This window comes from Longibaculum muris (assembly GCF_004343035.1).
Taxonomy (GTDB): Bacteria; Bacillota_I; Bacilli_A; order Erysipelotrichales; family Coprobacillaceae; genus Longibaculum; species Longibaculum muris.
This window is the reverse complement of sequence record NZ_SMCQ01000009.1, coordinates 57,672-100,711: the sequence shown is the minus strand read 5'-3', so window position 1 is coordinate 100,711 and position 43,040 is coordinate 57,672. Positions and strand designations below refer to the sequence as shown.

Genomic DNA, 43,040 nt, shown 5'->3' with positions numbered 1-43,040 from the left:
TTTATTTAATCATTGTTATTGTTGTTTTGGTTATGACTGTTTACCTCTAAAATCTAAATTTTAAGATACTTCTAGAACCACAGATTTCTGTATTCTCAAAAATATCTCTTTACATTTATATTAATAATCAACTTCTATTTCTATATATTCTCATCCTGCTTTTGCTTTATTATACCACAAAGTCAAAAAAGAGTACTCTGTAAATTCAAAATAAATATATTTGCATAAATACAAAAACGCACTCTTGTGCGTTTTTATGCTCTTACATATGCTTTTATAAATTTAATTGTTTCATTATCATTATATGGACGAATTGTATATTCTAAAACTGCACTAGGAATAATAAAAGTCTCTGCATAATGTACAATAAATGGTTCAAATGCATTGGTTGGACTTTCCACAACTGCCTGGCTTCCTTCAACAAGGTTCAACATATGGAAACCAAGATGACAATCATGATAAGTTTTTTGCTGTGTTGTAAATCTTCTCGTTTCAATGAATTCTAATTCATGAAGTCCTGTTTTTTCTTCTTTATAGTCATCATCATTATGAATCATTTGAATATTATTCACAAGATTTTCTTTTACCCATTTGGTTGTACGATCCCACTGAATATTCTTTGCACCATCTTCAATATGAATTGGACGAGGGAGGCCGTCTAATCCTAATCTATCCCAATCCCATAATTTAAAGGTAAATATATAAGGCGTAGCACTAATTTCTAAAACCATACAATTAGCTGATGAACAATGAATTGTTCCAGCAGGTATTAAGAAATGATCATGTTTTTTAGCTTCAAAGAAGTTTACATATTTATCAGCATGAAACTTATCTTTTCCTGCTTGAGCAGTTTTTAAATCTTGAATCATTTGATCAGGACTAATATTATCTTTAAGTCCTAAATAAACACCTCCACCGTTTTGGCAATCTAAAATATAATAACTTTCATCTTGAGTATAAGTCATACCAAAATGTGATTTAATATATTCCGTCAATGGATGAACTTGTAAGCTTAAATTTTGACCACCCATTGTATCTAAAAAGTCAAAACGAATAGGAAATTCTGCACCAAAGCGACAATAATTTTTCATTCCCAATAATTCTACTGGTTGATATAACACTAAATCCATAGCAGGAATTTCAATTCGCGTTTGTCCATATCTTAAATACAAGCTATTTTCCTCAGGAACACCATCAAAACTCCAAGCATAATTATCCTGCTTAGAATCTAACCCACAGACTTCCTTCATCCATTGTCCACCCCATACTCCAGGATCAAAATATGGAACCAAACGGAATGGTTGCTTAGCAATTTGTTTTAATCCTTCTCTTAAAGCTTCTCCAGTAATCATTTTTGGTTGATTTTTGATATTGCTGTCAAGAAGATAATCAATATCATCAAACATTTTCATTTTTTGTTTATCTGCAATACGCCATTCAATAAAGAAACCTCTTTTAATTTTTCTTAATGAATCTTCATCATTATTATCCTGCTTAAAATTTGGCATTCCTTTACGATAACGACATTGAATTTCCCAGCGTGCTAAATCACAATAAATATAAATATCACCTCTTGAAATAAGACTTGCACCTACTCCATAAATAAGAATCCTTCCATGTGACTTTGCAACTTCTTTCATCGCTTCTAATTTTTTATCATCAACAAAATCTTCCATTTTTCCATAGTACATAACCCCACGTACACGATCATCTGTTAAATGAGAAGCCATCATTTCATTTAATTTATCTTTATCATAAAAGATATCTTCACTTCTTATCACAAAACGTGGTTCATAAACGTCTTGAATCAAATCTAGAATTTCATCATCTACACCAGGATAACATTCAACTGTCAAACAAAAATCTTCATAACTTTTATAAGTCATTATTTTTTCTTTAATTTGTTGTTGATTTTCAAAAACATCATCATCAAATCCAATAATCTTAGTTTCAGGATATTTATCATAATTCATCTTTCTCATTCCTATCTTTTTATAAATTTCACTTCACCATTTCTTTTAAAAACTCTGTATCCAAATTCCTTTCTTTCAATTGCTTGGTAATCATGACCAGCTGCAGTAGGCCAACATGCTCCTACCTTTAAATCAGTTTCACCAATATTAACCAAGCGATGAGCAATTGTTCCAGCAATATGATGTAAAGATCCCTCATATACTTTTTCAGCCCAAGTCTCACCATCTTCATCCATCAATAACAATAGCCCTTCACCAGCAATCCCAAAATAAATTTCAGCACAATCTTTATTTTCATGAAAATGTCCTTTTGTCATATTACATTCATCAAAAGAATAAACTGGTTTCAAAACAGTTAATCCCCACTGTAAATTACCCAAAATATTTTCTCCTTTGCTATATGAATAGACCTCATAAACAATCGGATCATCTTCCCTTGGCTGTTCATAAAGATATGCAACCTCATGATATTTTTTACTATATTTTTCTACTTTTTCACCTTCAATAACACTATCTGCAATATGATGTATAACTTCTGGTTCTATCACTTTCATAATCTTCTCCTTTTATGGGATAAAATTTTCCCATATTTCCATAGCAATTTGTGGACGAGAGACAAATAAGAATTTATCTGGATTGTCGACAAATTGTTGATAAATAGGTATTCCCTTTTCAATCTGAAATTCTTCATAAATACGTGGTTTCTTAATAACAAGCTCACTTTTTTTGTAATTTTCATTAGCAATAAACTTGATTTGGTTCCCTTCAACAACTGGAAACCAAGCAACACCTTGATGTGCTCTAACTTCTGTATAATCAAAACCAAAATCTCTCACACACCATGCGCCAAAAGTTAAATTTTCTTGAAGATTAGCAACAATCGTTGCATGTGCCCAACCTGGTGGAACAATCACAACATCACCTGGTTTCGCATGCACTGCATAACATTTCCCAGGATTATCATGAGCTGTTTGTTGCATATAAATATAAGCTTCACCACTCCATATTTCATAGACTTCACAAGTTGACATTCCACACGACTGAGACACAGCATGAATGTGTCCCTGCGAACGAACTGGTTCTTTTCCTATTGTTCCTTTTGCATATGTGACTGCACCATATAAAAGATTTCTTTCAAGCATAGCTTGTTTATCTTGATTATTCCCTACATCCATCGCAATGGAATAGACAATCTCTGGACCTTGACTTTGTGGATCCATAAGATTCTGTCTAATTGCCTCCAATGTTCGATTTTCAACAATTGGTCCAAATACCCCTTGTCCATATTCAAATCCTAAAGGATTATATGTAGGAATAATATTAAATCCTGGATTATATTTCATAGTCTACTCCTCTACTTGAAGTTGTTCATCTTTTAATAATTGCTTATCATACATTTTTACAAAAGGAATATAAATCAAAGTACCTACAATAAAATTCACAAGTTGAACTACAACACCCATAATTGAACCTGTTGCTAAATATCCAGAAATAAATGGTGGTGTTGTCCAAGGAATAACAGCACCTGTTGGATAAGGACATAATCCACTAGCCATTGCACCCCAAGTAATTAAGACAAAGACAACCATAACCAATACCCAAGGAATTAAAAGCATAACATTTAAAACAACTGGTGCCCCAAATACAACTGGTTCTGAGATATTGAAAATAGCTGAACCAACTGAAAGTTTTGCGACTGATTTCAATTGAACACTTTTTGATACTAATAAACATGCAATAATTAATGATGTAAATTGGATTGGAATAAATACATCATGGAATTGTGTTGTAAAAATATACTCTGGTTTTAATCCGGCTTGTGTAGCTGCAAGATTGGCAAACGTTGCTGCTTCCCAAACTGGTAAAATAACAGCTTTTGTAATACTTTGACCATGCAATCCCATAAACCACATTGTTTGAATAAATATAACAATCACAATCATTGCTGGTAAACTTGCTCCTAACTTCATCAATGGTGTTTGTAAAACATCAAAGAATAAAGTATGAACATTGCCATATGGAGTAAATGTGAAAGCGTATCTAATAATAGCAAATACAAGGAATGTAATAAATGCTGGAACTAATATTCTAAATGGAGCTGCAACCATTGGTGGAACACTGCTAGGTAATTTAATTGTTAAATTCTTTTTTAATAATGTATTGAAAACATAACCTGATAAGAAACCAGTAATTAAGGCAACAAATAAACCTTTACCACCTAACCAACTCATAGGAATAACATTAGTAATTAAATCTTTAACACCTTCGACTTCTAATGTTAATGGGGTTAAAATTAAGAAAGAACTGATTCCAACAATCATCGCAAATAATGGTTCTGTCTTTTCCTCTTTAGCATAGTAATAACTGACAACTCCTGCTAAATAAAAGGCAACCAAACTTAACGAAACACTAGAAATAATTCCCAATAAACTTCTTACTTCTGTCATAATTGCTGCTGGAACAACATTATCAATAAATGGGAAACTATTAATAATCAAAACGACTGATCCTGCAATTGTTAAAGGCATAATTGCTAACATTGATTTTCTTAAAATTTGCAAGTACTTATTACTTGACAAATAACTTCCTATTGGTACTAAATACTTTTCAAGAACTTTATTTAATTTATCCATATTTCTCCTCCTCTACAAATGTTATAACATTACAATATTATTATAACACAACATGTTATGAATGCAACACTTTTATGTTAGAATGTTATAACATTTAAAAGAAAAATAATAACTGCCCTTTCAGGCAGTTATTTATTACTTTAAATCAATTACTAATTCATATCCATTTGCAACATATTGTGAATATGTATACTCAATAGGTAAATCATTAGAACTCCCCATTCTTGTACGATTCATAATAGCTTCATTTTTCTTTGCGATTTGAAATAGCTCTTTTTGTTTTGTACTCATCAGAGTGGCCGTTATTTTCTCTTTTACATGTGTAATTGGATATCCTGCTTGTTCTAATTTAGCATACATAGAACCACTAAAATCAGTCTTTTCATCTACTGGAACAATTGGGTTAATATAAGTTTCATAATGTGTAACAGGTTTTTCATCAACATAAGTCTGTCTTGTTAATTTTAAAACAGGCACATTAACTGAAATTCCAAAATAATAAGCAACATCTATTGGTGGAGTTGTATATTCAACTCCAATAACACGTCGATCATTATTATTATTTGTTTCTTTTACACCATTAAAAGAAGATTGAAAAGAAGTTGCAACTGTATTTTCACGTTTTAAAACAATAGTCCCTTTTCCACGCTTTCTAGAAATAAGTTTAGCATTAATCAATTTATCCATTGCTTGACGCACTGTGACTCTTGATACTCCAAATTCTTCCATTAAAGACATTTCACTAGGAAGAACTTCTCCTTCTTTATATTCTCCATTTAAAATACGTGATTCTAATATATCATAGAGTTGACTCCATAACGGCTTTTGACCACTTTGAAAACTAAGTTTCATATCTTCACCCCTTTTCACTTCTGTTAACTTTATTATACACTAATTATTCCAATTTTTGTGAAATTAATGCTATTCTGATTCAAATCCATTATTTAAAGTCACTTGTTTAAACCAATCAGCACTTTTTTTCTTCTTTGTTTCACCAGTTTCTAAATCATATTCATAAAAACCATAACAATTCTTAAATTGATTAGATGGTGACCATAAATCAATAAAAGACCACATATTATAACCTTTTAAGTTAGCTCCATCTTGAATAGCCTGATATGCCCAAATTAAATGCTTTTTAACATAATCAATACGATAATCATCTTGAATTTGACCCGCATGATTTCTAAAACGATATTCATCTTGAACCCCCATACCATTTTCAGTAATACGCATTTCAGGATTCCCATATTTTTCTTTCATTAACATTAATGTATCATAGACAACTTTTGGATAAATTTCCCAACCACGATCTTTATTCATTTGTCTACCATGCATTTGATATTCTTCTGTAAATGAATCAAAAGTGATAGGAGCCTTAGGATTTCTTAGATAATCTAAACATTTTACTCGTGTTGGATGATAAATATTTAATCCTAAGACATCAATTTTATTTTCTTTAATCAACTGCAAATCACCATCTTGTATTTCAATAATAACATGATGTTCTTTTAAAAAGGCTATCCATTCTTCATTAAGAACTCCAGCAAGTAATGGATCTTCAAAACATAATTGAGTCATCAGATCCAGTGTATGTGCGGCCTCTAAATCGCCAGTATTTTGACTTCTTGGATAGATATGCTGATGATTTAATACGGAACCAATCTTTCCATTGTATTGACCTTCTTTAAAACATTTAACAACCATTGCATGAGCAATAACCATATGATAAATAGCTTGATTAGTAAGATTAAAATCAATTTTATTAGGATAACACATATCTCTTAAATATTTAATTCCAACATCAACAATTGGTTCATTATAGATATACCAAATATCAACCAACCCATCAAATAATTCAAAACATTTTTCACAATAATAAACAAAAGAATCAATCACATCACGATTCGTAAATCCACCTTGTTTTTCAAATAACAAAGGCATATCAAACCAATATAAAACAATTGATAATTCCATTCCTCTATTCTTAAAAGCTTTAAACATATTCTTATAATAAGTCACAGCTTTTTCATTCACTGTTTTTCCATCTGGTAAAAGACGTGCCCATAGAATAGAAGTTCTAAAACTATTATGTTCAATATCTTGAGCAAGTTGTGCATATTTTTCGTAATTTTCATACCAGTTTAATGTATCACTAGGTCCAATTTCATTATAAAAGCGTTCTGGTGACAAGCGATAGTATTCATCCCAAACTGTAGGAGCTTTACCATCCTTATCAAAAGCCCCCTCAGTTCCTTGAGCCCAAACGGCTGAGCCCCATTTAAAATCTTGTGGAAATTCGTATTTCATTTTTATCTTCCTCTCATAATGTTAATTTTGTTGTAATGTTATAACATTATGATTACAATATACCATATATATTATTTTTGTCAATATAGAAAAAGATATTATGTTTATCATAATACCTTTACAGTAAATATTTTCTAATTTCTTCTCTAATATGAACATAATCACTTTGCATTGACTCATAGATTTCTCTTAATTCCTGAGAATGTTGTCTTGTATTCATTAATATTTCTTCTTGATGTTCGACAAAAGTATCAACAACTTCCTGAGAAATCAAACCATCTTTAGCCATCTCACAAATAATTGACATAGCCTTATCAACACTTAAAGGATCTTTATAACTTCTTCTTCCTAATAAAGCACTTAAAATGTCTGCCACAGCAACAATACATTCACTTAAAGACAAATCATCTTTCGCTAATCCATAAGGATAACCACTGCCATCTAGTTTCTCATGATGCCTAATTGCAATTTGTAATATATCATCAGGTACATAACCACGTAATACCTTCTCACTACCTAAAACGTGTCCCTGCATAATCTGCATTTCTTCATCCGTTAACTTGCCTGGTTTTTCTAATATTTTAATTGGAATTGAAGCCTTTCCCACATCATGCAATAATGCCCCATAATAAATCTTTTGAATCTCATGCTCACTTAAATCACAGAACTTAGCAATTTCTTGGGCTAATGATGTTGTCATAATCGTGTGTATAACTGTAAATTCACTATTAAAATCAATTGAATAAGCCAACATACATAAATACATATGTTTTTCTTCTTGACTAAAAATATAGCGACTAAATAATTCATCCATATCTTGATGATATTCACCATTGAATATTCGTTTTAATAAACGATTATCTTGATTTAATCTAAAAAAGGCATCTATATGATCTTGTTGAAACTTTCCATTTTTTAACTGACTTTTAAAATAATCATCAACATTTTTATGACTTTGTAAAAGTACATCCATACGATCACAAAAATGAATCAAACTTGCCAAGTCTTTATTCGAACACTCAATTCCTAATAATTTATTATAATCTAAATGATGAAACAAAATACAATCAGCATGTTGCGACAATGGTGACATTCTTGATAAAAACAAGTATCCATAAATAGCATGTTCCCAAACATCATGAGATTCAAAACTTAACAAATTATCTATTTCATCTGTCTTATAGGCACCAATATCATGAAATAATGCTAATTTTGCTCCTAAAAAGATATCATCTTGTGAATAACCAAGTTCTTCCATAAGCTTTGTCATTAAAAATGTTACCCTTTCGCCATGATTCACTAGCCGATTATCCATTAAATCCAACATATTACGGACGATTTGTATAACATCCTTATCCCTTAATAAATCCACACAATCCCTCTTTTCTCATATAAAATCATTATACCAAAGAACCTTCACAAAGCCTACAAAAAAGACTTAAGAAATCTTAAGTCTATTTTACAATAACCTCATTAATATCCTTAACAACAATCGAATATGTGCCATCATCTTGTTTTATTTTTTCAACTCGATTACCAGAAAGATATTCCTCAATTGGTAGTTTTACTTCAATTTCATCATCTAATACCAACTTACAAATATCCATTGCTGCTAATGATAAACTTTGAATTTGATCTTCCTCACCAATTCCCAAATCCTTCATCATAATTTCACTTTCTTCTTGAGCCTGATAATCTTTTTCCAATACTTTCTTAACAACCTCTAATGGCTTAACTGGCTGATTCAAATCAATTTTTTCTTGAATTTCTTGTTTCATTAAAGGTAAAGCTTTTCCATCATTAACATTATAAATATCATCCATTTTCTTAATAACTTTTTTCATTGTTGATATCTTTTGTTTATCAGTTAATTTTTCTTCACCTTTAATCCATTGTGGATTTAAATAAAAATCAGGTTTTCCATCAATCGTATATTTCTTTTCAATTAAGAACAATTGTTTTTGATCACAATTCATAATAATTGCTTCATCCACTGCTGAACCCATCATTGGTAAGACTTGTTGCTTAGTAATACGAACATTTCCTTCTTCCACAACACTCATAGGAATTGTACGATAGTTTAACTTTAAAACTGCCATGTATCTTTCACCATTTTTATAGCAATCAACGTATAATACGTTACTATTAGGCATTTCTTCAATAACAGCTCCTAAAGTAAATAACTTATCAGTTATTTCATGTGCTTGTTTAATAAATTCTTCATCACTTTCAACCATCTTTTCACAACGTAACATCATTTCATGTAGTGAACCTACTGTTAATTCTTTCATAGTTGGAGAATTTAAAGCTTTTTCTACTTTTTTACGATAATAATCAATTGAAGTCTCATTCATATCAACAAAATTTTGTGAATGATAGATTTTACGATGTTCAAAGTCCAGCATATGCATTAATATTTTATTTATAATTATAGTATTCATATTTTTCACCCGCAAAGATTATATCATATTTCTTTGCGTATTATAAGTTTTACTTTATAATATTGTCGAGGTGAAGTTTATGAAAATTGTTATTGCGCCAAGTAAAACTATGAAACCACAAAAAGTTGATTGGTCTTTGACCCCTATACTCTTTGAAAAAGAAACAAACTATTTACATCAACAACTGAGTCATTACAATGATGAACAGCTTTGTGAACTCATGAAAATATCCTATAAACAAGCTCTAAAAGTTTATGACTATTATCATCAAAAACAAGCTAGTTACCCTGCTTTAGCTTTCTTTTCTGGAACTGTATTTAAACAACTTGAACTTTCTTTATATTCACAGCACTTAGCATATCTTGAGAATTTAAGAATTTTATGTGCTTATTATGGTATCTTAAAATATAATACCGCTATTTCTTATTACCGTTTAGATATGACAATGAAACCAAATCATATCAATCTATATGAATACTGGTATACTCCTATCTACCAACACTTTGAAAATGAAGATTTTATTATCTCTCTTGCAAGTAAGGAATTTACCGATATGTTACATCATCCCCATGTCTACTTTATTGATTTTATTGAAATTGAAGATCAAAAACTTAAAAGAAATGCTATGATTATAAAAAAAGCTCGTGGTCAAATGTTAAATCAAATGATTTTAAAAGAAATAACAACTTTAGATGAATTAAAACAATTACAAATTGATGGTTTTATTTATAATGAAGCCTATAACCAAGAAAATACCCTTGCATTTACAAGGGTAATTGAAAAGAGATTCAAATGAATCTCTATTTTTTTAAATAAGGATATTGCATACTTTCAGCAATCTTTTCAGATGATTTCCCCATTTTTTCTAAAATTGTATAAGCAAATTGGAATGAAGCTGCAGGTCCACGTCCAGTAATAATATTTTGATCAACATAAGTCAATGTATCTTGATAAATACCTGAAGGAATTTCTTTATCAAATCCTGGGTAACATGTATACTTTTTACCATCTACAACTCCAGCTTTCTCTAAAGAAATAGGTCCAGCACAAATAGCTGCAATCCATTTTCCTTTTTCATTGAAATCCTTCAATAAATCAATAACTCTTTCATCATCATGTAAAGATCTTGCACCTGGAAGTCCTCCTGGTAAAACAACAACATCAGCATCATAAGCTGTTTCATCAAAAAGTCTATCCATACTCACTTCAATACCATGTGAACTTGTCACTCTCATAGCATCCATACCAACTAATTCACAATTCATTTCTCCACGTCTTAAAACATCAACAACACTTAAAGCTTCAACTTCTTCAAAGCCTTCTTTAATTAAAACTATAGCTTTCATTTTCTTCCTCCTAACATGTCTTTCATTTATCTTTTTTATTATATAACCAACCCATTAAAATTACAATTTATTTGATTCATTACTTCCTTCCATAAAATCTATAATCTCATCAATAGATACTGGATAAAACTCATTAGCATCAACACCTACATCATATCTTCTTATCCCTTTACTTCTCATCAATTCATTATAATCTCTATGATTATGTTGATGTCCATGAAGATGAATCCCACCTTGAAAATAATGCGGCCACTCTAATAATGGATAATGCATTAAAATAAACTTCTGTTTATGATATTTAATGATTTTAAAATCACACACTTCATCAAACAAAGAAACATCTATATTCTTATCATGATTTCCTTTTATTAAAATCTTATGACCATGAAGTTGTTTTATTATATTATGTGCCTCTAATACACTCATCTTAAAGGTAAAATCACCTAAAATATAAACCGTATCATTATTTTGAATTTTCTGATTCCAATGATGAATGAAAACTTCATTCATTTCCTCTACATTTACAAACGGTCTATTTGTCAGCTTGATAATATTTTTATGTCCTAAATGTAAATCACTTGTAAAATAGATCATTATTTATCACCTTTTCTTAAGAAAAGAACTATCAAAGATAGTTCTACCAAGTTAACATCTTGTCTCTTTTATCAACACTCTTTAAAGAATCAATAAATTCTTGTAAATTTACAATCTTTTCTTTTGTTTTTCTTTGATTAGCAATAGAAACATTAGAATTATCACTTAAGAGTGTCAATGGAATTTGATTATAAGTTATATATGCATTAACAATTTCATATGTTTTTTCTTTTGTTGAAAGATTTGTTTTTTCTAAAATATCACCTTTCAACAACATTGAATAAGCATAGTGAGATATTATATTTTTTGAGCCTTTTATTAATTTATCTTTACCATTAGGACCTAATGGTTGTATATATTTAGAAAATGTTTGATTCGCTGACAAAGTATAATCTTTAATCTTTGTTCTTTTTGTCACTTCAATGTCATATTTTTGATATTTTGAAGAAGATTTCTCTTGGGATATTGAATCAATATAAGTTGAAACAATAGGTGTATCTTCTAATACAAGTTTCATTGTATATTGTGCTTGTTTCTCTACTGGTTTTTCTTGTTCTTGTTTCCCTAGCAATAAATAGGATGCACATAAAAAAATACCAACCATTATTGCAAAGATAAGAACTTGCGCTTGTCTTGTTAATTTCATTGCATTCACCTTCTTTGTCATATTTTAACATGTTTTTTAACAATACACAATCAACTACACATTTTATTGATTTTATGTTATGATAAAGTGGTTAAAGAAGGTGAAATTATGATCGACAAAACACATATTGTCAAAAACAACAAAACAATGCTTTATATCACTTATACTATCTTATTAGCATTCGTTGTATTTAACTACAAAACAGTTTTATCGACTATTGGTTATATATTGTCGCTTGCGACACCGTTATATATTGCAATTGTGATTGCATTTATTTTAAATATTCCAATGCGTAAGATTGAACATCTCTATGGTAAGAAAATTAAAAGACATGGTTTAAAAAGAGGATTATCAATTGCGACGACACTGATTCTAGCAATAACTCTTATTGTTTTATTTTCTTCATTTATTATTCCTCGTTTAGGTGAAAGTATTAGTTTGATTATCTCTAATATCTTTAATTATTCTAATCGGTTGGTTACTTTAATCAATGATGCTTTGGCTCAGTTTCATGTTAATTATGCAATTAATTATGAATCTATTCAACAAGCATTATCTAGTTTAGATTTAAATAGCTTATTATCAAAGAGTGGTAATATTTTAGGAAATGCAGGTATTAACTTAATTTTTCAATCTATTGGTATTTTTGGTTTCTTTATTAATGCTGTGACTTCATTTATTATGTCACTTTATTTACTGGCTAATAAGGAAACTCATTTAAGACAATTAAAGAAAATTGTGACTTTCTTATTTGGTTATAAAGAATCATTAGTAATTTTTGATATTGGTGCTGAAGCAAATCATTATTTTAATGGATTTGTTTCTGGACAATTATTAGAATGTTGTATTCTCATGTCATTAATGTATGTTGGTTTTAAATTAACTGGCTTACCATTTCCTGAATTGTTAGCTTTTATTATTGGTGTTTCTAGCTTAGTTCCAATGTTTGGTGGATATGTTGGTTTTGGAGTAAGCTTTATCTTAGTATTAGCTGTTGAATCAACACAAGCCATTATCTTTACTATTTGTTTTGTGATTATTCAACAATTTGAAGCTAACGTTATTTATCCAAGAGTTGTTGGTGGTGCCGTTGGTATTTCTGGTTTATATGTTTTATTATCATTAGTCTTATTTGGTAATATCTTTGGTTTCTTTGGCTTATTAATTGCTGTGCCAAGTATGGCATTAATATATGCTGTAGGAAGTCGTGTTATTAATATTTCACTTTATCGTAATCATATCGAAGTCACCGATAAATCAATTAAAAAAATTAAAGATCCAAAATAAAAACAGCATGCGCTGTTTTTTATTTTATCCAATGTTGAATAATAGCCCTAGATGAACGATTCATTTCTTCTCTAAATAAAGCATAGAACTTTCTTTTTGCAAAAGCTATGATATATTTTTCTAGATCTTCACCGCTTTTTCCAGTTTGTTTTTCAAACATTTGAATTGTTTCTTCAGTTGTTTTTTCACGATAATAATCAACACTCACCATATCTTCTAATGCAAAACGAGTTGGTTTCTTTCTATTGATTTGAGAAGGTGTTGGCTTTCCAAAAACAACCATACATAAAGGAATTGCATATTGAGGTAAATGAAGCAATTCTTGATTAGCTTCAAAGTTTTCTAAGATATCTCCAATATAACAACTTCCTATTCCTAACGACTGTGCCGCTACAACTGCATTTTGAGCCGCAATCATACAATCTTCACAAGCTAATAATAAATCTGATTCTTCAATTTTTACTTCATCACTTGTATAGTGTTGAAAAATGTCAAACCATTTTTGATAATCAGCTAAGAAAATCAACACTAATGGTGCTTTTGCAATAAATGGCTGATGGTCACATCGAATAGCTAATTCATCTTTTAACTTTTGATCTTGAATATCAATAATTGAATAAAGTGCCATATTCCCAGCAGTGGGTGCTTGTAATGCAGCTTGTAATATCATTTCTTTTTCTTCATTTGTTATTGGTTGATTTGTGTATTCTCTTACTGATTTACGCTCCCATAATTGTTTTATTGTCTCATTCATATTTATAACTCCTTTTTATTTCTTTTATTATATCATTTTATCTCTTTTAAGCATAAGAATATCTTAATTTTTAAGTGATATGCATGGCATATATTGGATAATCCATGTATAATAGTGTGTAGACAAGAAAGTGAGGGATTTTATGAACATACAAGAAAGATTTTTGAAATATGTGAGCTTTGATACACAATCTGATCCTAAATCTTCTTTGACACCTTCAACATTGAAGCAATTAGAACTTGCACGTTATTTAGTTGATGAAATGAAGGGTTTAGGAATTGATAATGCTCGTTTAGATGAATTTGGTATTGTTTATGGTACAATTCCATCTAATAATGATCATCAAGGCCCAGTCATTGGATTTATTGCGCATATGGATACATCTCCTGATGCTGCTGGAAATCAGATTCATACACAATTGATTCAAGATTATCATGGAGACACAATTGTTTTAAATCAAGAAAAAGGATTAGCTTTAGATCCTCATGAATTTCCTGATTTATTAAATGTTATTCATCATGATTTGATAACGACTGATGGAACAACACTTTTAGGAGCTGATGATAAAGCTGGTGTTGCAATTATTATGCAGATGGCTGAATATCTTTTAAGTCATCCAGAATTTAAGCATAATGATATTCAAATCGCTTTTACACCTGATGAGGAAGTTGGACGCGGAACAGAGAACTTTGCACTTGAACAATTCCCAGCTGAATATGCTTATACTATTGATGGTGGTAATATTGAAGAAATTGAATATGAAAACTTTAATGCGTTTAGTGCAGTTGTAGAAATCACTGGAAAAAGTATTCATCCTGGTTCTGCTAAAAATGCAATGATTAATTCTATTCATATAGCACAAGAGTTTGATGCTATGTTACTGGTACATGCTAGACCAGAAGCAACTGAAGGTTATGAAGGATTTAATCATTTACATGATATTCATGGAAGCTGTGAAAGAACTGTTATGGAATATATTATCCGTAATCATGATTTAGATTTAGCTAAAAAGCAATGTCAGGATTTCAAAAATATTGCGGATTTCTTAAATCAAAAATATGGTTATGCTATGGTTGAAGTCAAAATTGATCAAAGTTATTTAAATATGAAAGAACATATTTTAGAACATATGTATATTGTTGATAATGCTATTGCTGCGATGAAGGCATGTGGTGTTGATGCTGTGAGTGTTCCTATTCGTGGTGGAACTGATGGTGCTAATTTAACATATATGGGATTACCTTGTCCTAATTTAGGAACTGGTGGTTTTAATTTTCATGGTCCTTTTGAATATGTTTCATTAACAATGATGAATAAACAAGTTGAAGTCTTATTAAAAATTATCGAAATGAGTTTGGGGGAATAAAAATGTACGCAAAAAATACTTGGAGTAAATATCAAGATCAAGATTATAAAAATGTTATGGATTTTAATGAAGGATATAAAGCTTATATTTCTGAAGGTAAAACAGAAAGAGCTTGTGTGAAAGCTTCTATTCGTTTAGCTAAGGAATATGGTTTTAAAGATATTAGTGAATTTGATTCTTTAAAAGCTGGTGATAAGGTTTATGTTGTTAATAAGAAAAAAAATATTGCTTTATTTGTAATGGGTGAAAAACCTTTAGTTGAAGGAATGAGAATTTTAGGTGCTCATATTGATTCACCACGTTTAGATTTAAAACAAAATCCTCTATATGAAAGTGATGGTTTTGCTTTATTAGATACTCACTACTATGGTGGCGTTAAAAAATATCAATGGGTAACTATTCCACTTTCTTTACATGGTGTTGTTGTTAAAAAAGATGGTAGTGTTATTGATGTTGTTATTGGGGAAGATGATAATGATCCTGTTGTTGGAATTACTGATTTATTAATCCATTTATCAGCAACTCAATTACAAAAAACAGCTGATAAAGTTATTGAAGGAGAAAACTTAGACGTTAATGTTGGAAGTATTCCTTTAGATAGTGAAGAAAAAGATGCTGTAAAAGCTAATGTATTAAAATTATTAAAAGAAAAATATGATATTGAAGAAGAAGATTTCTTAAGTGCTGAAATTGAAGTTGTTCCTAGTGGAAAAGCAAGAGATTTTGGTTTAGATAGAAGTATGATATTAGGATATGGACATGATGATCGTGTTTGTGCTTATACATCATTAATGGCTATCTTAGAAACAAATAATCCTACTTATACTTCTTGTTGTATTTTAGTTGATAAAGAAGAAATTGGTAGTGTTGGAGCAACTGGTGCTCAATCTCTATTCTTTGAAAATACAATTGCTGAACTTTTACATTTATGTGGTGATGATTCTTATTTATCATTAAAACGTACAATGACAAATTCACAAATGTTATCAAGTGATGTAAGTGCTGGATTTGACCCTTTATATAAAGAAGTTAATGATGCTAAAAATGCTGCTTATTTAGGTAATGGTATTGTCTTTAATAAATATACTGGTGCTCGTGGAAAGAGTGGCAGCAACGATGCTAATCCTGAATATATGGCAAAATTAAGACAAATTATGGATGAAGCTAAGATTCATTTCCAAACAGCAGAACTTGGAAAAGTAGACCAAGGTGGTGGAGGTACTATCGCCTATATTCTTGGTAACTATAATATGGATGTTATTGATGCTGGAATTGCAGTATTAAATATGCATGCCCCATATGAAATTGTATCTAAAGTTGATGTTTATGAAGGATATCTTGCTTATAAAGTTTTCTTAGAAAATTAATCAAACACAAAAAAACCTTGATTTAATCAAGGTTTTTTATTTATATAATAAGGTATTAATCTTTTTGAATTGGATAATGACATGCGACAAAATGTCCTGGTTTTACTTCTTTCAAAGCTGGTTTTTCTTCACGACATTTATCTGTAGCGTATCGACATCTACCTGCGAAAGGACATCCAGCAGGTAAATCAATTGGGCTTGGGACATCACCACTTAAAATAATACGCTTTTTCTCTTTTTCTAATTTTGGATCAGGAATAGGTACAGCAGATAACAATGCTTCAGAATATGGATGCATAGAATGTGAATAAATTTCATCACTTGTACCTAATTCAACTAAGTGACCTAAATACATAACGGCAATTCTATCAGAAATATAACGTACGATATCTAAGTCATGGGCAATGAACAAATAAGTTAACCCTAATTTCTTTTGTAAATCAATCAATAAGTTAATAACTTGTGATTGAATAGAAACGTCTAAGGCTGAAATTGGTTCATCACATACAAGGAATTCTGGCTCAATTGCCAAGGCTCTTGCAATACCAATACGTTGACGTTGACCACCTGAGAATTCATGTGGGAAACGGTTAGCATGTTCTTTATTTAAACCAACAAGTTCCAATAATTCATGAACTCTTTCTTTACGCTTTTCAGGAGTATATAATCCATGGATTTCCATTCCTTCAGCGATAATAGATTCAACTGTCATACGTGGATTTAAAGAAGCATAAGGATCTTGGAAAATCATTTGTGCATGTTTTGCATAAGCTAAACGATCTTTAGATTTCTTAATTTGAACTTCTTGACCATCATAAATAATATGACCTTCTGTAGGTTCATAAATTCCCATAACAACACGACCAAGAGTAGATTTACCACATCCTGATTCACCTACTAAACCAAGAGTTTCTCCTTCTTTAATTTCAAGACTGACACCATTTACGGCTTTTAAAATTCCACCACTGACTCTAAAGTGTTTTGAAAGGTTATCGATTTTTAATAAAACTTTATCTTCAGCCATTAAGACTTACCTCCTTCTTTAGGACAATCTTTGTGTAATAGCCAACAAGCAGCTTCATGTCCATCATTCAATTTAAAGACTGGTGGTTGTTTATGACGACAAATTTTCATACATTTTTCACAACGTGAAGCAAATGCACATCCTTTAGGTGGATCTAATAAATCAGGTGGTGTACCTGGAATAGATTGTAATTTGTCAGATTTATTCGTATCGTGTTTTGGTAAACTGTTCAATAATGCGACTGTATATGGATGAGACGCATTATAGAAAATATCATCAGCTGATCCAGTTTCAACAACTTTACCAGCATACATAACAGCAATCTTATCAGCCAAAGAAGCAACAACTCCTAAGTCATGGGTAATCAATACAATTGCTGTATTTAATTCATCTCTAATATTTGCTAATAAATCAATAATTTGTGCTTGAATTGTAACATCAAGAGCTGTTGTTGGTTCATCAGCAATTAATAATTTTGGATTACATGAGAGTGCCATTGCAATCATAGCACGTTGTCTCATCCCACCTGAGAATTCATGTGGATATTGATTTGCACGTTCTTCAGCATTTGGTATTTGTACCTTTTCCAACATTTCAATAGCCTTAGCATGTGCTTCTTCTTTTGATAAACGTTGATGATGAACGATAGCTTCAACGATTTGTTTACCAACCTTCATAGTTGGATTCAAACAAGTCATTGGATCTTGGAAAATCATACTCACTTCTTTTCCACGAATTTTTTGCATATCATCCTCAGGAGTGTTAATAATATCAATATCTCCAAGAGTTAAACTTCCACTTTTAATACGTGCAGGTGGCATTGGATTTAATTTCATGATAGTTTGTGCAGTTACAGATTTTCCACATCCTGATTCACCTACGACTGCTAAAACTTCTCCTTCATCAACTGAATAAGAAACACCTCTAACAGCTTGGACTTCACCAGCATATGTATCGAACGACACATATAAATCTTTTATATCTAGAACTTTTGCCATTCTTTTTTACCTCCTTAACTTAGGATCAAAAGCATCTCTTAGCTTATCACCTAATAAGTTAAAACTCAACATTGTAATACTGATAAAGAACGCAGGAAGAATTAATTCCAAAGGATATTGAACAAAGAATTGAATTCCTTCATTAGCAAGTGTCCCCCAAGAAGCTTGTGGTACTTGTACCCCAAGACCAATGAATGACAAGAATGCTTCAGTAAAGATAGCATTTGGAATTGCCAATGTTAAGTTAACAATAACGATTGATAAAATATTTGGAATTAAATGCTTTCCAATAATACGTGTAGGAGAAGCTCCCATACTTTGTGCAGAAATAACAAATTCCTGTTCTTTTAATCGAATAACTTCACCACGCACAAGACGAGCTGTACCAACCCATCCAACCATTGCAAGGGCAATGATAATTGTACTTACTCCAGGCTTCATAACAATCATTAAGATAATAACGATTAATAAGTAAGGAATACCATTAACAATTTCAGCAATACGCATCATGATATTATCAATGAATCCACCAAAATATCCTGAGATACCACCATAGATAACACCAATAATAACATTGATAATAACTGCCATAAAGGCAATAAATAATGAAATACGAGCACCATCCCAAATTCTAACAAACATATCTCTACCTAAATAATCAGTACCAAAGATATAGAAATTAGAACCTGTGTTATAAAACATTCCAACATGTTTATGTGCTAAATCCATTTTATCAATGTATGTGGTGAAATAATTGGCACAAGAATAGCCATCAAACACATAACTAATAAAATAATACTAAAAGTAATTGCAACCTTATCACGTTTAATACGTCCAAATGCATCCTTCCAGAAACTAATACTTGGTCTTGTAATAGATTGCATACGACTTGCATCTTGACCTACCCATTCAAATTCAGATGGATCAATATCACAATCAGGAGATAGAACTTCTTCTACAATAGGTTCTTGAACGTTTTTATTTTCTTTATTTTTCATCCTATTATCACTCCTTTTCACTTGCTAATTTAATACGTGGGTCAATAATACCATACAAGATATCAACAACTAAGACAGCAAGAATTAAAAATGCTCCATAGAATAATGTTGTACCTGCAATCAACGTATAATCATTTTCCTTAATAGCTAAAACGAAGAATTTTCCCATACCAGGAATACTAAATACATTTTCAACAACGAATCCACCAGTTAAAACAGCAGCCGCAATTGGACCTAAAACTGTAACAACTGGCATAATAGCATTACGAATTGCATGTTTCCATAAAATTGCCTTTTCAGACAATCCCTTAGCTTTGGCTGTTTTGATATAATCAGAACTCAAAACATCAAGCATACTTGTACGCATTAAACGAGAAACAGTTGCTAGCGAACTAAAGCTTAGCGCTAAAGCAGGTAATATCATTTGATTAAAATTACCCCAACCTGTAACGGCAAAGATCTGCGTGCCGGTCAGCTGATTCAATTTCAATGCACAGAAGTATTGAAGTAATGCTGCAACAATGAAACTTGGAATAGAAACTCCAATAACAGATAGAGTCATAGCAACTGTATCAGCAGCTCTCCCTCTACGAATAGCAGCAACTGCTCCTAAAGCGACACCAGCGATAACTGCAAAGATTAATGAAAGCATCCCTAATTGGAAAGATACAGGGAATGATTCCATGATAATTTGCATAACAGGTCTACTATATTTAATAGATTGACCTAAATCACCTACCATAGCATTTCTTACATAAATAATGAATTGCTCTAATAAAGGTTTATCCAAACCATAATAAGCTCTTAAAGCTTGTTTTGTACCTTCATCCATTGCCTTACCTGTACTAAACGGATCTCCAGGCAACATATGCATCATTACAAATGTCAATGCTAGTAATACTAAAATAGTGAGGAAAGCATAAAAAAGTCTTTTAATAATATACTTTGCCATAATTTCACACCTTTCTTGACATTTTTCTTCACATTAAAAATAAGAAGGACTATATGTACTATATCATATAGCCCATTCTTTTTATTTAATTTTTGTAAATATTCAATTGTAATTATTCTTCGATATAAGCATAGTTGAAGTTCATATCTTGGAATGCTGTTCTAACAACACCTTTTAATTTATCAGTAGTGATAAAATCTTTTTGTCTGTCAAATACAACACCAATTGGACATTCATCAGCTAAAATTTGTTCAGCTTTTTTCAATGTAGCATAGTATTGATCTTTATCAGCTAATGAAGATGCTTTGTTAATTAATGCATCATATTCAGCGTTAGACCATTTACCATGGTTATTACCATTTCCAGTCATCCACATATCTAAGTAAGTCATTGGATCGTTGTAGTCTGCTGACCATCCAGCGAATACGATATCAAATTGACCTTTATCCATTAAGTCTAATCTGCTCTTATAAGTAACTTGTTTAACTTCAAGTTTAACACCTAAGTTATCTTTAAATTGAGCTTGTAAGAATTCTGCTTGTTTCTTAGCTGAGCTAGTGTCATCACAAAGTAATGTTGGAGTGAATTTAGCAAGAGTTAATCCTTCTTCTTTTAATCCTTCTTCTAACATTGCTTTTGCTTTAGCATAGTCACCATCACGAGTTAATAAATCACCAACAGTCTTTTTGAATTCACCATTAGCAACAGCTGCAGGTGTCATTGTTGTAGCAACTGGTGAAGCATTTTGTAAAATACTTTCAGCCATAGCTTTTGCATTGATAGCTAAAGTGATACCTTTACGAACTTTCGCATTGTTTAAACCTAAGTTTTTAGCTTGAGAGTTGAATTCTAAATACCAAACTCCACCATCATCAAATGCTTGTACGTTTTTACCGTCTTTTTTAAGTGTCTTAGCATTTTCACCATCTAAATCAATCATATCAATTGTACCATTGTTAAATTCATTAACAGCAGTAGTCATGTTACCAATCATTTTCATAGTGATCTTGTCTAATTTAATAGCATCTTTATTCCAATAATCTTGGTTCTTTTCTAATACTAAGCTATCTTCATGAGTCCATGAAGTAATTTTGTAAGGCCCATTATAAGCCATTGTTTTTTCAGAAGTACCATATTTCTTAATATCTTTTGCAGCTCCAGCATCATTGAATGCTTTTTCATTTACTGGGAAGAATGATGGGAATGCCATCAATACAACTGCATATTGGAAAGGTCCAGTGAATGTTACTTCAAAAGTATAATCATCTTTTGCTTTCCATCCTGCATTAGCTAATGCTTTTTTCAATGCAGCATCATCTTTTGCGTTAAATACATCTTCTGCTCCTGCAATTTTTGTCATCCAAGTTGATGCATAAGCAGCACCACTCTTTTTAGTGAAGTGTTTATTCCATGCAAAGACGAAATCTTTTGCTGTTACTTCTTCACCATTACTCCATTTTTGTCCTTTTCTTAAATGGAAAGTGTAAGTTTTTTTGTCTGGCGAAACATCCCAACTTTCAGCCATACCAGGTTGTGCTTCATCTTTTGCATCTAAAACAACTAACCCCTCAACACAGTGTCTCAATACGTTCATAGAACCAGATGAAGTTGTTAAAATAGAATTCATTTCAGGTGGTTCAGCTGTTAGGTTTACACTAATTTCTTTGCTGCCTGATGAACCGTTTGATCCACAACCAGTTACCATAGCAAGGCACATCATAGAAGCTGCAACCTTTTTTACCCAATTTCCTTTCATACCAATTTTCTCCTCCTCATTAGATAAAACCATAGTTAACATTTGAGTCGTCGTTAACTTATGTGCATCTATCATATCACACTATTCAATACAATTCTAGAGTTTTTTTACATTTTTTATTTTTTTCAAACGATAAATTATGCTTTTTTCGATTTTCCCTAAAATTTCATAACTTTAAACGTAACTTGTATACAAATATTCAGTCAAATTAGAAATTCTTTTTGTTGTATATACATTAAAAATCTATTCAATTTCTTTATTTTTTATGAATTATTTGTGTGATGGACATGAATATCGAACTGTTGATATGGAATTTGAACGCCTTCTTTGTCGAATGCATATTTAATTTGTTCTAAAAGATCATCTTTTAAATCATAATAGTTTTCTGTCTTTGTCCAAACTCGTAATCCTATCGTAATCGCATGATCTTTATATTCACTTACACGAACATAAGGAATAGGTTCTTTTAACGCATAAGGATGTTCTTCAATCACTTTTAAAATAATCTTTTTAGCTAATTCAACATCACTATCATAATGCACATCCATACTCATATCTACGCGACGAATATCTTCGTGTGAATAATTCACAAAGGTTGATGAAGCTAATTCATTATTTGGAATAACAACCATCTTATTATCAAATGTCATTAAAATTGTATATAACAACTGAATCTCTTGAATCTTTCCCACATAGTTGCCTACTTCAATCGTATCACCTTTAACAAATGGTTTAGCAAATAAAATAATAATTCCAGAAACAACACCCTTCATTGAATCTTGTAAACCTAAAACAATGGCTGCTCCAGCCGTAGTTAAAACGGCGACTAATGAAGTCACTGATACACCCAATTGTCCAATCACAGTAATCACAACAATAATCTTTAAACCAACATTTACTATTGATTTTACAAAGTTAATAACAATTGGATCAACATTCGATTTTTTCATCATCTTCGTTATAATATGTAATAAAATCTTTGTTCCATACCATCCTATAATAAAAATAAAAAGTGCATCAATAATATTCATACCTACATTTGTATACTTATCAATCATCTTATTAATAGCGTCACTCATTTTATCCCTCTTTTCTATAAGATATAGTTTATTGTTTATTTTTAACAAGTCAACCTCAAATTCTTCTCAATAATTGAAATCTTTTAAGAAAAAACTCTATAATATAGAAAGAAATATAAATATTATTATCCCCAACTATAAAAAGGTTGCAATATTTTATAAATAAGATAAAATAGTAATGTCAATTTACATACAATAATTAAGGAGGAATCTCATGAAAGTCGCGATAATGACGGATAGTAATAGTGGTATTACCCAAAAAGAAGCAAATGAACTTGGTATTTTTGTTTTACCAATGCCTTTTACTATCAATGGTCAAGAATTTGAAGAAGATATCAATCTCACTCAAGATGAGTTCTATGATAAATTAATGACTGGCGCTGAAGTTTTTACTTCTCAACCAGCCGCTGGTGAAGTCACTAAGTTTTTTGATAATATTTTAAAAGAATACGATCAAATTGTTCATATTCCTATGTCTAGTGGTTTAAGTGGTTCATGTCAAACAGCTTTAATGCTAGCTCAAGAAGATGAATATAAAGAAAAAGTCTATGTTGTTGATTCACAACGTATCTCAGTAACTCAAAAATGGGATGTACTTGATGCTTTAGCACTTTCTAAACAAGGAAAAGATGCTAAAGAAATTCATGATATTTTAATGGATAATAAATTAAATGCAAGCATTTATATTACTGTTAATACTTTAGAATATCTAAAGAAGGGTGGAAGAATTACTCCTGCGGCAGCAGCTTTAGGAGGTTTATTAAAAATCAAACCAATCTTGACTATTCAAGGCGAAAAACTTGATTCATTCCAAAAAACACGTACCATGGCAAAGGCAAGTAAAATTATGATTGACGCTATCACTAAAGATATTAAAGAACGTATTGATGATAGTGAAGATATGAGCAATACACGTATTATGATTGCTTATACTTATGATAAAGATCAAGCTCTTGAATTTAAAAAACAAGTTGAAGAAATCTTTCCAAATCATGAAGTAATCTGTGATCCACTTTCTTTAAGTATTGCTTGTCATATCGGACCACATTCACTTGCAATTGCAGCATGTAAAAAAATTATTTAGTATGTAAGTGAGAATGGGCTACCATTCTCATTCATTTTATTATAAAATGAAGACGAAGTGGTATACTATATATAAACAAAGAAAGAAAGGTGAAAAAAATGGCAGATATGCCTCAAAAACGTCCTTCTCCAAAGAGAAGAACACCCTATAATAATAGAACTAAAAAACCGAATATAAAAAAAGATAACCATCTTGATACTAAGGTTTTTGCTCTTGGTGGATTAAATGAAGTTGGTAAAAACATGTACTGTATTGAACATGATGATGAAATCATCATTATTGATGCCGGAGTTAAATTTGCTGAAGATGGGTTACCAGGAATTGATTATGTTATTCCTGATTATTCTTATTTAAAACGTAATCAAAGAAAGATTAAAGGATTATTGATTACTCATGGTCATGAAGATCATATTGGTGGTATTCCTTTCCTTTTACAAGTTGTCTCTATTCCATTTATTTATGCTTCTCCATTAGCTTGTGCTATGATTAGAAGAAAATTAGAAGAAAGACGCTTAACGCAAGCAACAAAGCTTGTTCAAATTAATAATTTATATCAAATTAAAACAAAACATTTCAATATTGGTTTCTTTAAAACAAACCACTCTATTCCTGAATCTTTAGGAATTGTTGTTAATACACCAAATGGACGTGTTGTCTCAACAGGAGACTTTAAATTTGATTTAACACCTGTTGGTGATCCTGCTGATTATCAAGTTATGTCATTCTTAGGTGAAACAGGTGTAACTTTATTAATGAGTGATTCAACCAATGCTGAAGTTCCAAACTTCTCAATTAGTGAAAAACAAGTTGCATATAGTGTTCAAGAAGAATTTAGAAAAACCGAAGGTCGTTTAATCGTCGCAACATTTGCTTCTAACGTTCATCGTGTTCAACAAATTATTGATGCGGCTGTTAAATTCAATCGTAAAATATTAGTCTTTGGACGTTCAATGGAAAACAATATTCAAGTTTCACGTAAACTTGGCTATATCAAATGTCCTGATCGTTTCTTTATCAAAAATGATGAAGCGAAACGTTTGCCTGATAACGAAATCTTAATTTTATGTACTGGTAGTCAAGGTGAAGCCTTAGCAGCATTAAGCCGAATTGCTAATGGAACACATCGTCAGGTTTCTATCAAACCAGGTGATACAGTCTTATTCTCATCTAACCCAATTCCAGGTAATGCTGGTAGTGTTAGTAAAGTGGTTAATAAATTGTATCGTGCTGGAGCGAGAGTCTTAACTAATGAAGCTATCAATAATCTTCATACTTCTGGACATGCTTCACAAGAAGAACAAAAATTAATGTTATTGTTGACAAGACCAAAATATTTCTTCCCTGTCCATGGTGAATATAGAATGTTAAAAATCCATGCAAAATTATTTGAAGAAGTTGGATTAACGAAAGGAAATTCTTTTGTTTTATCAAATGGTGATTCAATTTTATTAAGAGATGGTGAAGCAAGACTTGGACCTCGTATTCATGTTGATGATATCTACGTTGATGGTAATGATATTACTGGTTTATCAACAGCTGTTTTAAGAGATCGTCAAATATTAAGTGAAGATGGAATGGTTTCTGTTCTTATTTCAATGGACTCCAGAGCTGGATGCTTATTAAATAAACCAATTATTATGTCACGTGGTTTTGTTTATATGCAAGATAGTAAAGATATGATAAGAGAAGCAGAATTTTTAATTAGTCGTGAATTATCTAAATTATTGAAAAGAAAAACAACTTTTGGTGAAATCAAAAATACAATTAGGGATACATTAGGACCATATTTCTATTTAAAGACAAAACGTAATCCTATGATTATTCCTGTCATTATGAATAAGAAAGTATGAAAAAGTTCAGAATCTTAAGACGATTAATACTTATATTAATCGTCTTTGGTTTATTATTCAGTGGCTATTATACATACGCCCTTTTACCAAAAGATTATCATTTCTCTAATTATGAATATGTTAATAAAAATTTAAATTCAAAACTTAACGGTTTTAAAATTGCTTTTCTTTCAGATATTCATTTAAGCAATGAAAAAAGCTTAGATCGTTTTTCTAAAATTATTAAAAAACTTAACGATTATCCTTTTGATATGGTCATCTTTGGTGGAGATTTATATGATGAAGGTGTTTTTGAATCCAAAGAAATTTCTAACCTATTAAAAGATATTGATTGTAAATATGGTAAGTTTGCAATTTTAGGTGAAAAAGATGAAACTGATGCTTTAGAAGTTACTCAAATCTTAAATAATGGTGGTTTTGAAGTTTTAAAAAATGAAGTCAGAACAATCTATTATAATGATACATCTTTTTCTTTACTAGCTTATAATGATGAAATTAATCCTGATCAATTAAAAGCCAGTGATAAATCAATAAAAATAGGAATCGCTCATCAACCAGATACTTTTATACAAGCGTCAAATGCAGTCGATTTACAAATATCTGGTCATAGTTGTGGTGGCTCTATCTATATTCCTTATTTTGGACCATTACTTCCAATTGATGGAGCAAAGACCTATAATCATGGTCAATATGAAAAAAAAGGAGCCACTCTCCTCGTTTCTAATGGTATAAGTGGTCCTTCATCTTTTCCATATAAAGTTTTTGCTAAGAATGAAATTAATTTCATTACTTTAAATTCAAGTAGCACAAGATAGTGCTACTTTTTTGTTCCATATTTTAAATGATATAAAGCTTCCAAGACTTCAAATATGTAAGTAATTGAAAACTTACCAATCAATGAATGATGATTATTTCCAACCTTTAAAATCATATCCACTTTATCACTATATGCAAATTCTTCTAACTGTGTAATCACAATAACATAAGCACCTGTCTTTGTCAGTTCTCGCATTGCATCAGGATGATCTTGAAAAAATCCTCCTGCAATTGATGAAACAATAATCAAATCATCTTTCCCTAAAGATTTAAAGATTTCTTTTTGTTGTTCTAGTGGATACATTGCCACACAATCTTTTCCTAAATAAGATAACTCTATTTGCAATTGCATTGAAACTGATTGAGTAAAGAAATTGCCAGCAAAACAAATATGTTTTGAAGCATATATTTTATCCACAATCTTGATTAAATCTTCATAACAAATATTATCATAAGTATCTTGTAAATTATGAATAACATTTTGAAAATGATCTTTAAAGACTTCTTTTCCTTCATTAATTGTTTCTTTAGCTGGTAATTGATGATCAAACAATAATCTTTTGATATCTTGATTAAAGAAATTCAAATTCATTGTGACATCATTTTTAAAATCCGCAAAAGACTCATAATTTAATTTACGACACAAACGTGAAATAGTTGCAGTGGAAACATAACACATATCAGCGACTTCAGTAATCGTACTATGTGGTATCAAATAAATATTTTGTAATATCTGCTTTGCTGCACCCCAATAGACATCATGCACATTTGTCATATTAATAAAATTAATTAAATTATAAAATGCACTTCTCACTTGGGTTGACCCTCCTCATACTTAATAACTGTCACTTCACCATTTGTCAAACATAAACAATTTAATTGACCTTTATTTCCAACTGCCAATCCCCCATCAATAGCTATCTTATTATGATAATCAGGATCATACCAAATATCAAAAGAATGATCATCATTAATAAAACAACAAGGAGTATGACCGAAGATATAAGTATAATCAGGATTTGCTTCATTTAAATAGAAATATTCTCTTATCCATGCTAAAATTTCTTCACTATTTTCTTCCAAAGGAACCTCTGGATCAACTCCCGCATGAACCAATACATAATGTTTATCATTTAAATCTAATTCAATATAGCTTGGTAAAGAATCAATAAAACTAATCAATTCTTTAATAAACATCTGTTTTAAATCAAAATATTCCTCATAAGGAATATAATCCTTTTGCAAATATTCTCTAATACTATTCACTGTCTTTAATGCTCCATTTTGCTTCCATAAACGATAAGGATTCGATCTTTCTGAATCTAAATCATTATATTTCAAAGCAGCCTGCATAGATTGTCGCATCATTATTTCATGATTTCCTTTAATCATATGAATATTATCCATTGCTTGTACAAAATAATAAATATCAATACTATTTGGTCCACGATCCATAATATCCCCTAAAATATACAATTCATCATTATCACTAAAGTTTATCTTTTGCAGCAATAACTGCAATAATACAAACTGTCCATGAAGATCAGATATAACAAATATTCTTTTTTCCATATATCATCACCCCTTTACATTCTACCATAATTATTTTTTTTAATAAACTAAAGCTCACTATTATTTTAAAAAAAGTAGACCCCTTACCAAAAATAGTTTATCATTAAATAAGAAGGTGATTTTTATGTTCGATGAGTTTTATTTATCAGTCTATCATGATTTCTTTTTTCAATGGATTTTATTAAATAAAGATAGCTATTTAAAAGATCAAGTTATTTGCGAAGTTCAACAACAAAATGATAAATTCCAATCCATTATATTTACCTTACCACAAGTAAAAGGTATTGTTACAATTTGGTATAATCATATTGTTGAAGAAGAAATATATCGTCAAGATGATCAAATGATGTTATTTTATTTACATTATACTATTACAAATCTTAATCAATGTCGTCATCTTTTTTTGGAATTCTATCAAACGCTTATTAAATACAGTTATCAAAGAATCTATAAAATCGCTTTATGTTGTACGGGTGGATTATCAACTTTTACTTTTGTTGAAGAAATGAAAAAAGTATGTGAACTTGAAAATGTTCCCTTCCAACTTGATTCTCTTTCTTTAGAACAATTATATGACCAATATCTTGATTATGATGCTTTGTATTTAGCCCCACAAATTGCTCATATGGAAGCCCAATTATTAATAGAAACAAAACATCAGGTTCCTCTATTTTGTATAGATCCTACTTTATTTGCTACAAAGGATTATATAGGTATTGTCAAATATATGAAAAAAACATTAAAAATGCTCTCTTGAGCATTTTTTAGTTAATTGATTTATAAATATAATCTTGATATTTATGAATTTGTTTACGATCTATATAGAAAGATAAATAGATTCCATCTTCTAAATATTCTTCTTTAATCATTTCATAAGCTTGTTTCACTTGACTATAAACTTCTCCTTTATCATAAGGAATATATAATTCAATTAATTCATAGTCTTTAAAGAGGAGCTCTATTATTTTATCTTCAAGTAAATCTAAATTTATTTTTTCTTTTACCGAAATAAAAACAGCTGGTTCTTTTGGTTGTAAAAAAGCATAACGATCTTGATCTACTTTATTATAAACAAATAACATTGGGGTATCTTTAACTCCTAATGCTTCTAAAACATTCAATGTTGTTTCAATTTGTAAATCACAATATGGAGAAGAAGAATCAATCACATGAACTAATAAATCAGCTTCTTTCACTTCCTCTAAAGTCGAACGAAAAGCTTGTACTAAATGATGTGGTAGTTGATTAATAAAACCAACTGTATCACTCATAATGATACGATGATGATTCTTAAGCTTTACCTGTCTTGATGCTGTTTGTAAAGAAGCAAACAACATATCTTCCTGAAAAACTTTTTTATCCGTAAAATAATTCAACAAAGATGACTTACCACTATTTGTATAACCAACAAGACAGACAACTTTTTCCTGGTTACGAATACGCAATTGTCTTTGTGTTTGTCTTTGTTTCACAATCGCTGCTAATTCACGTTTTGCTTGAATTAACTCACGATGAATGATTCGCCTATCAAGTTCAATTTGTTTTTCACCACTACCTCTAAAACCAGAACCTCCTTGTTGTGAATAGAGTTCTTCTTTCATTCCTGCTAGTCTTGGTAATAAGTATTGATTTTTAGCAATTTCTACTTGTAATTTTGCTTCTTTAGTTTGAGCACGTGATTCAAAGATACGTAAAATCAAGTCACTACGATCTGTTACTTCAACATCTAAAGCATCTGTCAAATTTTTCACCTGTAAAGGTGTTAATTCTTCGTTAAAAATGACAATATCATCCTCATCCAACATGTGTTTCAATTCTTCAACCTTACCTTTACCAATATAATATTTAGGTGAAATTAAAGAAAGTTTTTGAATCACAACATCTTTAACTTCTATATGGCAGGCTTCACTTAAATCTCTTAATTCATTCATAGATATATCCAGATCATAATACATATGATCATATTCTACACCAACAAGTATTGCTTTCACATTCTCACCTCTTTTCTATTATAGGAGTCACTATGAAAAAAGCCAACTATTATTTTACACTTTGCTTAGTTTTATTTACCACTATCTTTTCTTTTTTAAATATGTTTCAAATTGTTAAAGTCTCTACTAATGTTATTCAGATTGTTTTAACCAATCTTTTACCATCATTACTGCCCTTTATGATTTTAATTTCTTTATGTTTATCATTAGGTTTATTTGAAATATTTAGTTATCTTATTCAATTTATCTTTTCACCATTATTTCATTTAACACCACATATGTCATCATTATATTTTGTCTCATTTTTTTGCGGATATCCAACCAATGCTAAAATTATTAAAGAATCTTATGAACTAGGCTATATCAATATAAAACAACTTCAACATCTTTTATCTATCGCATCCTTTTCTTCTTTAAGCTTTATCTTTGTTTCTTTACACCTTCCTATCAATATTGCCTTTATGATATATATCAGTCATATTCTTCCTAGTATTTGTAAAGCCTTTTGGTATAAACAAGATTATCAATTGATGAATATTCGCGAAACAATATATCAACTAAAAAATCCGCATATGAATTTCGTTTCCGCTTTAAAACAAAGTATTACATCATCTTTAACTGCTTTTATTTTTATTTTAGGTTATATGTTAGTTTTTCAATTTGTTGGATATAGCTTAGAAACATTAATTCATAATCATTTTGTTTTAAGTATTATTCAAGGCTTTTTAGAATTTAGTTCTGGTTCTATTCAATTATTACAGTATCAACATTTTTTAGTTTATCCTTTTGTAAGTTTTTATCTGTCTTTCTCAGGTCTTTCTGTATTAATGCAGGTCGATAATATTCTTGAAGGAATCCCTTATTCTTTCGCTTGTTATTTTAAAGATCGTTTTATTCATGGAATTTTATCTTTTTTGTTATGTTGTGCTATACAATATTTGACATTTTAAAAAAATGTGATAAAATAATAGTAACCATTATTAATAAGGAGGGATGTTATGGCAGAACCAAAATTAAGATACTCTAAACAAAGAGAGACAATATATGATGTCTTAAAAGATGATGAAACTCATCCGAATGTAGATACAATTTACATGAATGTTAGAAAAGTCATCCCAGATATAAGCCTTGGAACAGTGTATAGAAATCTTAATTTACTTGCTGATCAAAAACGAATTCTTCGTTTGGATGTTGGTGATGGGGTTGTCCATTTTGACGCGAGAATCACACCTCATTATCATATGGTCTGTGATGAATGTGGAGCTATTCGAGACTTATTCTTGGATGAAGCACTTATTTCTCCTCTTATCGATAAGGTACAGGATATCTGTGACGACCAGATACGCTCGGCGGAAATTTTATTTCATGGGACATGTCGTCATTGTTTAAAAAAGAAATCATAGAAAGGAGGGCATATCAAATGCCTACATTAAAAGGAACTAAAACTGCTAACAACTTATTACACGCTTTCGCTGGAGAATCTCAAGCAAGAAATCGCTACACTTATTATTCTTCAATTGCTAAAAAAGAAGGATATGTACAAATCGCTAATATCTTTGAAGAAACTGCTAATCAAGAAAAAGAACATGCAAAAAGATTAATGAAATTATTAAACGCTGAATTAAAAGGTGAAGCTTTACATGTTGAAGGAGATTTCCCAATCATGTTAGGAACAACTGCTGAATGTTTAAAAGCTGCAGCTGCTGGAGAAAATGAAGAATGGACTGATATGTATCCAGAATTTGCTAAAATTGCTGATGAAGAAGGATTCCCTGAAATCGCTAATGTTTGCAGAAATATTGCTGTGGCAGAAAAAATGCATGAAGCAAGATATTTAAAATTATTAGAAAACTTAGAAAATGGAACTGTTTTTGAAAAAGCTGAAACAGTAACATGGAAATGTAATAACTGTGGATTTATCTATGAAGGAACAACTGCTCCTGAAAGATGTCCAGCTTGTGATCATCCTCAAGCACACTTTGAAGTTTTTACTTTCTTTAAAGGATAATATAAAATCGAGCTGTCTTAATTGACAGCTTTTTTCTTAACTTTAACATTAACTCTTTATTCATCAATATCAGCATGTTAGAATATACGTAATGCAATATATAAGAATGGAGTCAATGAAATGAAAAATATTATATTTGATATAGGTAATGTTTTACTTGATTTTCAACCTGAAAAATATTTAAGACAATATTTTAATGAATCTGTCATGGGAGATTTAATGACTATTATTTTTTCTAGTGATGAATGGATTGATCTTGATTTAGGTCATATTATGATTCAAGATGCGATTCAATCATTGACATTAAAACATCCTCATTATCATGATGAAATCACATTTGTTTTGAATAATTGGACACATATGATGGTTCCTCTACAAAAGAATGTTGATCTTGTTTATAAATTAAAAGATAAAGGTTATTCACTTTACCTTCTATCTAATTTTCATAGCGAAGCAATTTTAACAATGTATCAAAGATATGATTTCTTTAAACTCTTTGATGGTGCAGTTATTTCAGCAGATGAACATCTTGTTAAACCTGATGAGCGTATTTATCAAAAACTTCTGGAAAGATATACACTTTTACCAGAAGAATCGATTTTTATTGATGATATGTTAGCAAATATAAATGCAGCTAAAACATTAGGAATTAATGGTATTCATTTACCTTATGGCAATGATTTAAAAAGTGAACTTGAAAAATTGAAAATTATTTAAAAGGAGCAAATCTAATCTGCTCCTTTTATTAAATATTTTTCTATTGCTTCTTTGACACCATCATGATCACAATCTGCCACAACTTCATCTGCAATTGCCTTAATTTCTTCAATCGCATTATCCATTGCAACTGCAAGACCAGCAATTTCCATAATATCTTTATCATTATGGGAATCACCCACTACTATTGTTTGATTAATAGGAATTTGAAGTTCTTCACATAAATGGACAAGCCCTACACCTTTATGAACACCCTTAGGTGATAATTCTAACGAAGATACTTCTACACATGCTTTGGTCACATCTAAATCATTTAAAAATGTGATACTTTTTTCTCTTAATTGAGGCGATTGATGATAAAGATTTACTTTTTCAATTTCATATAAATGTGTTTGTAAAAATTCATCAACATTTTCAATCCCACTATTATTATGAACAAATGTTTCTTGATATTTTCCCATTTGGTATTTATCCATCTGATACATATGTTCTTTCGTCGCATACGAATAACCATTCATAAATATATGAATCATCATATCTTGTTTTAAGTAAGCCTGATGTATTTTATAAATATCTGATGGTTGAAATGTTTTTTGATAAAGTATTTTAGCTTCTTTTAAATCATAAACAACTGCTCCACTTTCTAAAATCAAGTAACGAACATCTTTTAAATCATCCAAATAAGGTCTCATTTCAGTTAAAGAACGTCCTGTTGAAATTGCAACAATTTTATGAAGATCCGATGCTTCCTTAATAGCTTCTTGACATCCCTTTGTAATTTTAAACTGTGAATTAAGTAAGGTCCCATCCATATCTAAAGCAATTAATTGATATACCATTATTGTTCCTCCTCATCAACTATTATTTTAATATGAATGATAGACTTTTCCAATATTTTTCCTAGTTAGAAAACATAAATCATATTCATATATACAAGACCTTACCCTATCATTCTCTTAATTTCTTCTAAAGTTCCATTATTCAGATAGACTTCTAAAATATCATCTATCCTTTGTTCAGTACATTCTGCTAGTTCTTTATCTAAATTCACTTTATATTTATTCAATAATAATCTTTGTAAAACATTCTTTTTTCCATTATATCTACCTTCTCTTTTTGCACGACTTAATTTTTGTCTATCATAAACTTCATCAACTAATTCTTTGTAATAGCCAAATCTTTCTGCCTCACTAGCAAGATACATTGCGTGAGCTTCCTTAATTTGTTGTAATTTCTTTGATGGTTTTGAATAACTATGTAATTCATTGTTATGCATAAGATACATAAATTGATCTAATTCACTTAGTTCCTTTGCCATATCTCTTTCCTCCTGTAAATATTTCGTATTGTAAATAATTGTTGTTAACTTGTCCTCTTTAATCACTTGCCTGTATTTCATATCCATGACTTCTAAATGTTGCTTATAATGATTTAATGTTTCTAAACCACCTGATGTATTAATAATAATTTGAATGACTTTTCCTACGCTTTGATATTCATCTCCCGCTGTATACTGTTCAGTCAATAAAAACATTCCATAAGCACGGAACCGATCATATTCTTCTTCATAGACCCCATTATTTTGTACTTCAATATTAATAATACAATCTTCACTTATTCGGCCAACAAAATCATTAATCGGGAATTTCCCTTTATATTTTTTTGTTGCTCTTTCAACATTTTGAATATCAACATATTCAAGAGTTGGATCATCAAGTAACAATTGACATAAATAAAGTCTTAAATCAGGATAGAATTTAAATAAATACTTCATAAAACGATCATCAGAAAATCGCATAATTTTAGCAAGCTCTTTTTGGATAAAGTTGTCCGATATAATAACCTCCATATATTTACCTCCTTACTATTTATATACGCATTATTTTTCGTTTTTTCTTTTTTTTGGACAACTTTTTTCAAAATTATTATATAACTAATTCATTTTATATGCAATAAGCAAATAAAGCATATCTTAACGATATGCTTTATGTTTATATCTTGTTTTCTCACTAGAAACATTTTTAAGGGAGGATGTTTGTACGAGTATAACAGATATTAAAATCATCAATCCACCTATCAGTAGATTCATATGAATTGTTTCTTTTAACAAAATCACAGAGAAAATAACTGCAAATAAACTTTCAGTTGATAAGATCACTGAACAACTGCTAGCACTCGCAACCTGTTGTGCTTTGGTTTGTAAAAAGAAACATAAAAACGTAGCAAAAACAACAATATAAATACATGATAAAATAGAATTAAGTGATATTGACGAAGGAACTTTTGAAAATAATAAAGTACAAGGAATGGACAAACAAGCACAAGTTCCTAGTTGTAATGCATTAATCACTTGACTATCCTCTAATACACAAGTATATTGTAAAGAAACTAAATGCGCAGCAAAAAAGATAGCACAACTAAAAGCTAGAAAATCACCTAATTCAAAAGACATCTTTGAAGTTGTTAAAACTCCAATACCAATCAAACATAAACAAGAACTCAATATTTGCCTTTTTGAAGGTTTCTTCTTAAACACCAAGTAACATAAATAAGGAACCATAACAACTCCTGAAGCAGATAAAAATGCATTATTAGAAACAGACGTTAAGGTTTGAGCATAAGTTTGCAATGCATAAGCAATAAACAACAAGACGCCATTCATCATTCCTTTTTTCACTGTTCGCATATGAATCTTTTTCACTTTTTTAATAATCAATAACCAAGCTAAAGCTGCCGACCCTACAAAACGAATGAACAAAATATCAAAGCAGGAAAATGAAACCAAGGCTTCATCCACAGCAATAAAGCCAAGCCCCCAAATCACAGCAACAATCAAACAATAGAAATAAGCTTTTCTTTCATTCATTATAGTCATTTTTCACAATTCTTTTTTAATTCAATGGCTTCTTTTCCACTGATATGTTCAATATCAACAATAATAATATTCGTTTGTTCAAATAATTTATTCATTTCATCCATTCTTCCTTTTTCATCACGAGGAGAATATTTAGCAGCTAAAACTTCAAATGCTTCTTTCTTTTCTTTTACATTTCTTGCTATATGAGCTTTACCAAAAACAATCACACTTCTAAAATAAGTTGTATATTTTTCTTCAACTACTTGATCTTGAGCGATGATACAAAACGAAACCTTTGGATTTTTTTCAATTGCATCTATTTTATGACCACTTGTTGCACAATGAAAAATCAAACGATTATGATCATATACAAAACTCAAAGGAACAGCATAGGGATAATTATCATCACCCATAACAGCCAAAGTTCCTGATGTAGCTTTATTTAAAATGGCAGCACATTCTAATAATGATAAAGCTTGTTTATAACGACGCATTTTCCTAAACATTATCTTCACCTCTCTTTATAAAGAATGAATCTGACAGCTTGCACTGTCAGATTATACATTTTAATATTTATATTTCCACATATATTTTCTTTTACTTAATGGATGATCTCTCATATCAGCTAATAATTTGTTGAATACTCCAAGCATTGCTGTATGGAAGTCATAATCAAAGTATTCACTAACTTCACCTAAGTCATTCATACCATATTTTTCAGCATCAATCACTGTGAAATGATGATTATATTGACTTAAGAAATTAATTGCTCTTTCATCTAATGGTTTAGTCTTACCTGTTGATTTCAACAATAAGAACGCTGTATCTGGATCAGTGATTTCAAATGGACCATGGAAGAATTCACCAGTGTGGATAACACTTGAGTTGATCCATTGCATTTCCATTAAGATACAAATTTGTTGTTGTTGAGCTGCAGACCATGCTGTACCACTACCCATTGTATAAATGATATTATCATCTTTATAGTTAATTGAGAATTTAATAGCTTCTGGAATAATTGCTTTTTCAGCAGCAGGAATTAATGTATTCATTTTTTCAATAGCTTCATTCATTAATTCATATTTTCCAGTACCTTCAACTTGATGTAATGTTTCAATAGCAATTTTTAAAATATATCCAGTTTTACTTTCTTCATATGGAGCTTCAGATAAATCTTTGAATAAAACAACATAATCAGAAACTTCAGTAATTCCATTTTCCCCTTCTTCGTGAGTCATACCAATAACAGTTGCTCCTAATTTTTTAGCAACACGTCCAGCTTCAACAGTTTCAGCAGTATTTCCTCCACGAGATGAAATGACAACAATTGAATTTTCCCCTACGCATGATGGTGTATCATGAACGAATTCATTTGATGAAGTATAACTTGTTGTTACATTTTTCCCTTCTCTCATAACATAGTAATAAGGTGCATAGAAACAAGCTAAAGATCCACCAACTCCTGTAAAACTAATGTTTTTAATTTCTTTTTTTGAAGTAATTTCTTCAATCATTTTTTTAACATCGAACATTTCTCTCTCCTCCTTTTTAACCCTTTCATGTTCAATAATCTATAAATAAACTTAATTCCCTAAGTTTATTCCTTTTTATGCTGCTGCTAAGATACCAAAGTAATTTAAGATAATACCAACAACAAAGCAAGCAATAACAATAACAATTGGATGAACACCTTTTTTAACTAAATAATACATTAATCCAGTTAAAGCTAAAGGTAACATTTTAGGCATAATACCATCTAAAATTTCTTGTACAACTAATGTTTTTCCATATGTTAAAGGTGTAGTTACATTAACCAAAGTAGCAGCCATACCACCAACAACCATTAACCCAGCAACACTACATCCATACATTAACTTATCCATTAAGTTACTTTCAGAAATTTGACGAATTAATTCTTGTCCTTTTGTATATCCTAACTTAGCTCCAAACCAAGTAATTGGGAAGCTGACTGCAAATGAGATTAACATAGCTAAGATTGGTCCTAAGATAGATCCTTGTTGTGCTAATGAAATACCAATACTCATTGCGATAATTCTAACAGTTCCTTGGAATAATGAATCTCCTACCCCAGATAAAGGGCCCATTAATGCAGTTTTTACTGATGTAATCATTTTTGGATCAAATGTATCTGGCTTTTCTGCATATTCTTCTTCCATTGCGGCAGTTAAACCTAATACGAATGCACCAAATTGTGGTGTAATATTGAAGAACTCTAATGAAGCTCTATATCTTTCTTTTTTCTTTTCATCTTCTTCTGGTTCTGGATAAAGACGATCTAATGTATTAGAAATCCCCCACATAAATGCAGTGTTCATTTGTCTTTCATAGTTCCAGTTAGTTTGCATACACCAACCACCCCAGAAAAATTCTCTTACTTTTTTATGTAATGGATAATTTCTTTGTGCTTCTAACCCTTTTTGTGACATTTTTCATTCCTCCTTAATCATCTAAGTCATCTTCAAGTTCATCATAGTCATCTGCTTGACCATTTGATGATAATTGAAGTGAACCATCACCATATTTAATTTGATAGAATAACACAGCCATGATGATTGAAATAATAGCAATTGCAGTTAAACTTAATCCTGAATAGGCTGCAATAGCAAATCCAAAGAAGAAGAAAATTGCATTTTTCTTATTAATCATAACAGATAATAACATTGCAAATCCGAAGAATGCTACTAAGTTAGCACCTAAAGTAATACCATCTAATACAAATTGAGGTACTGCATTAACAATTGCATTGATAACATCTGCTCCTAAATAAACAGCCATAAATACTGGTACAAATGTACATACAGCATATAACATTGGTCCCCAGAAAATATCTACAAGTTTAGCTTTCTTGTATTCACTCTTATCAACATAATTATCAATCATATGAGTCATACTGATACGAACAACACTTGCTGCTGTCTCAATAAGTGTGATTAATAATGTCATTGGTGTTGCAATAGCTAAAGCTGTTTCAATTTTAGCACCTGTTAAAATAACCAATGCACACCCTGCAATAGAACCCATGTTCATATCAAAACCAGAAGCTCCGATACTCATAAATCCTAAACTAACCATTTCCATTTGAGCTCCGACTAAAAGCCCAACTTTTACATCTCCTAAGAAAAGACCTACAAGCGTACATGTAATGAGCGGTCTTTCAAAGTTCAAACGTCCTAACATACGTGAATCAATTCTTGCAAAGACTGCAATCAGACCGACAATAATCGCCTTAAATAACATAATTTTTCCTCCTTAATCTAATCTGCGAATCTTAATTCCTCTCTCTTTGTTGTTGGTAATTGTTGCATAAAGATCTTTGTTCCTAAACTCATAATTTTTTTCGAATCAGCAACTTCTTCATCATTTAAATAAACAACTTCCCCATATGATTTAGATCCTTCTTTTTTAGCAATACCACCATAATTAATTTCTTTAAATTTTGGATATCCTTCAATAAATCTTGCAGCATCCCTCGTACATCCAAAAACAATAAAGATATTTTCATTTAAAGTTTCAACTTTTGCCATTTTTGATAAAGCCTTTTCCACTGTAAAAATATTCAATTTACATCCAGCAGGTTTAGACATATTTAATGCCATCTTTTGAAATTCATCAGTCGCTGCTTTATCATCAATAACAATAATTCTTGTTGCTGCCAAGAAATGTGTCCAAGTAAATGCAACCTGTCCATGAACCAATCTGTGGTCAACTCTTACTGCTTTAATCATATTTCTTCACCTCCGTCCTTCTTACAAATCATCTAAATCATCCATGCTATTAACAACACCATTGACATATTTAACACTAACTAAATCATCACTTACCTTTGATGTTAAGACTTGAGCATTAATACATCCAGGTGTTAATAGTAAATCAACTAAAAATGCTAAATTTGTATTTGTTACAAGATGAAATGGATATTGTCCTAAATATTTAACAAAACCATTATTAACACTTCCACCCATCATATCTGTGCAAACAACCAATTCATATTGATTAAAATCATGTTGATTCATAATAGATTGAATCGTTTGATCTAAATCAAAATCTGGTGTTGTATATCCACAAACTGTTTGAATATCAGCGACATCTCCTACAATAATCTTTAATGCACTCACTAGCCCTTTGGCTAGTTCTCCATGAGTTGCAATGACAACCTTTTTTTCTTTTTCCATATCTATTCCCCTACTCTATTTTAATTTTGAAACCAGTTCGCCATCTTCAAAGCGTTGTTCATCCGCAGCAATAAATTCATGTAAATAAGCAATTTCACTAGTTGGTATTGTAATATTATAGCGAATTGATAAGTTTTTAAATGCTTCATGAACACATGCGATAAAGGCTTTATTATCTCTTTCAAATCCTTCTAAATCGACATATTCAGTAATGGCTGTTTTCGTGACTAATCTTTCGATTAAACAACATACATGAATATAAATACCAATTAATGTCTTACCACCAAAACGTTTATTTAAGCGATCTTGCAAATCATCTATCGCAAGGGTAACGCTATCTAATAAAACTTTTGGATTAAGGATTGTGAGATATCCAACAACATTTTGTAAAGTAAAATCTTTACGTAAATCATCTAATAATTGATTTAATTGCTTCGGTGCTAAATGTTTAGACAAATGGGAAGTCATTAAATCAATATTATTACCTGATATAATATCTTCTAAGGCAATAAAGACTTGTCCTTCGATATGTGGATTTGCTGTTCCAGTAATAAAGAGGACATTATTACTTTCAAATAATTCATGATGTGGACCACTTGCTACTAATTGATTATAATCACAAACTTCTAAATCAATTGGTATTTGTCCAGGTAAACTGCTTTCAAATAATTCTCTCATTCTTTGAGCCATATGAATGCCACTTTCACTTGTAAATAAGATTGTGTCATTCTTTTGACGATCAATAATTGTATAAGCTGCTTTTGATGACTCACTGACTTTTTCCAAGGTTGTTTGTATATCTTTATCATTTAAGATACAGTTTCCAACATTTAAAGCTAACCTTGTTGAAACATTGTTGATGACACCAACACTACAATTAATTGCTGTACTTAAGCTATTCCCCAGCTGTTCTAAAGATCCCATATCAACCATCACAATGACATCAGCATTATGATTCATACGGTTTAATCTTTCGACAAGTACTTCTTTGATTTCATCAACTGTGACATCTAATGGCATATCCACAGCCTCAAACACATAATTTTCTAATAAGCTATTGACTGCATCAGCAATCGAAGTTGCGGTTGAATAACCATGACAGACAATCATTCCAAAAATATTACGTCTTGCGACTTGAGCATTATAATGATGTAAATAAACAACCATAATAATGAATAAGATATCTGTCATTTGCATTTCTAAATTAGCATTTACTAATCTTGTAATATCTTCTACAATCATTGATTCATACATGAGCTCACTTTTAATATTCAAGATAATTTCATCAATCATTGAACGATGTTCTAGATGATAATTTTGAATTGATGAACTATAAAGTTCACTTATATAAATCAATTTTGCTAATGTACAACAAAATCCACTTGGTAAATTAATATAACGTTTCTTTAAAACTACATCTAAGATATTAGATAAAGAAATTTCTGTTCCTTTGATTCTTTCTGGTGGTATTCTTTGTTTATAAGAAAGATAATCACTCAATAAATCAAAGTTATGTTTACTCTCATTTAATGCAGTTTCTAATCCTTCATATTTATGCAGTGGTTTAATAATACGATCAAAATAATCAAATATAAAATCAATTTCCTCACTCTTTTTGTAAGTTGTTGTATCGATGTATATAACATTTTCATCTGTGACAATTGGCATTGTTTGAAGAAGATGTTCTGGTAAATCATAAGTATGAATAATCACTTCTTTTTTGCCAGCACTTTCTCTTAATGCACTTGCACACATCAATTGGATTGTTGATTGTAAACCTAATAAATTGTTTTCATAATCACCATTGACTAAGGCTCTTAAAACAGCACTTGATATTTTAATGGTTTTCTTCATCTTTAAACCTTCATTTTGAATGAAGTGAATAATGAGTTCTTCTTTTTCTTCTTTGCTCTTATCTTGAAGTTTAGGAACATCTAAAATCAGAGGGATGTTTTTAAGAAGTCTTTCACTCATACAAAGATGAGGATGAATATCACATAAAAGCATATATCGAATATTTTTGTTTTTATATTTGCTTTTACTTGATGATTTGTTTTTGTCCATTTCTAACAAGAGACATAATTGTTCTTGAAATTCATGGGACATATACTGAGCATTGCAAATCATGAAAACTAAGTGATTTGTACTATCAATCAATCCTGGTTGATTGTTTTTGCCAAAGACCTTTGTAAGTAAGGTTTGGCTGTTGGTTGGTGAGAATTCTAATTTGATGAGTTTTGTATCGGCATGAATTGTTCCAATTCGCGCTGCATTCTCATAGATTGTTGTACATAATGTTCTTTTTCCAGTACCCTTCTCTCCATTAAGAATAACTGGCAATCCACAAGGTGGATATTCAAAGCTTTCTCTTAATTGTTTAATTACAATGGCTAATGATTTATCTGAGCCGATTATTTTTGAATAATTC

General features: G+C 30.5%; 44 protein-coding genes (1 of these 44 only partly in view). 12 read left to right on the top strand and 32 right to left on the bottom strand.

The window, feature by feature from the left end:
• Positions 1-254 precede the first annotated feature (254 nt).
• The 8 genes from EDD60_RS07995 to EDD60_RS07960 form a co-directional block, all read right to left on the bottom strand.
• Positions 255-1,973 carry a class I mannose-6-phosphate isomerase gene (locus EDD60_RS07995; protein WP_066445744.1) on the bottom strand — a complete coding sequence of 573 codons (1,719 nt, stop codon included), beginning with the start codon at positions 1,971-1,973 and terminating at the stop codon, positions 255-257.
• Between the two features lie 11 nt (positions 1,974-1,984).
• On the bottom strand, positions 1,985-2,527 hold the full coding sequence (locus tag EDD60_RS07990) for a glucose-6-phosphate isomerase family protein (protein ID WP_066445747.1): 543 nt from the start codon (positions 2,525-2,527) through the stop codon (positions 1,985-1,987).
• Positions 2,528-2,539: 12 nt separating this feature from the next.
• Positions 2,540-3,316, bottom strand: a complete 777-nt coding sequence (locus EDD60_RS07985; protein ID WP_066445749.1) for a glucose-6-phosphate isomerase family protein — start codon at positions 3,314-3,316, stop codon at positions 2,540-2,542.
• Between the two features lie 3 nt (positions 3,317-3,319).
• The gene (locus EDD60_RS07980; protein WP_066445750.1) at positions 3,320-4,606 is read right to left on the bottom strand and encodes a PTS sugar transporter subunit IIC; all 1,287 of its coding nucleotides are present in this window, start codon (positions 4,604-4,606) and stop codon (positions 3,320-3,322) included.
• Between the two features lie 135 nt (positions 4,607-4,741).
• Entirely contained in the window at positions 4,742-5,458 is a 717-nt protein-coding gene (locus EDD60_RS07975; RefSeq protein WP_066445757.1) for a GntR family transcriptional regulator, read from the bottom strand.
• Positions 5,459-5,527: 69 nt separating this feature from the next.
• Positions 5,528-6,916: a glycoside hydrolase family 1 protein gene (locus tag EDD60_RS07970; RefSeq protein WP_132226355.1), complete on the bottom strand. Its 1,389-nt coding sequence runs from the start codon at positions 6,914-6,916 to the stop codon at positions 5,528-5,530.
• A 118-nt stretch (positions 6,917-7,034) separates the two neighbouring features.
• Positions 7,035-8,288 carry an HD domain-containing phosphohydrolase gene (locus EDD60_RS07965; RefSeq protein WP_066445762.1) on the bottom strand — a complete coding sequence of 418 codons (1,254 nt, stop codon included), beginning with the start codon at positions 8,286-8,288 and terminating at the stop codon, positions 7,035-7,037.
• 82 nt (positions 8,289-8,370) lie between these two features.
• A complete protein-coding gene (locus EDD60_RS07960; protein WP_066445764.1) occupies positions 8,371-9,357 on the bottom strand; it encodes a nucleoid-associated protein in 987 nt (328 codons plus the stop codon).
• 79 nt (positions 9,358-9,436) lie between these two features.
• On the opposite strand from EDD60_RS07960, the gene EDD60_RS07955 reads away from it, so the two are divergent.
• Positions 9,437-10,153 (top strand): YaaA family protein, encoded by a 717-nt coding sequence (locus tag EDD60_RS07955; RefSeq protein WP_066445766.1) that lies wholly within the window; start codon positions 9,437-9,439, stop codon positions 10,151-10,153.
• A 4-nt stretch (positions 10,154-10,157) separates the two neighbouring features.
• Here the strand turns inward: EDD60_RS07955 and EDD60_RS07950 are convergent, their stop codons facing one another.
• Genes EDD60_RS07950 through EDD60_RS07940 form a run of 3 tightly spaced genes read right to left on the bottom strand, consistent with a single transcriptional unit; the run spans position 10,158 to position 11,943 of the window.
• Entirely contained in the window at positions 10,158-10,703 is a 546-nt protein-coding gene (locus EDD60_RS07950) for a DJ-1 family glyoxalase III (protein WP_066445772.1), read from the bottom strand.
• Positions 10,704-10,763: 60 nt separating this feature from the next.
• A complete protein-coding gene (locus EDD60_RS07945; RefSeq protein ID WP_066445774.1) occupies positions 10,764-11,297 on the bottom strand; it encodes a hypothetical protein in 534 nt (177 codons plus the stop codon).
• Between the two features lie 43 nt (positions 11,298-11,340).
• Positions 11,341-11,943 (bottom strand): hypothetical protein, encoded by a 603-nt coding sequence (locus tag EDD60_RS07940; RefSeq protein WP_243646657.1) that lies wholly within the window; start codon positions 11,941-11,943, stop codon positions 11,341-11,343.
• Positions 11,944-12,051: 108 nt separating this feature from the next.
• On the opposite strand from EDD60_RS07940, the gene EDD60_RS07935 reads away from it, so the two are divergent.
• On the top strand, positions 12,052-13,230 hold the full coding sequence (locus tag EDD60_RS07935; RefSeq protein ID WP_066445775.1) for an AI-2E family transporter: 1,179 nt from the start codon (positions 12,052-12,054) through the stop codon (positions 13,228-13,230).
• 19 nt (positions 13,231-13,249) lie between these two features.
• Here EDD60_RS07935 and EDD60_RS07930 read toward each other — a convergent pair whose 3' ends face one another.
• On the bottom strand, positions 13,250-13,984 hold the full coding sequence (locus EDD60_RS07930) for a nitroreductase family protein (protein WP_066445776.1): 735 nt from the start codon (positions 13,982-13,984) through the stop codon (positions 13,250-13,252).
• Between the two features lie 142 nt (positions 13,985-14,126).
• Between EDD60_RS07930 and pepT the strand changes: the two genes are divergently transcribed.
• Both pepT and EDD60_RS07920 read left to right on the top strand, forming a co-directional pair.
• The gene (pepT, locus tag EDD60_RS07925; protein WP_132226354.1) at positions 14,127-15,350 is read left to right on the top strand and encodes a peptidase T; all 1,224 of its coding nucleotides are present in this window, start codon (positions 14,127-14,129) and stop codon (positions 15,348-15,350) included.
• A gap of 2 nt (positions 15,351-15,352) precedes the next feature.
• Complete coding sequence (locus EDD60_RS07920; protein ID WP_066445779.1) at positions 15,353-16,717, top strand: aminopeptidase; 1,365 nt, start codon at positions 15,353-15,355, stop codon at positions 16,715-16,717.
• A 55-nt stretch (positions 16,718-16,772) separates the two neighbouring features.
• Here EDD60_RS07920 and EDD60_RS07915 read toward each other — a convergent pair whose 3' ends face one another.
• From EDD60_RS07915 to EDD60_RS07890, 7 genes are all read right to left on the bottom strand, one after another.
• Entirely contained in the window at positions 16,773-17,741 is a 969-nt protein-coding gene (locus tag EDD60_RS07915) for an ABC transporter ATP-binding protein (RefSeq protein ID WP_066445781.1), read from the bottom strand.
• Positions 17,741-18,739, bottom strand: a complete 999-nt coding sequence (locus tag EDD60_RS07910) for an ABC transporter ATP-binding protein (RefSeq protein WP_066445783.1) — start codon at positions 18,737-18,739, stop codon at positions 17,741-17,743. Before EDD60_RS07910 ends, EDD60_RS07915 begins: the two co-directional genes overlap by 1 nt.
• A 6-nt stretch (positions 18,740-18,745) precedes the next feature.
• Positions 18,746-19,468, bottom strand: a complete 723-nt coding sequence (locus EDD60_RS07905; RefSeq protein WP_243646656.1) for an ABC transporter permease — start codon at positions 19,466-19,468, stop codon at positions 18,746-18,748.
• A complete protein-coding gene (locus EDD60_RS16440; protein WP_243646655.1) occupies positions 19,459-19,737 on the bottom strand; it encodes a hypothetical protein in 279 nt (92 codons plus the stop codon). The genes EDD60_RS07905 and EDD60_RS16440 overlap by 10 nt, the downstream gene beginning before the upstream one ends.
• Before the next feature lie 7 nt (positions 19,738-19,744).
• Positions 19,745-20,689 carry an ABC transporter permease gene (locus EDD60_RS07900; RefSeq protein ID WP_066445784.1) on the bottom strand — a complete coding sequence of 315 codons (945 nt, stop codon included), beginning with the start codon at positions 20,687-20,689 and terminating at the stop codon, positions 19,745-19,747.
• Between the two features lie 112 nt (positions 20,690-20,801).
• Positions 20,802-22,445 (bottom strand): peptide ABC transporter substrate-binding protein, encoded by a 1,644-nt coding sequence (locus EDD60_RS07895; RefSeq protein ID WP_132226356.1) that lies wholly within the window; start codon positions 22,443-22,445, stop codon positions 20,802-20,804.
• 263 nt (positions 22,446-22,708) lie between these two features.
• Positions 22,709-23,524, bottom strand: coding sequence for a mechanosensitive ion channel family protein (locus EDD60_RS07890; protein ID WP_066445790.1), 816 nt, complete (start codon positions 23,522-23,524; stop codon positions 22,709-22,711).
• 214 nt (positions 23,525-23,738) lie between these two features.
• Here EDD60_RS07890 and EDD60_RS07885 point away from each other — a divergent pair, with 214 nt between their 5' ends.
• The 3 genes from EDD60_RS07885 (at position 23,739) to EDD60_RS07875 (ending at position 27,273) form a co-directional block, all read left to right on the top strand.
• Entirely contained in the window at positions 23,739-24,608 is an 870-nt protein-coding gene (locus EDD60_RS07885) for a DegV family protein (RefSeq protein ID WP_132226353.1), read from the top strand.
• A gap of 98 nt (positions 24,609-24,706) precedes the next feature.
• On the top strand, positions 24,707-26,458 hold the full coding sequence (gene rnjA, locus EDD60_RS07880) for a ribonuclease J1 (RefSeq protein ID WP_102135697.1): 1,752 nt from the start codon (positions 24,707-24,709) through the stop codon (positions 26,456-26,458).
• Entirely contained in the window at positions 26,455-27,273 is an 819-nt protein-coding gene (locus EDD60_RS07875) for a metallophosphoesterase (protein WP_132226352.1), read from the top strand. Before rnjA ends, EDD60_RS07875 begins: the two co-directional genes overlap by 4 nt.
• A gap of 2 nt (positions 27,274-27,275) precedes the next feature.
• Here EDD60_RS07875 and EDD60_RS07870 read toward each other — a convergent pair whose 3' ends face one another.
• Together EDD60_RS07870 and EDD60_RS07865 are read right to left on the bottom strand one after the other, a co-directional pair.
• Positions 27,276-28,088: a MurR/RpiR family transcriptional regulator gene (locus EDD60_RS07870; RefSeq protein WP_066445798.1), complete on the bottom strand. Its 813-nt coding sequence runs from the start codon at positions 28,086-28,088 to the stop codon at positions 27,276-27,278.
• Positions 28,085-28,846 carry a metallophosphoesterase gene (locus tag EDD60_RS07865; protein ID WP_066445800.1) on the bottom strand — a complete coding sequence of 254 codons (762 nt, stop codon included), beginning with the start codon at positions 28,844-28,846 and terminating at the stop codon, positions 28,085-28,087. The genes EDD60_RS07870 and EDD60_RS07865 overlap by 4 nt, the downstream gene beginning before the upstream one ends.
• Positions 28,847-28,970: 124 nt before the next feature.
• Between EDD60_RS07865 and EDD60_RS07860 the strand changes: the two genes are divergently transcribed.
• Positions 28,971-29,603: a PTS sugar transporter subunit IIB gene (locus tag EDD60_RS07860; RefSeq protein ID WP_066445802.1), complete on the top strand. Its 633-nt coding sequence runs from the start codon at positions 28,971-28,973 to the stop codon at positions 29,601-29,603.
• A gap of 7 nt (positions 29,604-29,610) precedes the next feature.
• On the opposite strand, the gene hflX is transcribed toward EDD60_RS07860, so the two are convergent.
• On the bottom strand, positions 29,611-30,837 hold the full coding sequence (gene hflX / locus EDD60_RS07855) for a GTPase HflX (protein ID WP_066445805.1): 1,227 nt from the start codon (positions 30,835-30,837) through the stop codon (positions 29,611-29,613).
• Positions 30,838-30,869: 32 nt separating this feature from the next.
• On the opposite strand from hflX, the gene EDD60_RS07850 reads away from it, so the two are divergent.
• The 4 genes from EDD60_RS07850 (at position 30,870) to EDD60_RS07835 (ending at position 33,562) form a co-directional block, all read left to right on the top strand.
• A complete protein-coding gene (locus EDD60_RS07850) occupies positions 30,870-31,787 on the top strand; it encodes a hypothetical protein (RefSeq protein WP_066445807.1) in 918 nt (305 codons plus the stop codon).
• 48 nt (positions 31,788-31,835) lie between these two features.
• Positions 31,836-32,240, top strand: a complete 405-nt coding sequence (locus tag EDD60_RS07845; RefSeq protein ID WP_066445809.1) for a Fur family transcriptional regulator — start codon at positions 31,836-31,838, stop codon at positions 32,238-32,240.
• Between the two features lie 17 nt (positions 32,241-32,257).
• Positions 32,258-32,845, top strand: coding sequence for a rubrerythrin (rbr, locus tag EDD60_RS07840; protein WP_066445812.1), 588 nt, complete (start codon positions 32,258-32,260; stop codon positions 32,843-32,845).
• Positions 32,846-32,965: 120 nt separating this feature from the next.
• Positions 32,966-33,562 carry an HAD family hydrolase gene (locus tag EDD60_RS07835; protein ID WP_066445815.1) on the top strand — a complete coding sequence of 199 codons (597 nt, stop codon included), beginning with the start codon at positions 32,966-32,968 and terminating at the stop codon, positions 33,560-33,562.
• A gap of 11 nt (positions 33,563-33,573) precedes the next feature.
• Here the strand turns inward: EDD60_RS07835 and EDD60_RS07830 are convergent, their stop codons facing one another.
• The 10 genes from EDD60_RS07830 to EDD60_RS07785 all read right to left on the bottom strand — a co-directional run.
• The gene (locus EDD60_RS07830) at positions 33,574-34,401 is read right to left on the bottom strand and encodes a Cof-type HAD-IIB family hydrolase (RefSeq protein WP_066445823.1); all 828 of its coding nucleotides are present in this window, start codon (positions 34,399-34,401) and stop codon (positions 33,574-33,576) included.
• 101 nt (positions 34,402-34,502) lie between these two features.
• Positions 34,503-35,411, bottom strand: coding sequence for a PD-(D/E)XK nuclease family transposase (locus tag EDD60_RS07825; protein ID WP_066445826.1), 909 nt, complete (start codon positions 35,409-35,411; stop codon positions 34,503-34,505).
• Positions 35,412-35,534: 123 nt separating this feature from the next.
• Complete coding sequence (locus EDD60_RS07820) at positions 35,535-36,428, bottom strand: DMT family transporter (RefSeq protein ID WP_066445998.1); 894 nt, start codon at positions 36,426-36,428, stop codon at positions 35,535-35,537.
• Between the two features lie 5 nt (positions 36,429-36,433).
• On the bottom strand, positions 36,434-36,925 hold the full coding sequence (locus tag EDD60_RS07815; protein ID WP_066445828.1) for a pyridoxamine 5'-phosphate oxidase family protein: 492 nt from the start codon (positions 36,923-36,925) through the stop codon (positions 36,434-36,436).
• Positions 36,926-36,985: 60 nt separating this feature from the next.
• On the bottom strand, positions 36,986-37,951 hold the full coding sequence (locus EDD60_RS07810; RefSeq protein WP_066445834.1) for an SIS domain-containing protein: 966 nt from the start codon (positions 37,949-37,951) through the stop codon (positions 36,986-36,988).
• Positions 37,952-38,026: 75 nt separating this feature from the next.
• Positions 38,027-38,866 (bottom strand): PTS system mannose/fructose/sorbose family transporter subunit IID, encoded by an 840-nt coding sequence (locus EDD60_RS07805; protein ID WP_066445835.1) that lies wholly within the window; start codon positions 38,864-38,866, stop codon positions 38,027-38,029.
• Positions 38,867-38,879: 13 nt separating this feature from the next.
• Positions 38,880-39,677 (bottom strand): PTS sugar transporter subunit IIC, encoded by a 798-nt coding sequence (locus EDD60_RS07800; protein WP_066445841.1) that lies wholly within the window; start codon positions 39,675-39,677, stop codon positions 38,880-38,882.
• Between the two features lie 17 nt (positions 39,678-39,694).
• On the bottom strand, positions 39,695-40,165 hold the full coding sequence (locus EDD60_RS07795; protein ID WP_066445844.1) for a PTS sugar transporter subunit IIB: 471 nt from the start codon (positions 40,163-40,165) through the stop codon (positions 39,695-39,697).
• Between the two features lie 21 nt (positions 40,166-40,186).
• Entirely contained in the window at positions 40,187-40,612 is a 426-nt protein-coding gene (locus tag EDD60_RS07790; protein WP_066445847.1) for a PTS sugar transporter subunit IIA, read from the bottom strand.
• Positions 40,613-40,627: 15 nt separating this feature from the next.
• Positions 40,628-43,040 carry the 3' portion of a PRD domain-containing protein gene (locus tag EDD60_RS07785; protein WP_066445850.1) on the bottom strand. Its footprint extends 311 nt past the window's final position, so the window shows 2,413 of its 2,724 coding nt (coding positions 312-2,724); its start codon lies beyond the right edge, outside the window — the gene reads right to left on this strand; its stop codon occupies positions 40,628-40,630.

Coding starts and splice junctions, on each gene's coding strand:
- rnjA (WP_102135697.1), top strand. CDS start 24,707: ATGGCAGATATGCCTCAAAAACGTCCTTCTCCAAAGAGAAGAACACCC.
- EDD60_RS07820 (WP_066445998.1), bottom strand. CDS start 36,428: ATGAATGAAAGAAAAGCTTATTTCTATTGTTTGATTGTTGCTGTGATT.
- EDD60_RS07985 (WP_066445749.1), bottom strand. CDS start 3,316: ATGAAATATAATCCAGGATTTAATATTATTCCTACATATAATCCTTTA.
- EDD60_RS07900 (WP_066445784.1), bottom strand. CDS start 20,689: ATGGCAAAGTATATTATTAAAAGACTTTTTTATGCTTTCCTCACTATT.
- EDD60_RS07980 (WP_066445750.1), bottom strand. CDS start 4,606: ATGGATAAATTAAATAAAGTTCTTGAAAAGTATTTAGTACCAATAGGA.
- EDD60_RS07935 (WP_066445775.1), top strand. CDS start 12,052: ATGATCGACAAAACACATATTGTCAAAAACAACAAAACAATGCTTTAT.
- EDD60_RS16440 (WP_243646655.1), bottom strand. CDS start 19,737: ATGAAAAATAAAGAAAATAAAAACGTTCAAGAACCTATTGTAGAAGAA.
- EDD60_RS07915 (WP_066445781.1), bottom strand. CDS start 17,741: ATGGCTGAAGATAAAGTTTTATTAAAAATCGATAACCTTTCAAAACAC.
- EDD60_RS07810 (WP_066445834.1), bottom strand. CDS start 37,951: ATGTTCGATGTTAAAAAAATGATTGAAGAAATTACTTCAAAAAAAGAA.
- EDD60_RS07945 (WP_066445774.1), bottom strand. CDS start 11,297: ATGATCTATTTTACAAGTGATTTACATTTAGGACATAAAAATATTATC.
- EDD60_RS07835 (WP_066445815.1), top strand. CDS start 32,966: ATGAAAAATATTATATTTGATATAGGTAATGTTTTACTTGATTTTCAA.
- EDD60_RS07865 (WP_066445800.1), bottom strand. CDS start 28,846: ATGGAAAAAAGAATATTTGTTATATCTGATCTTCATGGACAGTTTGTA.
- EDD60_RS07795 (WP_066445844.1), bottom strand. CDS start 40,165: ATGATTAAAGCAGTAAGAGTTGACCACAGATTGGTTCATGGACAGGTT.
- EDD60_RS07800 (WP_066445841.1), bottom strand. CDS start 39,677: ATGTTATTTAAGGCGATTATTGTCGGTCTGATTGCAGTCTTTGCAAGA.
- EDD60_RS07860 (WP_066445802.1), top strand. CDS start 28,971: ATGTTCGATGAGTTTTATTTATCAGTCTATCATGATTTCTTTTTTCAA.
- EDD60_RS07790 (WP_066445847.1), bottom strand. CDS start 40,612: ATGGAAAAAGAAAAAAAGGTTGTCATTGCAACTCATGGAGAACTAGCC.
- EDD60_RS07890 (WP_066445790.1), bottom strand. CDS start 23,524: ATGAGTGACGCTATTAATAAGATGATTGATAAGTATACAAATGTAGGT.
- pepT (WP_132226354.1), top strand. CDS start 14,127: ATGAACATACAAGAAAGATTTTTGAAATATGTGAGCTTTGATACACAA.
- EDD60_RS07910 (WP_066445783.1), bottom strand. CDS start 18,739: ATGGCAAAAGTTCTAGATATAAAAGATTTATATGTGTCGTTCGATACA.
- EDD60_RS07805 (WP_066445835.1), bottom strand. CDS start 38,866: ATGTCACAAAAAGGGTTAGAAGCACAAAGAAATTATCCATTACATAAA.
- EDD60_RS07930 (WP_066445776.1), bottom strand. CDS start 13,984: ATGAATGAGACAATAAAACAATTATGGGAGCGTAAATCAGTAAGAGAA.
- EDD60_RS07995 (WP_066445744.1), bottom strand. CDS start 1,973: ATGAATTATGATAAATATCCTGAAACTAAGATTATTGGATTTGATGAT.
- EDD60_RS07940 (WP_243646657.1), bottom strand. CDS start 11,943: ATGAAATTAACAAGACAAGCGCAAGTTCTTATCTTTGCAATAATGGTT.
- EDD60_RS07990 (WP_066445747.1), bottom strand. CDS start 2,527: ATGAAAGTGATAGAACCAGAAGTTATACATCATATTGCAGATAGTGTT.
- EDD60_RS07975 (WP_066445757.1), bottom strand. CDS start 5,458: ATGAAACTTAGTTTTCAAAGTGGTCAAAAGCCGTTATGGAGTCAACTC.
- EDD60_RS07895 (WP_132226356.1), bottom strand. CDS start 22,445: ATGAAAGGAAATTGGGTAAAAAAGGTTGCAGCTTCTATGATGTGCCTT.
- EDD60_RS07905 (WP_243646656.1), bottom strand. CDS start 19,468: ATGGATTTAGCACATAAACATGTTGGAATGTTTTATAACACAGGTTCT.
- EDD60_RS07850 (WP_066445807.1), top strand. CDS start 30,870: ATGAAAAAAGCCAACTATTATTTTACACTTTGCTTAGTTTTATTTACC.
- EDD60_RS07875 (WP_132226352.1), top strand. CDS start 26,455: ATGAAAAAGTTCAGAATCTTAAGACGATTAATACTTATATTAATCGTC.
- EDD60_RS07955 (WP_066445766.1), top strand. CDS start 9,437: ATGAAAATTGTTATTGCGCCAAGTAAAACTATGAAACCACAAAAAGTT.
- EDD60_RS07970 (WP_132226355.1), bottom strand. CDS start 6,916: ATGAAATACGAATTTCCACAAGATTTTAAATGGGGCTCAGCCGTTTGG.
- EDD60_RS07885 (WP_132226353.1), top strand. CDS start 23,739: ATGAAAGTCGCGATAATGACGGATAGTAATAGTGGTATTACCCAAAAA.
- rbr (WP_066445812.1), top strand. CDS start 32,258: ATGCCTACATTAAAAGGAACTAAAACTGCTAACAACTTATTACACGCT.
- EDD60_RS07825 (WP_066445826.1), bottom strand. CDS start 35,411: ATGGAGGTTATTATATCGGACAACTTTATCCAAAAAGAGCTTGCTAAA.
- EDD60_RS07830 (WP_066445823.1), bottom strand. CDS start 34,401: ATGGTATATCAATTAATTGCTTTAGATATGGATGGGACCTTACTTAAT.
- EDD60_RS07960 (WP_066445764.1), bottom strand. CDS start 9,357: ATGAATACTATAATTATAAATAAAATATTAATGCATATGCTGGACTTT.
- EDD60_RS07920 (WP_066445779.1), top strand. CDS start 15,353: ATGTACGCAAAAAATACTTGGAGTAAATATCAAGATCAAGATTATAAA.
- EDD60_RS07815 (WP_066445828.1), bottom strand. CDS start 36,925: ATGTTTAGGAAAATGCGTCGTTATAAACAAGCTTTATCATTATTAGAA.
- EDD60_RS07950 (WP_066445772.1), bottom strand. CDS start 10,703: ATGAAAGCTATAGTTTTAATTAAAGAAGGCTTTGAAGAAGTTGAAGCT.
- EDD60_RS07845 (WP_066445809.1), top strand. CDS start 31,836: ATGGCAGAACCAAAATTAAGATACTCTAAACAAAGAGAGACAATATAT.